The sequence below is a fragment of the Akkermansia sp. N21169 genome, from assembly GCF_029854675.1.
Classification (GTDB): Bacteria; Verrucomicrobiota; Verrucomicrobiia; order Verrucomicrobiales; family Akkermansiaceae; genus Akkermansia.
On record NZ_JARWNC010000038.1, the window covers coordinates 230687 to 288357 of the forward strand.

Below are 57671 nucleotides of genomic sequence, written 5' to 3' on the forward strand. Positions count from 1 at the left end.
GATCGGCTGGTCCTCTGCCGGCAAGATGGGCTTCAAAGGCTCCCGCAAGAGCACGGCTTACGCTGGTCAGGTTGTCTGCCAGGATGCCTGCCGCCAGGCGATGAGCCATGGCTTGCGCGAAGCTGAAGTCCGCGTTAAGGGACCCGGCTCCGGCCGTGAATCCGCCGTTCGTGCCGTCCAGACCCTTGGCATCGAAATCACTTCCATCAAGGATGTGACGCCGATTCCCCACAACGGTTGCCGTCCTCCCAAGGCTCGTCGCGTCTAATCCGGATACGTTGAGTACATTAGAATTTATCATACTTTAGATTACATATCATGGCTCGTTATACAGGACCCCGCGATAAAGTCTCCCGTCGTTTCGGCGTAGCTCTTTTTGGCTCCAGCAAGTCTCTCGAACGCCGCCCGTTCCCCCCGGGACAGCACGGCATGCGCGCTGGGCGCAAGAAGAAATCCGATTACGGAACGATGCTTGCTGAAAAGCAGAAGCTTCGTTTCCAGTACGGAGTACTTGAAGGACAGTTCCGCAAATACTACCAGGAAGCCTCCCGCCGTCGTGGCGTGACCGGCGATATCCTGCTTCAGCTTCTGGAACTCCGCTTGGACAACATCGTTTACCGCCTTGGTTTCAGCAATACTCGTGCCGGCGCTCGACAGATCGTCAGCCACGGTCACATCTTCGTGAATGGCCATCGCGTGAATGTTGCTTCCTACAATTGCCGCCCCGGAGACGTAATCAGCGTTTCTGCCAAGTCTTCCTCTCAGCAGCTCGTTACCCGTAATCTTGACCTTACGCAGATGATTGTGGTTCCCGACTGGCTTGAATGCGACAAGGACAAGTTGACCGGCAAGGTAGCGCGCGTTCCTTCCAAGGAAGAAATCGCACCTATCGTCAACGAACAGATGATCGTGGAATTCTATTCCCGTTAATCAGTTCAAAAACGATTTTTCAAGAGGCCGTCCCGTTCTGTGCGGGACGGTCTTTTCTATTTGTCTGGAGAAGCATCCTCCTGTAGCATAACAGCGGCATGGATGAAAATCGTATGGAAGGTCGCCGTCTGGCTCTGTTTGACATGGATGGAACATTGCTGGCTTGGGATACCCAGGTTTTGTTTGCCGGATATGTGTGCCGCCGGTTCCCTTGGAGGAGACTGTTGTTCCTGCCTTTCTTTTGTTGCCTGCCTCTGGCTGCGTTGCGTCTTTGGGGGGATGGCAGGATGAAACGGATATTCCTGGGATATCTGTGGAGGATGCCCCGAACCAAGCTGGAGGAATTAGCCATGGCGTTTGCCGATGAAGTAGCGGGGACTCTTATCTACCCGGAGATGAAAAAACGGTTGGATGCACACCGCATGCACGGAGACCTATGTATCATGGCGACCGCCTCTCCGGGATTTTATGCGGATGCCATCGCGGTGCGCCTGGGCTTTGACGATGTCCTCTCCACATCTATCGAGATTGGAGAACGAGTCCCCTTTTTCCCATCCATGCCGGGTGGCAACAACAAGGGAGAACGCAAGGTAGAGCGCCTCCGCGCCATGAAACTCCTCTCGGAAGATTGTGTGGATGAGGAAGATGTTTTTGCTTATTCCGATAGTTCCGCCGATTTGCCCATGTTGCTTGCTGCCAAGTGGAAAATTCTGGTCAATCCGTCTCCCCGTTTGTGTTCCCGGTTGGGCGGGGAAAGGGTGAAAGTGCTCGAATTTCCTCTTCCTTGGCGAGGAAAAGCAGAGAAAATGTGGAAATTTGCGGTGGAAATGTTTGGACTCCGATGATGTATATCTTTTTACAGTAAGATATTTATAGAAATATTTAGGTAAATTTTATTATTTACCTTTACAAATGTTACGATTTTGTCGTAAAAGACAATCAAGAGCTCGAATCGGTATCCTCCCCCTGGGGTGGAATGTTCTGATGGAGGCTTTTATCTGCAATAACCAACAACGAAACAAAAAACGATTATGCAAGCGAAACATGTTTTATCCGCAGCATTGGCGGTAGCAGCTCTGTCGAGCTCTGCCTTCGCAGGAACGAAATGCATTGAGCTTCCGAAAGCTCCAGTTGTTCCCGTTCCGGCTCCGGCGCCCCAGAAGATATTCAGCGGTGACTTGACAGTAGGGTATTCGTCCAATTACGACTTCCGAGGCTTGATCCTGAGGACGTCCGATGGAGAGAACATGACCCCGATCAAGCTTGATACTCGTACCCGCCTGACGGACAAAACCGACCTGACTGCCGGCTTGGGATACAAGGCTCTTTGGGACAAGGATATTCTGCAGGACAATGAATTCAACGTTAATTTGGGTGTAGAGACCAAATGCACCAAGGGACTGACGACACGTCTGGGATACGACCTTTACCAGGGTGGTTTCCCCGGCTTGGTTTCCAAGGGTTGGAAGGACAATCATTCCGTAACCCAGGAATTCATGGGAGGCTTCCAATACGATTTTGGTGCGGTTGGCGCCAAGGGAGTATTTGTTGGAGCCAATGCCCATTATTCCTTTAACGGTGTGACCGGATGGTGGTTTGACGTTACTGCCGGCTACAAGAAACAAATCTCGGAGAAACTGGCTGCTATCCTGTCCGGTACATGGTGGTCGACGGCCAGTTATTTCGATGCACAGATGCCGTGGATGGCCAATGGTTCCCAGTCCTTTGCCCTTAAACTGGAACTGCCCTATCAGCTCTGCAAGCATCTGACCTTCACCCCGTTTGTCAGTACGGTATGGCTTGGTAACGGTGCGATGAAGACCAAGGGATGGGACTATTATGGCTCCAATGTTTACCGTAATTTTACGTTGGTTGGAGGAGCCGGCCTTACCTACTCGTTCTAAATAGGAAACACATATTTTTACAGGCGCCCTTCTTGACCGAAGGGCGCCTTTTTTCGTAAGAGTACGAGAGGAAAATTGTGTAGATACTGTCACATTTTGGTTCTTGCTTTTGAACGAAACCGGAACGGGGTTGATCTAACCCGATAGCACTCCCTCATAATAAACGGTATGGAAGTGCTCTTCTCGGAGATTGCTCCATACCGTTTTAGATTAACAACAATACAAACCTGTAACGATTATGCAAAAGAAACATATCATCTCCGCCGCTCTTGCAGTAGCTTCCCTGACCAGCGTTGCTTTGGCCGGGACCGCTGCTCCTGTCGTGCCTCTTTCGGTACCACCGGCTCCCAAGGTGTTTAGTGGTGCTCTGAATGTTGGCTATTCCTCCAACTATGATTTCCGTGGACTTGTCCTTTCCACGTCTGATGGTGAGAACATGACTCCGATTTCCTTGGATACTCGTTACAAAGTGTCCAGAACAACCGATATTACCGCGGATTTCGGCTACAAAGCCATTTGGGACAAAGATATTGTTCAGGACAATGAATTCGACTTCAATCTCGGTGTCGAAAACAAACTGAACAACTATGTAACCGCTCGCCTCGGTTACGGCTTGTTCCAGGGAGGTCTCCCCGGTATCATTTCCCAAGCGGAAGGAAACCACTCCGTCAGTCAGGAATTCAATGGTGGATTCCGTTATGACATTAATGGCATCGGCCAGGACGGATGGTTTGTGGGTGCCAACGCGCACTATTCCTTCTCAGGAATGACGGGCTGGTGGTTCGATGCTTCCGTCGGTTACAAAAAACAACTGACTCAGCGTCTGTCCGGCATTATTTCCGGTACATATTGGTCCACAGCCAGCTATTTCGATGCCAAAACGCCTGGCATGTCCAACGGCTCGCAGTCCTATTCTCTGAATCTGCAATTGCCGTATTCCGTGACGAAGAATCTCACATTCAGTCCCTTCGTCAGTGCCATTTGGTCCGGCAACGGTGCTCGTAAAGACGGCTCGGAACTCTATGGATCCCGTGCGATCAAAGATTTTACCGTCGCCGCCGGAGCTATGTTGAGCTACTCGTTCTGAGAGCGTCCGGAAAGTCCGTAACAACAAGAGATAAAGTACAGAAGGGGCTGTCTCACTAAAAAGAGGCAGTCCCTTTGATTTTTGAAAAAAATCGTGAAAAATGAGAAAGACGGGTTCTCAAAAGTCCTCCCTCTTGTGAGACAATTCGATTCTGTCGGTTTTTTGCGATCTCTCAACCTTCCCGTTCAAATGAGGACTTCTTGGTTTGTTGGGGTGGAATTGGATATGCAATTCCATCAATTTTCTCTGGACGCTTTCTGCAAAGATCTCCAATCCCCCATCTGCATGCACGCGAATGGGGCGGGGAAGGGGAGGAATGGATGTTCTGGCTGAATGAACTGGCCGCCCGGAGATTCAACATGGTCGTATCATGCCCAAGCCGCATGCTCGGCTATTCGAGCATCACCAAATCGTAATTCCGGCTGCCAAGACCGATTTGTTCAGCGTAGTCCACGGTGTGACGACCATGTTTGCTTTCGATACGTTCGATGAGAGGCCTGTTGTCGTCTCCCTCGCTAGGGGTAACTGCAAAGACGAGATCAAGGCATGCCTGGTCAAGGGCGACCGGATCGGTTGAAGCTAAAATACCGATGTCTTTCATTTCGGGAGCGTGCGGGTGGGCATCGCAATCGCAGTCGACGGAAAGGTTGTTCACGACGTTGATATAGAGAATCTTCTCTCCGAAATAGTCTGCGACAGATTGGGCGGCTGCGGCCATGGATTCGAGGAAGGCGTCCTGCTCTCCGAGATTATCCCAGAGTTGAGAAACATCCGCTGTCTTGCCTGCGGAGTGAATGTAGGCCTTACCGTTGGCGGAAGCTACGCCGATTGACTGGTTTTTGAGCACTCCGCCGAAGCCCCCCATGGCATGTCCTTTGAAATGAGCCAGATTGATCATGAAATCATAATTCTTCAGATGCGATCCGACGAGGTTGTGTTTGATGTGTTTCATATCCCTGACCGGGAGTTTGATTTCTCCCTCGGCGTCCATGATATCGACCTGGGCTATGTCGAGGAATCCATGCTCCTTCGCCGCCTGCAGGTGGTCTTCAGTGCGGGAGCGTCTGCCGGCATAGGCTGTGTTGCATTCCACAATTGTACCATTGACATGGTGAACGAGATCCTTGATGAGGGCGGGTTGCAGGAAGTGATGGCCTCCGGGTTCACCCGTGCTGATTTTGACGGCGACGCGCCCTTGCGCCGGATGCTCCAGAGCCTTGTAGATAGCAATGAGAGAAGCGGGTGAGATTTTCTTCGTCATCCAGACTTTCGACGGTTCGTGGTCCGTTTTTACTTCCTTGCTATCCGCGGCGCAGGCAGGCAGCAGCATGCGATCCGCCGCCAGCAAGGCCAGTGTTGCGGTTGTGGATTTGATCCAGGATCTTCTCGTGATGTTTACTTTCATGATGATACTGTGTTTTTTTTGATGGAGGCACTCTTCAGGATAAGGCTGCCAGCTATGCCTATAGTTTCAAAATAGACCTTCTAGTTACTGTAAGGCAAGGGATATTATGCTCTTTGACTGGCCTACCGGGATAAACCCATCAAGGAGGATGCCATTTCCCCCTCAGTCGATTCTAAAGGGAAGGGGCTGCCTCTTTCGGATTTTGCAATCCTTCGTGAGGCAGCCCCTTGTTTCAGACTTTATTCAGGTCTTTTCGGATCATTCGCTGTTTTGGACAACGAAGTCGGATACCGCGAATTTTCAAAGTCTGTGTTTCATGGGACGAATCGCTTTAGAATGTATAGATGACTCCGAAGTTTGCCGTGGCATTATTGCTGCTGCTCTTCACTTCGTAGGTTCCACCCATGAAGAATGAGGTATTCTGGTCATAGGGTATCGTTACATCCAATCCGAAGAGACCTCCGTAACGCGACATGTTAGACGGTTTCATGTTGAAGCGCATCGCGGGTTCGCTGATGAAGCTGGCATCGGTATCAGCACCGGTGCTGGCTGCATCGTAAGTAAACATGGCCTTCAAACCGTAGTGGGCATCGGGTGCGTCGTCAAAGAATGACTTGAAGGTTCTGTTGTAGCGAGCACCTGCACCCAGTTTCAGCATCAGGGCGTGTTGTCCTTGTACATTCAAGCCTGCATTGCCGATCGGACCGTGTTCCGTGTAGCCGTCGATCGTGCTGTAGCCTGTCTGGACATCTCCGACAAACTGCAGGACGGAACGTTCCTCAATATCGAAGTCAAAGGCGACTTCGTAGTTGAGATAGACATTGTAGGCCGTCGTATCTCCTTCGGCTTTGTTGCGATAGTTGCCAAAAGCGATGTTGCGGTCTGTTGACAGATCCGTCTGACTTATGCCGGCGAGCGCATAGTGATGCCAGCGGTGTACGTCCTTGGCGAAATAGAGATCCAGATAACCGGTGTTGTTCCTGTTCTTATTGCCCATGCTCGTCCAATCTTCCCAGTCATAGGTAAAGGCTATACCCGAGTGAATCTGGTTCTTGGCCGAGGTCCGTTCGATACCGACCGTTCCTCCCCAGGCATTGCGATTGTAACCGGAACCGTTGCCGTCTCCGTGGAGTTCGGAATGATCTCCGGAGGTGTGCGCCCATACTTGCATGTTCGGAATCTTTGTGTCTGCCTTCCACGCCGTGCTCGCGGAAGCAGTGCGCATAATACGCATGTGGTTGTCCGAACGCGCGATCTGCATCTGCATGAGAGGAGTCAGGCAGACTCCGCCGATCTGGTCAATGGCGTCCTTGATTTCGTCGCGGTTGGTCAGATTATTCAGATTGTCGATTACTTTGTCCATTTCACCACCGGAATTATTGTTTTCAATATATTCGATGACGTTGGAAATGAATGTGTTGTTGTTGACTACGGTATTGTTGATCTGGTTGAGCCCCTTGTAGTTGAGGTTCAGCACCAGGTCCACTCTGTCGTCGTTGCCGTATTCAACCGTCAGGTTATGGTAGTACAGGTCGTGGTCGATCTTGAGGATGCCGTGAGAGACCGTTCCGTCCGTGGTCAAAACCGTCCAGCGCGAACCGTCGTCCAGTGCTTTTTCGTGTTCGTGGCCGGGATCGTCGGTTCGTACCTGGATCGTTGTACCGGTGAGTTCGGCGTCTCCTGCGACGTGGATCAGATCGGCATGGCCGACGTTGGCGAGATCCATATCTACGATGTAGGTGCTGCCGTAGTTCATCTTCAGGTCTCCTCCAATGTTCAGTGTTGAGTAATCGGAACTTCCCTGGGAAGGAATGTGTCCGACTTCAATTGTTGAACCGTGCTGGGCCGTCAGATTGCCCATGATCTCCATGCCATAGTTTGTTCCCGAACCGTACGAACCGGACAGTATCGTATTCTGCTGGAGTTCCACATTGCCGCTGAAGAGGCGGTTGAGAACGAGCCCTCCATTCTTGATGTTGAGGTCGACGGCATGGGGGACGGCGTCCACTGCCTTGTCGTTGGAGGTTTCCGTCGCCTTACTCACATTTTCGTCAACGTCGTTGGGGGTTTCCGGAACATTGGCCGAGGCCAGGATCAGGTCTCCGTCGCCCGTCTTGTCGATTCTGCCTTTGCCCGTCAGTTCGCCGCGCCATTCGGTATCGGCGAGTGTTTCGAGCGTGACGGCGGTAGTTTTGCCTTCCTTGGCGGATTCGGCGATATGGATGTCATTGTTAAAGACGAGCGTACCTTCCGTGTCCTTCGTACCGATGACGATGGCGGAGCTAAGGGACGAATCTTCGGTCCAGGCTGCGATGTCGACCGTGCCGTCACCGAAAGCCTGGGCCTGCTCTCCGACCAGCGTAGCGCCGCCCATGAGGTTCAGGATGCCGTGGAAATCGGTGTTCGACTGTTTCAACGTGACCGTTCCGCGGTTGGTGAGCGTCAGTTTGGAGTCGCCCGCAAGCTTGCCGGCGAGCGTGAAGTTGCGCAGCGGCGAGACATCCAGTGTTCCGTCCGCCAGCACATCGAGTTGACCGAAGAAGTCGACATCGCGCATCACGTTGATGGTACGCTGGTCTTCCGCGTTACCCGTGAGACTCAGTTTGACGTTATCGCCGAACGCAACGTTCGTACCTGCGATCGTCAGATTACCCGATTGCAGATCGAGGTTGCCGTTGACGGTGGCGTTGTCGTTCAGATTGACTTTCGCTGCGCTGCCGCCGATCAGGACATTCATGCCCAGTGCGGCTTCCGTGACGTTGACAGTACCGTTGGCCGTCAGCAGGGAGGTCTCGTCCTTACCATGGAGGTTTGCCTTGTCGCGGATAGAGAGGATCGTGTTTTCGTCAACATTCACGCGATCCATCACATAGTCTGCCGTGCTGCCTGCGACGTCGATCGAACCGTCCTTGAGGTTCAGAGTACCGACCGAGCCGGAACCGGAGAGCGTCAGCTTCGTATCGTTGTCGTTGCCTTGCGTCTTGTTCAATTCGGCGAGATCGAGGTTACCTCCGAAGATCGTGTTGTTGTTGGCGACGACAGTCAGAGAACCTCCGCCGGAAACGTTTTTGTCCATGGCGAGCGAACCGAAACCGTCGCGGTTATTGTCCATGATGAGCGTCGATTCGTGTTCGACGACGAGCGCTCCATTCGTGCCGAGCGCATTGCTGGCGGCAAGAATCAACTGGCCTTGGCCGGACAGGACGACATCGGAGCCGAAGTCCGTATTGCTGCCGGCGATGGTGATGGAGCTGTCTTCATCCACGGTGTCGAGCGTTAGCGTGTGACTCGTTCCCTGCAGGGTGTTGGAACCTGCAATGGTGAGCTTCCCGCCCTTATCGGACTGAAGGGTACCGTCGGCATTGACGAATACCTTGTAGGCCTGGCTCGTGCCACCGATGGTTTGTTCGCCTTCGAAGGTAACTTTCGTCGTGGTGCCACCCGTCCAGCCTTCGGGTTTTGCGTCGAACGAGATGGAGCTCTTCAGGCTTCCTCCTTCTTCGACGGTCAAGTCGCCCGAGGGCGCGAGGGAGACGACGCCCGATTCGAGCGTAGCTCCGTCCTTGATCGTGACGTTGGCGTTTTTCTGGATCGTGGATGTGCCGCCGACCTTGTTCGTTCCTTCGATGGTGAAATCGCCGCCATTGACCGTGAGGTTGCCCGTGATCGAGGCATTGTTCAGGGATAGGTCGGTAAAGATTCCGTTGGCTGTGACGTTACCCTGAATCATGCTATTGTTAATTGCCGCATGTGCCCGGCCTTCGTCGCTGCCCTCGAGCACGAGGCCCGATTCATCGTTGAACTTCAGGTTGACGTTGTCGACGGTGAGGGAGCCGTTTGAATGCACGGTGGCCGAGTCGGCCGTGATCGTTTTGCGATGCAGGACATCTTCGACTTCACCTCCTGCGTGACCGAGAACCAGTTCTCCCTGGTCTTCGGTCGATCCCGTGATTGAAATGTCGCCCAGCGAGCTGTTGGAACCGGTGGCGACGAAGGTAAGATCGCCCTTATCGATTGCCAGATCACCCTTGACCTGCATCGATCCGGTGACCGTGTTGCCGTTGCTTTCGATCTTGAGGTTGCCGTCCGCTTCCAGGCTTCCCTCGACTGAGACGTTGTTCGCCGTGCCGGCGATGGCGATGTCACCGTCGGACGTCACATGGCTGTTGCCCGTCATCGACAGATTACCCGAGATTTTCATGTCTCCCCCGGCATGCAAGGTCGAATTGGTTCCGGTGACATCGGTGACGTCCATGTTATTGCCGGATGCCAGCATGCTGCTATTGCCGAGTGAGATTGTACCCGTCGAGACCACATCCGTATCCTTGCCCTTGTTGACATTGATCATTGCTCCGTTGTCGAGTACGAGCGTTCCGGTGTTCTCAATGTACGTGACATTGGAGGAGTGGAGACCGTCGAGAGTAACGGTCGAGTCTGTACCGGTGGTGATAAAACCGGAGACATTGTCGTTCTGGTGCAGAGTGATGCCGCCTGTATGACCGTCTGTCGCATGCGCCGCGACATTGCCGAAGCTGCTGCCTCCAGGTCCCGTGGTCGTCACGAGACCGTCCGTTACGCTTAGGGAACCGATGGAGTTGGAGTGCGCCAGATTCAGACTGCCGGTGACGTTCAATTCGTCGAGGCGGATTTCGCCGTACCAGTTGAGCGGAGTATCGGATTTCGTGACGTCGAGGTTGACGATGCTCCGGGTGCCTTCGGAAGAAGCGGCGAGCATATCCTTGTGCTGGTCGGCGGCGGCTTCCATGTAGAGGGTTCCCGCCGTGCGCAGGGAGCCGGAGATGCCGAGGGCATCCGACTGGTTCAGGATGAGCGAAATGCCGTCTGCCGCGTAGATGTCGCCGGAGTGCGTACCCGTGGCGTCGAAGACGAGCGTTCCCTTGGCTCCGCCGGTCGAATTGTCGATGAATCTCAGGTCGCCCATGCCCGATAATCCCATACCGATGAGCTTGTCGTTCATGCTGTCGGCGAGGCCTCCCATGATCGTCATCGTCAGACCGTTGAGGTTGATCGTACCCATGCCACCCATATTCAGGGCATGCACCTTGAGATCGTTGTCCATTCCGTTCCAGTCGCTGTTGAGAACGATCATGGCTTCATGAACGGTCGTTCCCTGCAGCATGACGTTGCCGTGCAGCACGCCGCCGTTGTAGGTGAATGTACCATGCGAAACGATTAGATCCTTCGTGATCGAGCCCGATGCGTTCAGGATGGCGTCGCCGTTTTCCATTAGCCAGAGGGTACCGTCGAGTTTGGGGGTACCGCCTTCCGTGGTGCCGATCACGATATGGCCGTGTTCCTGCACGATGGCATTGTCTACGGTCAGCGTGCCGGTCTTGTCGTTCATTTCGACGTTGCCGCTGATATAGGCGTTCTTGGCGAAGTTGTCGCCCAGCAGGTTCAGTCTGCCGTTCGAAACCATCAGATTGCCGTCAATGTACGACGAATCCATCGTCAGTTCGTTGGCAGTCCCGCCGGCGGCCAGTTCGACTTGGCAGGAACCGCCGCTTGCCGCCGTCAGGAAGACGTGGTCGAGCGTCAGTTTGTTAGCCGTGTCCGGCTGGTTGATGAGCGTCAGAGAACCCGTGTAGCCGGTTCCGTTAAACGTCGAGGAGTCATCGAAGACGATCGTTGCGTTCTTGTCGCCGATCAGCGAAACGTTGCCGCCGTCGCGTACTGTCATGTTGCCGAGGTTGTTGAAGGAGGCAACGACGCCAGCTGCTGCATGACCGCCGAGAGCATTATTTATGCTTTTCGTTTCGAGAACCAGCGAACCGCTTACGGTACTCGTTCCCTTGACGTCGAGGGTGATGTTATGGCCTTGAAGCGTAGTGCCTTGGTCGATAGTCAGCGTGCCGCCGATGGTCAGTCTGGACAAGCTGCTATCCCGTCCGTAGACATCCAACGTATTCTGGGTGTCACTCGCATTCTGGGCAAGGTGCACGTTGCCCGTGACCGTTGTCTTGTCGGTCAGACTTAGCGTGTTGCTGCCGAGGATATCGAGGTGACCGTTGAGAACGCTGTTGTTACTGAACGAGAGGAGGCCTCCGTCGAGCAACAGGCTGCCGCTGCCTCCGTCGAGCGTCAGATGGACGTTGTCAAGAGTCAGGGTGCCGTAGGAACCCGTACCGTTGTTGGTGGCGATATTGACGGAAAATGCGTTGATCGTGCGATGTGCTTCGTCGCTGCCGGCGAGCTTCACCTTGCCTCCTTCCAGGGAGACGACGCCGAGCGACGACAGGGTATTGCCCTGTACCTTGATCGACAGGTCGCCGCCGGATACCGAGAGACCCGTTCCGGCAATCACGTTGCCGGAGATGTCCGTCGTGCCATCCGTGACAGTGATGGAGTCCGCGGCAACACTGCCGGAAATACTGTTCGTACCGGCTGTGATGAGAAGCGTGTCGGAAACGGTAACCGAGTTGGAGCCGATCGACAGGTTGAGGTTGCCGTCCTTGCCGACCATCATGTTCCTGGCTGTCAGGGACGAAGAAACGTTCCCGTCCATAGCGGCAAGGTCGCCGTTGATCGTCATTAAGCCGTTTGTTTCAATGGAACCGTTGGTCAACCGGGTGTTGGCGACTTCCATATCCGTTACCACAGTTAGTGAGCTGTTGCCCGTAATTTCCAGAAGCCCCGTCGAGGTGAAGCTCTTGGAGACCGAGATTGCCGTGTGGTCGTCCAGCGTCAATGTACCGTTGTTGACGACATTGGTGGTGGTGATGCCGGAATTCATCTGGGAGAGTTTAGCCTGGTGGCCATTCTCAATGACCAGGCTGCCACTGATCGAGCCTTTCGTGAACGAGGCATTGCCGCCGTTCAGGGTGACATCTCCGAAGGAGTTGCCGCCGACGCTACTGAACTCGCCGCTTGCAACCGTCAGAGACCCAATGTCGGAACGATAGTCCCCAAGCTTCAGGTGACCGTTTTGGACCGTCAGGGAATCAAGGAGGATCTGGGCGTTCCAGAATGTGGAGTCGTCCTGAATGTCCATGGCGACATTGTGGCCCTGAAGGTTTTTACCCTGGTCTCCCTTGACGATGAGAGTGACAGTATCTTCGGTAAACTTGCCTGGCATGCCGATGAAGAGCGTGCCTTCGGAACCGAGAGCGTTGTCCGTCAGCAACGACAGGGACCCTGTCGAACCGTAGTAGATCGTGCCCGTATGGTTGCTGTTCCCGGTGAAGCTCAGGTTGCCTCCGCCCTTCACGCGCAGTTCGCCCGAACCGCTCAGGATGCCGTCGATCGTCGTCGTCGTGCCTGCTTCGAGGTCAATCGTGCCCGCACCGTTCATGATGACCGCGTTGCCGAAGTTCCAGTCGTTCTTGATCGTCAGCAGGGCGTTGTCGGCCGAGACTCCGTTGAACGTCAAATTGCCTCCGATGGGAGTTTCGTCCGTGCTGTTGAGGATGGCTTCTCCGCCGATGATCGTCACGTTGCCCGTGACGTTGGCGTTGTTGTCGGAGCCAAGGACAAGCATCGCTCCCGTGCCGTCGAGCAGCACGGAACTGTCGAGCGTGCCGTTGACATCAAGTCGGCCCTCGGGCTTGACGACCGTTTCCCGGACCTTCAGCGAAGCGCCGTCGGAAATGGTGACCTGGGCCTTGCCGCTGATGGTGGCCGTATCGGCAGTGTTCGTTCCTGTGATGGTGAATTTACCGCCGGAGACGTCCAGAAGGCCGTCGATTGCGGAAGATGCCATGTTGAACGTGTTGTTGTTGCCGGCGACAACGACATCGCCCTTCACATTCACCTGCGTCAGATCGAGGTGGTTGTAGTCTTCGGAGAGCGTGATGTTTCCTTTGAACGTCAGGTTCTCGAGAATTGCGCTGGTCCAGGCATCGTCTTCGCTCTTCGCGCCGCTGGCGAGAAGAAGATTGCCGCTGAGCGTGTCGGACTGATCGTTGCCCTTCGCGGTGAAGTGACCTCTGGCATTCAAGGTCGTCTGCCCGATGGAGCCGAAGTCGTGCGGAGTGCCGGTGTCGTTCAAGAAATTCAGAGAACCGTTGACGACATTGATCGTCCGGGTGTTCAGCGATCCCATGATGGAGACGGATGCGTTCGTTCCTTCTTCTTCTCCGATGCTCAGGGTTCCGGCTGCCAGCGTTGTCGGCGATTGGATCATCAGGCTGCTTTGGTCTGAAATGTCGGCGTCTCCCTGTACGTTGAGACCGCCGCTGCCTTGAAGCTCAAGATTGTCGTTGACCATCAGGCTTCCGGTAATCGTTGTCGGATCCGTTGTCCGAATAAGCTGGTTACCCATGGTTATGACATTACCCGCAATCGTCGCTGTGTTGAAGCTGGCGCGTTCTGGCTGTTCGTTGTTGCCTCCGTACAGAAGAAGTGTTCCCTTGCCTCCGGCGAGTGAGAGAATGGCGTTCTCGAGTGACAAGAAGCCGGCTCCAGTTACCGTAATGTCGTTTGCTTCAATTGTCCGAATCGTCTGTCCGCCATTCAGAGAGAGCGTACCGTCGACTGTCACTTTTCCCAAATTGCTGGTTTTTGAGCCGGAAGCCGTTAGCGTCAACGAACTGTCTTTGTTGATCTCAATATTTTGGGCTTCCAGAGAACCCGTGATTGTGGCTTCGCTCCCTGTTTCCAGCGAGAACAGCCCCGTGAGCAACACGGAATTGACCCCGGTGGAGAAGTCCAGACTGGCGTTTTGGTTTAGAACCATCTGATTGGCCTTGATTGAGGAAGCGCTGAGTTCGCTGGCGGATGATTGCACCGCTCCTTTCAGGGTCAGGGTTCCGGTAGAGATCAGCGTCCCGTTGTCGAGGGTGGCATTGTAGAGGTCGAAGTCACTGAGCACATTGAACGAGCTGGCTCCGGAAATCAACAATTGGCTGTCTTGTCCAAACTGATCGGCGCTATCCGTCGTGAGCGCAGTCTTTTCCTGCAGGATGAGCTTCCCGACATTGGAGACGCGCCGGACATCGGCGGTCAGGCCGGTCAGCGTGATGGTGTCGTTTTGGCCGTTCGTCGTCAGGGAAGTAGCGATTTTGTCCTTGCCGCTCAACGAGACGGAGGCTGCCTTGCCCTCACCGTTGACGGTGACTTGCTGGAAGCTGTCGGCACCGGAACTCGTCAGGTTGCCTTCCGAAACAGACAGGAGGTCGATAGAAGAACCTGTACTTCCGAGGACGAGAGAAGAGGAGCCTTTTTTGTCGAGGGAACCGAGTTGGAATACTCCGTGCCAGGTGGCGGCGGAGTGATCGGCCGTATCGACTGTCATCTCCAGGTTCTTGCCGGTTACGTTTTTGTTCTGGTCGGCTGCCGTGACGATGGAAGCATGATCTTCTGTCAGAACCAGGTTGCCGCTTGCTCCCAGTGCATTTTGCGCGTTCAGGGTCAATGTTCCGGCGCTGTAGAAAATGTTGCCGACATATTGGCTGTTCTGGGAAAGCGTCAGGTTGCCCTTGCCTTCCACAGTCAGCGTGCCCGCTCCGGAGAAGGTTCCCAGGAAATTCATGTCGGCTTGCAGATCGAACGTACCGTAGTTCTGTATATCGAGGATGTTACTATTCGTCGTCGTGCTGTCTCGCATGATGTGGACGACGGCTTCGCCGGTGGAAGCGCCGTTCAGAATGACTTTGCCTCCGATCAGGCCGGAGTAGTAATTGAAGTCGCCCTTGGTCACGGTCATGTTGCCTTCCAGACTGGTTGTTGTCGGATTGGAGCTCTTCTCTCCCATCGTGACCGTGCCTCCGTCGATGCGGACGTTGCCGTCCATCTTACCCTCGATGGTGAGCGAAGCGTCGACATTGACGACTGTCGTCGTAGCACGGAACGTTGCTCCCTCGGCGACTACCATGTTAGCGTGTTGCCTCATGGAGATTTCCTTGGCCGTATTGATACCTCCGCTCACATTGAACGTGCCGCCTTCGAGAGTCAGTGTGCCGTTGATATCGGCATCGCTCATCGTTAGCGTATTATCTTTGTTGTCGGCAACGGTGAGGTTGCCGTTCAGGATGGTATTGGTCAGCGTCAGGTTGTTACGTCCCGTGGTCAGGCTGATGTCTCCGGCCAAAATGGCCTTCTTGGCCTCATCGGTACTGGCGCCCGTCACGGTGAGGGTCGAACCCAGGTCGAGTACGGCCGTACCGAGCGTGCCGAAATTATGGGCCAACTCTCCGGTCTTCATCGTGATGGTGCCGCCGTTGAACGTCGTTGTACCCGAAACGCGGATGGCGCTCTCAAGTGTTAGTTCGGAACTGTTGTTTGCGAGGGCCAGGCTGCCGACATTCATCGAACCGGCTCCGTTCAGCGTGAGCGATCCGTCGACGGTGAAGAGTCCCGAGATTGCCATAGTATCCTGAAGGGTAATCGTCTTGTGACCCTCCATCGTCAGGTTGCCGGTGATGCGGCTATTTTCCAGGGTGACTCTTGCTCCCGTTTCGCTGTCATCGCCGACGTGGAGAAGGAGTGTTCCGCTGCCGTCGTTGAGTCTGAGGTTGATGTTATTCAACGAGAACGATGATTCTTTGGCGATCTCCATCGAGAGGGCGTTGACCGTCCGCTGCGACATGCCGTCGGCTGAGATTGAGAGCCCTTTACCCGTGACGTTCACCGTGCCGAGCGAGCTGGATTTTTCGCCGAGTTCCTTCAAGGTCAGCATGCCGCCCTCAAGCGACAGCTTGCCGCCGACGAGCAGGTTGCCGGTGATCGAAGAATCCTTGGATTCTTTTTCCATCGTGAAATCTTGTTTGACGGTGACGATCGTGATTCCTGCGTTCAAAGCGAAGCTGCCTTCGCCGGCAACGGTCAAATTGCCTGCGTTGAGATTCGAGGTGAGGTTGCCCTGATCCGTTACCATGGAACCGTCGATTTCCATTTTGGAAAGACCTTCGAGCGTGGCGTTCTTGAGTGTCGTTTCTCCCAACGTAGTTAACTCGGCGACGCTCAGGTAGCTGGAGTCGATGTTGAGTGTACCTGTCGAAATGAGATCCTTGGAGATTTCGATGTGTGACTGGTTGATCAGATTGAGCGTACCGTTGTTGTACAGCGCCTCCATGATTGTCGTCACACCGTTGAGCGTGATCGTCGACTCCGTGGAAGTCATGACACCCGATACGGTGTCACCCGTGCTCAGCGTGAGAGATCCTTTTTGCGTCAGGTCGATGTTGCCGAAGGAGTTACCTCCGTGGCTACTGTTGAAGATACTGTTGGTGATCGTGAGATGCTTGATGTCGGATCCGGCCGTCATCAGCTCCAGATTGCTCTGGGTACCGTTTTGGTCCGTCAGGCGGAAATCCGTCAGGTTCATGATACCGTTCCAGTGAACCGCTGTGTCGGTGATGCCGGTAATGGCTGTCATCCAGACGACAGGGCTGTTGGAGACGATGTTTTTATTTTGGTCTGCGTGGACATCGACGTAGGCTTTTCCTGCCGTTTCGCCGCTAGGCGGCAACTGGGTCAGAAAGAGCGATCCGCTCTTGCCGAGTGCGTCGGCGGCATCGAGGACGAGGTGGCCCGTACCGCTGAACTCGGTGTTGCCGGAGTGCATGCTCGAAGCGGTAAAGACGAAGTTGCCGTCTCCCGTCATGATGAGCGTTCCTTTGTTCGACAGAGCACCTTTGAGCGTGAGCGTTGCTTCCTGGCTAACATCGATCGTGCCGAAGTTCTGCATGTCGAGAATGTTAGCCATCGAGAATTCCGTGTCGTGCAAGACATGGATGTGGGCATCGTCCGCCGAACTGCCATTCATGATAATCCTGCCGTAGATGGCGCCTTTGTCCAGAGTGAACAGCCCCTTGTTGATGGTGAGACCGCCCGTGATGGCGAATCCACCGTGGGCTTCCGTGCCGTCCCGATCCGAGGCCATTGTGACCTGAACACCCGTACCGTCGAGGATGAGTCCGGCGTCGAGCTGGTCGGAAATGGTCATCTTCACGTTGTCCTGGAGGCGCACGTTATCGGCTTTGAATGTGCCGTCTACGATCCGGAAGACGGCGGAACCGCCGACCGTAGCCGTGCCGACGCGATTGGTTCCTCTGGAGTTGAAGGTACCCCCGGTAAGCGTCAGGTCGCCCGTAATCGTGGCATCCGTCATGTTGATGGCATTATGATCCGCATCGCCCGACATGGCTACATTGCCCGTCAGATTGACGTTCGTCAGTGCGAACAGGTTGCCGTTGCCGTCGAGCGTGACGTCACCCTTGATGATGGCGCGGAGGTCATGCCGGGAACTTTGAATCGTCAGCGTCGAGCCGTTCTCGACGAGCGTCTGGCCCAGGCCGCCGAAGTTGTGACTATCTTCGTCCGTATCCAGTTTTAGGTTCGAATTCGAGATCGAAGTGTTGTTGTCGATGTTCAGATAGCCATTGACGAGGCTTTCATACGGAGTTGTGAGAGACCGGATGTTGAGGGAGGTTGCTGCCATCATCGTATTTTGCTGAACGATGAGGCCCCCCTGGATGGAGACGTTTCCTCCGAGATTGAGAGAACCGTTCCCCGTCAGAGCGAGAATGGCTCCGTCTCCGATACTCATGTTGCCGGTAATCGACGTGAGACCGTTCAGATCGATCTTGTTATGGTCGTCAATATTCAGATTTCCCTGCACGCCGGCATTGGTGAACGTGACGAGCGATGCATAGTTCTGAACGTCGTCTTCCCGATTCCCGATGAGGTTCATGCTGCCCGTGCCGGAATTGAGGACGAGCTGAACTTGATCGAGCTGAAGGTGGCCGCCGTCGCCGATATTCATGGAAATCGCGCTGATACTCTGCGAAGAACCATGGAGATTGAGTTCCGAGGCTGTGCCGGAAATGGTGACGCTACCCAGAGTGCTGCGGTTTTCACCCATCACATTCAGGTCAAGAATGGAACCGCCTGACAGATCGGTTTTACCTCCGACGAGCAATGTCCCGCTTATATCAGCCCGGGCGTTGCTGCTCAACGACAGGTCTTTCGTGATATTGACCGTGTTGCTTCCTATGCCCATGGAGAGTTCCGCTCCGCTTTGTCCGTCGATAGACAGACTGTTGGCGCTGAACGTTGAGAGATGGTTGTTCGCAAGAGTCGTGACTTTGCCTAGCGAGATGTCGAGGAAGGCCCAGAAGATGGCATCCTGCAACTGAATGCACCCCGTCGACGAGAATGTCGATTTGACATCGGGATCATGTCCCGACTCGATATCGTTGTTACCGACCTGGATTTCGGTACCGTTGAGAAGATTGATTGTTCCCGCGTTTGTAATGCCCGTGACGCTTGTGGCCTTCAGACCTCGGAATTCGATTGTCGATTTTTTCCCCGTCGTCAGCGAACCGTTGAGGTTATCGCCTTGGTTCAGGATGATGACGGCATAGTGGTCGGAAGCGTTTTCGTCGGTGGATTCAACCCATTCGTCCAGTGTTTGGGCCGTCAAGTCGCTGAAGGTATTGGTGCCCAGACTGATGAGCCTGCCTTCGACGATGGTGGCCGACCCGAGCGTTGAGCTGTGCTGCGAGAAGGTCAGGTCGTATTGGCCCTTCTTGTACATCGATTTCTGGTAGAAGTTGCCGTCCCAGACGGTATCTCCGATCGTGCACATGTTCGCATTTTCGACAACGGCGTTTTTGGAGTGCGTACCCTGGTAGTACACGAAGGGCTGCTTGTCCTTATCAGGCGAAGTGATCAGAGATTCGTCGATTTGGAAATAGACGGTTCCCGTCTTCCCAAGTACGTCGCTCTCATACATGTAAGAATTGCCGATGGCTGTGTAATAGATGTCTCCCGAGTAGGAACTGGTGTGGTTGTAGACCATGTTCCCCTTGCCGGTAATGTGCAGAGGCCCTTCGCCTGCCAGTGCGCCATCAATGGTGAAGGTAACATCGTGATCGTCCGTGCCGTTGAGTTTGATGGTTCCGTTTGTCGTGGCCGTCACGTTGCCGACATGCCAGTCGTTGTCGACGGACAACGTACGGTTTTCGTACGACATATGGCCGGCGAACATGATGTTGACCAGAGATGTATCTTGTTTGGCTTTCTCATAGGTGAAGGTACCGTTTGCGATGCGCAGATCACCATTGAGAGAGGCCGTATCGGAGTTCAGAGAAGCATTGCCTCCTTCCAGAATGAGGGCGGAATTCAAAGTCCCCTGAATATCCAGATTGCCACCCGTTATCGTCGTGGAGATGCCGGTGGTGAAGGTGGAGTCTGCTTGGATCGTCGTGTCGGCGCCGATCATGGCCTGTTGCTTCACTTCATTGTCACCGGCCAGAGTTAGAACGCCGCCTTCCACCGTCAGAGTACCCGTGATGGTCGTGTCGCCCATGGAGAGTTCGTTCGTCGAGCCGAGGGACGCCACGTCGCCGTCGAGCGTACCGTTGCCGAGATGGAGGAAGTTGTGTGTTGCCTCTCCGTTGCTGGCGAGCGTAATGTTGCTTCTGAGCGTAAAGGATCTGCCGTTTGTGTTGCCGGTGAGGTCGTCGACACCCAGGTAAAGTTGGCCTCCGTTTTTGACGTTCACGTTGCCGAGCGTACCGAAGTCGAATGATCCCGAATCGTCAGGATCGCTTGTTGCCTGGAGGCACATGAGGCCGCGGACGTCTGTCTGTTCCGAGATGAGGAAGCTGGTGTTGATGAAGTGGGCTTGCGTGCTCTGATGAGCGACCGTTACGGTTGCCGTCTGGATATAGCTGTCGTTTATGTTGCTTCTGCCGTTTTCATCAAGGAAGCTGATGGTCCCGTTACGAACAGTAAAGTGCGAATCCTTCATCGTGAATGTACCGGCCAGTATTGCGGAACCGACGAAGGCGATGTCGCTCTTATCGTCAATATTCAGGATCCCATCCTGGGCAAGAGTGAAGGAAGTCGTGCCCGCCTCTTCCATTATTGTATGATGCAAGTCGATCCGGCTGGCTGCCGAGATGCTGATTCCCTGTTCCAGAGTGGTGCCTGTAACCTCAATCTTCCCGTTATTCCTGGCAATCAACATGCCTTCGACCGTATCGTTTGTCAGGGAAACCCTGGGGCCATCAATTTCGAAACCGGCAAGTTCGCTGAGGCCGTCGACGGTAACGTTGCCCGTGAACGTGATACTATGGAAGTTATCCGTCTGGAAAAGACCTTCTGTCACGAGCAGTTCGCCGATGCGGCCCAATCCTTGAATGCTCATCGTGCCCGCTCCCGTTTTGGTGAGCGAGGCGGGCGAACTGCCCGAGTCCGGTCCCATGCCGTTGACGGTCAGGATCGCGTTTCGTCCGACTTCGATATGGGCGTCGGAAATGATGTCGATGGCACTGATGGATGTATTGACCGTATCTTCCGACGAGGGATCGACTCCCTGGACGGTCAGGCGGCGTGTCAGGCCGGAAGCGTCCGAGAAGGTTAGCGTGCCCGCGATTTCAGCGCCGTTTGTGAGCGAGAGCGAGCCGTTCTGGATCGTGACGCCGCCGGAGGTTCTATCACCGTCTGATGTCACGCCCACTCCGACCGTGCCCGATAGAGTCAGCGAAGCTCCGCCTTGAATCCACATGGCGGTGTTCAGATGAACTCCCTCGCCGATTGTTGTCGAACCGCCGGTTAGATACGTGTTTTGAGCGATCAGATAGCTGTCGCTTTCCGGCGCTCCCCGAAGGAGGTTCATGCCGATGTCGCCGCTGAGGTAGAGGTCTCGGAATTCGTTGTGTCGATCAATGTTCAACTGACCTCCGTTCATGGTCACCGTACCCGAGATGACCGCGCTGTTGGAGACGTTCAACGTATCTTTGGTCAGCGTGACATCACCACGAAGTGCCGTATAGGTCAACGAGAGGGAACCGGCGCCTTCCTGCGTGTCGGATACCGAGCCGACGAGGTTGAATAGTTTGTCCGGAGCCACACCGAGGCCTTCCAGCGACATGTCGTGCGTATTGAGCTGGATGTTTCCGAGACTGGAGTTGCCGCTGGAGTTCAGGACGTGGAAGTCGGCTCTGAGTGTCGTGTTGTTGTAGATGTCGAGCGCAGCGTTTTGAATGTTCAGATCTGCATTGATAGCCAGATTGTTGGCCGTGATGGTGTTTTTCTGACCGGAGTTTTCGGAGAGAAGTTCCGACTTGTGGTTGAAAATGACGGAATCGGTCGCCTGAAGGGTAACACCGGACAAGGTGAACGGGGTATTGCCGGCGCTTCCTTCAAAAGTCAGCAATCCCTGGGTGCTGAGGGTTGAATTGACGAGTTCGAATGCTCCGGAACCGTTGTATGTCAGGCTGCCCTGGCTGGTGAGGAGAGAGTCGTGAATACTGATCTTTCCTGAGCCACCGAGCGTCAGGTTGCCCTGGGCTTGCAACGACGAGAGGTTGTCAAACGACAGATTGATCGTGCCGTCTAACGTCGCTTCTCCATTGACGGACATGGTCGAACTATCCATTGACAAATTGCCCGTGGACAACTCAACGCTGGAATTTGTGAGGATCTTCGATTGATTTTGAATGGTGATCTTCGAATCTTCCCCCGACATCGCCATGGTGCTGAGTTTCGTCGTCTGGACGACATTGTCGAAAATGAGTTCGCCTTTGGCGACGGAAGCCAATCCCGAAATGTAGGAGACCTGATTGAGGACGAGTGTACCATCCTGAACGGATATGCCGTTGAGGCGTGTTGAGTAACCGTTGGCTATACGGTTGAGCTGAATGACGCCGGAACCGTCTTTCACGAGGGAGCCGGAGTTGAGGATGGTACCCGTAAAGTTGACAGGTTGCCCCACGGTGCCGCTGTCGGCAAGAATGTGCAGGATGCCCGTCTGGTCGGTCATCGTGATGTTCTTCGCATGCTCCGTCGTGCCCGTGACAACCAGGGTACGTTCGCCCGTAGCGGTCAGGGTACCCGTTGTGCCGAGTGCATCGTTTTGTTGAAGCTCAATGATCGAACCCTGCCAGTCGATGTTGCCGGCGAAATTACTGTTTTCTTCGGTCAGGATCATCCTGGCATCCGTTGCGCTTTCCGTCAGCGTCAATTGGCGGTTGCCGGTCAGGGTGCCGACGGACAGCGCCGACCGGATGTTGACCGTTGCGTTGGCATCCATGGCGATGTTGAGATTGAGAGAGCTCAGATCGCAGATCACGTCCATCAGGCGGCTGGACGAACTGCCCGACATTGTAACGGTACCGCCGAAAGTCTTGATGTTATTGAGTGTTAGTGTTCCCGAGTGAAGGGTAATATTGGCGTTGAACTCCGCACCCTGTACATCCGGAGAGGTGTCGCCGATTTCGAGTTCTCCTTCGCTGGTGACGTTGCTCCAGGGCCTTCCTGTGGCCTGTTGGGCGGTAAATTGGCCCGTGACAACTGTTTTGGAGTCGGCCAGCAACTGCATGTCGCCGGTGATAGTTGTGTCGTTGAGGCTGAGCAGGCTGATGCTCTTGTTCGTGAGGGTGCCTTCGATGGCCACTTGGTCTAACGTTGCGGTAACGGAGTCGTTGAGCGTGATGCTGCTTTGGACCTTTGCGTTGTCAGACATGAAGAAGAGGGCATTTCCCGACAGCAACAGGCCGCCTGTTGCCGAAAGAGTAGTCCTGTTTTCTTGTAGACTCAGGGTTCCGCCGTTCTGGGAGAAGGAACCGGCGATGTCGAGAATCGAACTGCCTTCCAGAAGTATCGCCGATGAGGAAGCCGAAAGATCGCCCGTGTTCGTGATCGTGGAACCCGATTCCAGTGTCAGATGGCCCGTTCCGATCGCTATGCCCGAGGTGGCGAGGAGGCCATTCCTGATGATTAGCGAGGAATCGCCTTCGACGGCAAGTTTGCCCATGCTGCCGAATTTGATGGACTCGTCTGTTCCGCCGTCCAACGTGATCTGGTGGCCCGAGGTGATTTGCGTATTGGTAATGGAGAAGGAACTGGATTGACCGAATACTGTCTGCTCGTTCTGTGTTTGCCAGATGAGCGTATCGGCTGTGAGACGGAGATTGTCGAGCTGGTGATTCTCAGTACCCACCGTGCCCGTGAAGGCGATCCGGTGCGAAAGAGCGTTGATCTCCACCGTGTCGAATTTTGTCCACGTTCCTCCGAGGGTAATGTCGCCGCTGCCCGCCGTGATTTGGACATTGGTCAGATTGACTTTGTCGCTTTCTTGTGTGCCGCTAATGATGATTCCCGTCTGGGCGTCCAGTTTGGCATAATCAAGGTTGACGGAAGATCCCTGAAGCGTCAACAGCCCCATCTGGGATATCAGGTCTGCATGAACAATGGAAATTTGACCGCTGTCGACGGAGAGACCGTTGGTCGTGCTTAGGAAGGAGTGGTTGTCATGGTTCCCCTGGATGGTCAAATTACCGTGGATGGTGACGTCGTCCGAAGAGATTTTCGAATTGGTAAGGACGACGGAAGCGGCATGTTGTGAATCGGTGAAATCGGCCGTTCTGAGTGTCGTGCCGGAGCCCGAAGAGATGTTGTTGATGGTCAGCGTCGTGCCGGAGGCAAGCTGGGTGTGACCGAAGGAACAGGAGCCTCCCGTTAGCGTGCCGGTTCCATTGACCGTCAAGTTCGCGTTGAGTTCGAGTTTTTGGAGCAGAAGGCTGGAAGGCTGGTTGAGCGTGGCGGCGGCGTTGACTTTCCAGGTATAGGCGGTGATGGCCGAGTCCTTGCCCAGAACCATGTTTGCCGAGTTGGTGAACTCGCTGCCGTTGGAAATCGCCTTCACGGTCAACTGGCCGGTCAGGCCGAGATTGACGGCTTTTTCGAAGGTGATATTGCCGTTCCGGGCTTCGATTGTTCCGTTGAAATTACCGTCTCCGATAGCTTCCGTGACGTCGAGATCTCCGCTCGTCAAGGTCATCTTGCCGCCGGTGTGCATCGTAAGTTTTTCGATCGTGACGTTGCCCTGGTTCACTTCCATAAGAGAGGCGTCATCAATCTTCAGGTTGGCGAGGCGCGACATGTTGCCGACCGTCAGCTTACTTCCTTTGGCAAGGGAAAGGGTTCCTGCCTTCTCTCCTGTTTTCAAACCGGTGTCCATATTGGAAATGGAGACCTGCGCTCCTCCGCTCAGATTGAGCGTACCCGCGTTCATCGTCAGGTTGTCAAGCTGGTGGCTCGTGCCCCCATTCAACGTGAGAGTGATGTTCCCGTTGTTGAAAATGGTCTGGCCGCCGACTGCCGCTGTGATAATGGCGCCGCCGTCGACAATGGTCGCGTTGCTATTGACAAGCCATTTTTTCGCGCTGATGGACGAACTTCTGCCGAGTTCGAGGACTGCGTTGTTCGTGAACGTATCGCTCGCCAGGATGACATTGTTGACGTTGCCTGTGCCCGTGATGGCCGTGTTGAAGGTGATGTCTCCTTGCAGGGAATAGTTGCCCTGGCCCGATGTCAGCACGTTGTTGCTGAACGATTTGATAAGAAGCGTGCCGGCCAGTTCGATGGAGTCGTACGACGAGAATGCGTTGTTTTCGAACGCGAGTTTTTGATGGGCCTCATTCTCCAGGCCGCGTATGGTCAGCGCGGCTGCAGTATCCGTGTCGACGCCTTTGACCGATGTGAAAATGTTGCCGGAAATGGTTCCGCCGAAGTCGAGCGTGATGTCCGCCGCCTTTTGTGCCGTCAGTTCGTTGTTGTTGAAGGCAAGTCCTTTCTTGCTATCGTAACCGGTGAAGGTCAATGTGCCGTATTGCGACGTGAAGGTGTTTTTCCTGGCATCCGCTCCGCCGACCGTACCCGTCGTGAACTCGAGATTGATCTTCATGTCCTTGTAGGACGAGAGCGTGTTGCCGAAGAATTCGGCATCGTCGAACGTGAACGTGTTGTCCTGCCAGCCGACGGATTTGGCAATGCCCGTGATGTCCATTCCGCCGGTCGTGGTGGCGAGCGTGGAATTCTGCATGACGAAGAAGCCTCCCTTGTTCTTGAGGGGATCCTCCTTGCCTTCTTCCGGGGCGGGGGGACGCGTGGCCGTAATGTCGCCCGTCATGGTGACGGAACTGTCCTTGATGAACAAGCGGCCTTGGGGCGAGGTGAACGTCCCCTTCATCTCGATCCTGCTGTTGTCGGTGATGTACAGGTTGCCTTCGTTGACGATATTGCCCGTATGGTTTGCCATCGACTGCATATTCGACAGATCGACGGAGCCGAACGTATCGTTGACGCCTCCCGAGGCGATGTAGCCGGAGTTGATATTGCCGAACAACTCGCCATTGGAGATTTTGATGTCGCCTTTGGCGACGGCATGAGTATCGGGATTGGTTTCTCTCGCGGCGGCATTCAGGTTGCCGTATTCGCCGTTCGAGGCCAGGAACAGGCCGTAGCCGGAGGAGGTCACGTTGTTGTAGTGGCTGCCGTTGCCAAGAGCGTTCTTGTCGATGACGTGACCGCTTCTGACATAGAGGCTGTCGATCGTCACGGCGGCAGCCGTCATGTCGAGTTCCGCCTGGCCCGTTTTGTCCAGCCTGTCGCCGGTGATCTTGCCCGTCAGCGTGAGATTGGTATTCGTCGTGATGTTCAGGTTATTGTCCGTTTGGGTCTTGAGGAATTCAATGTCCTTGTTCAAGACGATCGTCTCCGTGCCGGTGGGCCTTTGGCTGATCAGATTGAGCATCGAATTGTTTGTGGACAGAATGGTCAGCGTTCCCGTCGTGCCGATGGACTGGCTGTCGCCGAGATAGATGTCGCCCGCCTGCCACAGGATGTCTCCCGTATAATCCTTGTCGCCTCCCGTCAACTTATGGTTGAAAACTTTATTGCCGCCTCCCGTCAGGGTCAGGTCGGCGTCGCCGCGCAATTTGCCCGCTACCGTCAACGTATTGCCGGGAGCGACGTAAATCGTGCCGTCGGCCAGCATGATGATATCGTTCGCTCTCGCGTCGGTACTGACTGACAGGGTACGCTGGATTTTGCTTTCCAGGCTTGAGCTGTCTTCGAAGTAGATGGTGCCCGACGCGGCTTCGCCCTTGACGTTGACGAGATTCAAGACGCCGTAGCGCAACCGCACATCGCCGTTAAGATGAGCTTGAGCCCCCCCTGCGCCCGAGGTGCCCAAAGTGACGGACGCGCCGTTTTCGACGATGAAAATGGTGGTGCTTCCGTCTTCCGGCAGATCTTTTTCGATCAAATGGGTACCTCCGTTCCACCGGACGCCGGCCATATTGAAATACGTCATGGCTATATCGACGGTGGGAGAGGATTCGCTGATGTCGACAAAGCCCAGGACTTGGACTTTATTTGAAGTATTCCCTGTGATATTCAGCCCCTTCAGATTGACGTCGCCCTTGACGGTGCCTCCGTCCGTCACGTCGAGATTGATGGAGTAGTTGCCACTCGTACTGGTTCCTTCCGCCGACAGGTTGCCGGTGATTGTGGCGCCGCCGAGCATCAGGGTGCTGTTATCCTGCAGATCGATGTTGCCCTGCCAGATGACGCCGGAATCGAGCGTCAGGTAACCGTTGTTGTGCAGTGTCGTTGTGGCGAGACGGTCGCCATGAGTGCCGAATTCCCACCAGGGAGTAGTATGACCGGTTATGGAAGCCTTGACGGTCACGGACGCGTTGGAGATATCCATGCCGTTCATCATCAAGGTCTGTCCCGTATCGGTATAACTGGTCTGGGATATGTTGACTATGTTGTCTACGGCCTTTTCTCCCGAACCCGAAATATTGACGAAACCGAGGTCGCCTGTAATGTCGGTGAGTGTGACGGAGTCGGCGTCTTTGCCGTTTGCGGAAATTTTAGTCGTCTGGCCGACCGTCAACGTGGACTTCGAGATCGATGTGTGCTGGTTCAGGTCGAGAACATCCGCCTTCAAATCGCCGCCTGTGACTTCTGCCTGGGCCGTGGCTATTTTGAGTGTTCCCGTGGCGTTGAGGATGCCGCCCGTCATCGTAAGCCCGGTATCGGGTGCTGCCGAAGTGATGTTGATGTCCTTCCGGGAAAAGACGGTGCCGTCCGTCATCTTCGTGGTGCCGTTGAAGGTGATGGAACCCGTGGATTCGATATTCGAGGCGGAGGCGATGAAGGTCTCGTTGTCGACTCGCAGTCCGCCGTTGCCGATGATGAAGTTGGCCTGACCGTTGCCGACGCCGTGCATCGCCAGTTTCCACGCGCGCGCTTCGGCGTTGTTCGTGTCACTCTGCGCGCTGACGGTGACGTTGTCGCCGTGAATGAACAAAGTTCCCTGACTGGGATTGGAGGCATTGTCGAAAACGTAAATGTTCGTGGCATTGACTTGGATGTTGTCTCCGGCGACGATCATGTCATGATGAGTGCTGATCGTACCGCCTGCCGTGACGATTAGATTTCCAGCCGGTTGTGCGTCGTTGCGGATTTCGATGTTGTCGTCGAGTACGGTGATGTCGGAGGAGGCTGTGACCGTGCTGCCGTCGAGGACGACCAGTTTTCCCTTGCTGACCGTCAGACTTCCGCTCCCGGCGATGAGTCTTCCCCGGTTGCGGACGAGAGCGGCAACGTTATCGAAAGTCGTTTCTTGTACCTGACCGACTCCGTCGGGATTATTTGAATCGTAATCCCCATGAAACGTCCATTTGACACCGTTAATGTGTTCCGCGCCATTCACGGTAATTTGTTTTCCGGAGGTGATCCATGCGGCGTCGAGGTTGGCATAGCCTCCGATTTTGATCCCGTCGTCGCTGAAGGTTCTTTGACCACCCTCCATCTTGCCGCCTGTATGACCGATTACATTTCCGCCAATGACGATGTCGTTCGTCGCGAAAATGGAATTGCCTCCTTCGGGCGCAGCAAAAAAATCGACATTGCCGCCGACGGAAATTTTCGATTTGTCGTTCTCGGTTCCGTTATGGCTTTGGGCCGTCAGGGAACTGTCCTTGTTGACCGTCAAATCGCCCTTGATGGTGATGGCTTCGGTATAGGTGCCGCCGTCTTTGGTACCGGCCGCCTGTACATGGGCTGCGTTGGTGTCGTCACCGAGCGTGAGGCCTCCGTTGGAGAGATGCAGCCATCCCCAGGCGGTGACGTCGGTGCTTGCCAGCACCAGAGAATCTGTTGCCGAAGAACCTGTTTGTTTCAGGAGTATGTTGCCGTAGGAGGTCAGGACGTTGTTGGTTCCGGAGACGGACAAGAAGTCGATCGAGAGATCGGCCTGACCGGGGATGTAGTTCTGATAGCCCAGAGGCTTGTCGGCATCCGAACCGTTGAAGAAGTAGTTTTCCTTGAAAGATTCCAGCGTCGAACCGTTCTTCAGGGTCACATTATTGGCCGTGATGCCCGAATACGTTGTGAAGGTCGAGCCGTCGAGGTCAATGTTATTGAAGGTGAGATCGGCCGGAGCGGGATGGGTTTCCCCTTCTTCTTCAGTGTAGATTCTCTTGTCGGTGAGAGTCAGATCTGTGTAGAGCAGGGAAAGATCGCCTAACTGGGGGTTGTTTGTCTTCAGCGTGTGGGCGACGATGGTAACGTTGTGCTGATTTGAACCTGTGGTTGTGAGCGTACCGCCGAGGGTAAGTGTACCGTTCGCGGCGGAGAGGACGCTTCCTGCTCCAAGTGTGGTATCGCTCGTGATTGTGATGTCGCCGCCTTGTTCAATAACGGTATCCGGCCCCTCATAGACGTCTCCCGAACGAAGGATGGCGTCGGCGCCCAGTGCTACCGTACCGTTAATCACGATGTCTCCCGTATTGGATAGAATTGTCCCATTGTTCTGCAAATCACCGTTGATGGTGATGGCCTTGTCGGCATGAACTTCGCCCTTGTTCCGGATGTCGAGTGCACCGGTGGTGATAGCCCCCTTGTCAGCAGTCTGACTTGTCGCAATGAGAGACGCATTGTCGCCCGTCAGAGTAGTGGCGCCCGTAACCTGGATGTTGCCTTGGGCTGAGGACACTATACCTTGAGTCTCAAGTGTCCCCGTGACGGTGATATCGCCTCCTGCGGTTGCTGCCTGGTGGAGTTTCTTGGTGTCGTTGCTTCCTATTCCCAGCGATAGATCGCCATAAACGGTGAGGGACTTGCTGGATTGAATGGAGCCGTTTCCGATGAGTGTAGTAGAAGAATTATCATCCAAACCCAGTTGGACGATATTATTTTGGCCCGAAATGAGGCCGCTGCCCTCTACGTTACCAAACACTTTGAGGGGGCCGCTGGAACTGATCTCGCCGTCGTTGTGTAGTGTTCCTGTGATGTTGACGGTGCCTCCGTAGACGGAACTGTTTGCTCCAATGGTTACGGTTACCTTGGCATCGTTTGGAACTTGAAGTTGACCTACTTTCAATGTAGCCCCATCCAGAAGCGTCAAAGAAGCGAAATTCCCTAAGTTCCCCGAGAGCTGCAGCTTTGTTCCAGTCAATTGAAGGACGGATGTAGCTGTCGTTCCTAACGTGTTTGCCGTGATCGAACCCTTCCCGAGTGTCCAGTCGGCGAGGCTGAGCTGACCGGAGAGGTTGATCTTTGTGTCCGCGTCGGTGGTCAGCGTACCGTTGGAAATAGTGAGGGAACCTGCTTCAACGGTACCTGTGATGCTAGATGGACCGTTGGTAACGGTGATAGCGCGGTTGGGGGACTTGAGCGTGCCGGCGACGGTTATGCCGTTGACAATGGCGAGATCGGATTGAGTCGAGAAGGTACTGTTTGATTCGATTGCGAGCGAAAGAAGATCCATGGAGTCAATACCCGATAGGGTCAGACTTGTGCCGTTGAGAATGAGGGCGGAGGTATTATTTGTCGTCAGCGATTTTGCTATAATCGTACCTTGGCCGAGCGTCCATGAATTGGCACTGAGGCTTTCTGTAAGGCCGATGGTCGTGTCCGAACCGGTTGTCAAATCTCCGTTCAGGGTCAGGCTGTTGCCCCAGATTTTGCCCAAAATGCTGGCGTCACCGGAGACAATGATGTTGTGTCCTTTGGCTCCCGTCTGTGTCCCTCTTGCATCCCAGGTGCTGCCTGATGCAATCGACAGGTCGCCGTTGATCGTGATAGTCTGGGGGAGCGATGGCGTTGCATTCGTATTGAGCCAACCTTGGCTGGAGATGGAGAGAGAACCCCATGTGAGATTTTCGTATGATCCCGTAAGGGTTAGCTTCGTGCCTGCGAGTACGAGCGTGGATACTCCATCGGCTGAAAGGGATTTCGCCGTAATCGTACCCGCCCCGAGTGTCCAGTCGGCGAGGCTGAGTTGGCCGGTGAGATTGATCTTTGTATTTGTGCCGGTGGTCAGCGTACCGTTGGAAATAGTGAGGGAACCTGCTTCAACGGTACCTGTGATGCTAGATGGACCGTTGGCAACGGTGATCGTGTGATCTTGATCCGTCAGTGTGCCGGAGACTGTGAAAGCATTGGCGACGTCCAGGTCGGCGGCATAACTCAGGGAACTGCCTTTGTCTATCGTAAGCGAGTCCAGGGAAACAGCTTCGTTACCGGTGAGAATCAGGGTCGTGGATTGAGTTAACTTCAGGTCGGCGCTACCCTCTCCTCCGTTGAAGGAAGAAGCCGTAATCGTACCTCCGGAAGCGAGGCCCCAGAAGCTTGTCGTCAACATGCCCGACAAATTGATTCTGTTAATGGTGCCCAGTGAGCCTGCTCTTAAATTCTTGGCGCTCAGAGTACCGCTGGCTTGGGTCAACGTGCCTCCGACGACAGCATCCCCCAAAATTGTCGTATTCCCCGTAGCCGTTAGATTTCCACTTGTCTCAATGCCATCCGTGAAAGTGACTTCTGTACCCGTGTCCTTAATGCTGACGGATGTCCATGTTGATCCTGCGGTGGTAATTATCCATTCGAGATTACTGTCCAGGAGAAATTCTCCATAATTTTGTTTTTCGACGAATTCGACGGTCTGCTGTCCTTGTCGGGGTGTGTCGTTGGATGGATTGACGTTTCCGAAGGACGTGTTGTCACCAGGTTGAAGATTGGTTGGCGAACCCGTAAATGCATCCCCTTGCCACCATTTCTGGATGAACGTAGGCGGGTTGTCCGGATTCGTGTATTCTCCATACCATGTCAGGGTGGCGGAATAGGCGGTGACGGAAGCCCCTGCGCTCATACACGCGAGAAGGACTGCTCGGAGGGAAAGGGGCAAACGGATTTTCATAAGTTACAAAATGTTTTTTTCACAAGAACGGATTTAGAATCCGTTATTGCTTACTGGCATTTCTTATAAAAAATAACAATTTATAGATACGCATAACGTGCATATAATAAGCTTATTACAATTTAATAAACACGCGTTTATTATTTCATGTTAAATATATGAATTCAAGAAAACAGATTCTGAGATGGAACAGAGGAATTCCATGTCTCTTTCCTGAAAAATTCTATAACATCCATTAAATAAACATCTTTTATCATCATGTATATGGCTTGAAATAATCTTGACAACGGATTCTAAATCCGCTATGCGATCTTTGAATCTTATATCATTCGCAATAGATTATATGGAGACATTTCTGGGTTATTATACAGATGAAAATACTTAAATAATAATTAATGAATTAAATAATCTGCATGAAGTTTATATAACAATATATCGATGATGTGTTATTAGTGGTTTGTTGGTATTTGTAACAATAAAAAACACAATCGTCTACATAGTATTTATTCCAATTCGAAGATTTTACAAATTTCCCGGTCTTTATAAAAATTTGATCCTGATTGATGCCAATAATTACAAAAATGTATAATTAAAGTCTTTTTCTCGTGCTTGATGTTGAAAATTTGGCTTTGAATACCAAGATTTCGTAAATCGGTTGCGAACGTTCTCCTTTTTATCTGGAGCGGAGATGAACCCTGTACGAGAGGGGGGGATGCGGATCCGTCAAATCGGGGGGCTCTCCTGACGGGGTTTTGAATGGTTCGCTTCAGGAAAAATGTATAGGCATCAAACCTGGGAACGCGTTTCGAGCTAAGATCGAATTGATTTTTCCAGGGCGTTTTTGAATATGCCGGCCTACCTGCAAATTAAAAGAGAGATGCAGTCTCAGGGAGACGCGGATGAGATGGGATAGGGCTCCTTAATGTTGATAAGGAGGGAAGTGTGTCAATCGTTGTCCACGGGCTGGCGGCGGATTGATTTGATTGACGAATGATGGTGTTTGTCGGCAAGGGTGCGCTGGCGCTGGCGGCGGGATTTGCGACGTTTTTGGCGGCGGAGTTTTTCGATTGCCTGCCGTTTGGCGGTGCGTTCTCCCTTGATGACTCCTTCGTAGGCGTCGCATAATTCGCGGCGGGCCAGGAAGCGGTTGATTTCCCGGGAGCGCTCCATGTGGCATTTGACGGCGATGCCGCTGGGGATATGCCGGAGGAAGACGCAGTTGTTGGTTTTGTTGACTTTTTGCCCTCCGTTGCCTGTACCGCGGACGAATTTTTCTTCGAGGTCGTCTTCCCGGATGCCCAGTTCGGCCATGCGTTGTTTGAGGGCTTCGAGTTTTTCCGGTCTGACCATGTGGGGAAGGGGATGAGGGGTACGGCCCCCGGAGGCGGTGTCCGGAGGCCGGAGGGGGAGGAATTGAGGGAGAGGGGGGAGGTTATTCTCCGTAAACACCCGGACGGAGGGTTTCCGTAGTGGAAGATTCGTTGACGAGATCGACGTCCCCCTGGAGGGTGCAGCCGGGTTCGAAGTGGAATGCACCCCGGATGGTGACTTTGCCGGCATGGAGGAGCGATGGGAGCCCGAGGGCGTCCAGCGAGTCCACGAGTTTATAAAGTTTGCCGTCCAGATCGACAATGGGGGCGGTGCTGTTGCGGGAGGGATGCAGAGAGACTTTGCCCGTTTTGTCGATGATGACGGCGTCGGAACGGAGCAGCAGAAGGTCCGAACACGTTTTGACGGGGAAGAACCGCGATCTGGGGACGTCGACGGCGCGTGCCCCCGGGAAGCATTCGATGCCGGCTCCCATGGCTACTTCGAGCTGGAAGACTTTGGGGGAGGAGGCGTCGCGGGGATCGATCGTTTTGCTGTTGCGGATCATGGGCAGGGGCAGGACGCCGCCGTTGGCGTTGAGGATATCCTTGAGCGTGTCCAGGCGGATCCACAGAGTATTGGTGTTGAAGTAGCGGTGGCGGTCGATGTCCTGGAAGGAGGGAATGTCTTCGTCCGGGCACTGGGCGACTTCACGGAGGATGAGCCGGTTGTCCGACTTGCGGACGGCCAGGTGGCCGCCCTTCTTGTCGGCTTCCGTGCGGCGGGTGACTTCCATGACGAAGGGGGCCCCGGATTCGGCAAACCAGCGCAGGAAGTTGAGGTCAAGCTGGGCGCCGAGGTTGTCCGAGTTGGAAATGAAGGCGTACTTGACGCCTTGGGCGAGGAGACGGTCCAGCCAGCCGGAACCGAGCAGGGCAGGGTAGAGGTCACCATGGCCGGGAGGGCACCATTCGAGGTCGGGATTGGCCGGCCAGACTGCCGGTTCCAGCGTATCGGCAAGGATTTTGGGGACCCTGTTTTGCATGAGTTCCACTTCCTGCGGGTTGTCGAGTCCGTCGGAAGCGTATTTGGAGAGGTAGTCGAGGGTTTCTTTGCTGGTGGAGAACGAGTCCATTAACAAGAGACGGACAGGAGTACCGGAAATGGAGCGGAGGTGCTTGATCTGCCGGACGATGATATCGAGGAAGGTGTCCTGTCCTTTGACAGTCAGCAGGCTTTTGGCTTTTTGCAAGCCCATGCTTGTGCCGAGCCCTCCATTGAGTTTGATGCAGACGGTTTGAGCGATCAGATTGGCGTCGGCCGGAGCGGTGGAGGAGATAATCCCGTCCCACGCGTCGATGTTGTCCGCCGGGGCGATGGCTTTTTCGGGAATCATGCCGCTGTGGTTGGCGGCCAGGGATTCGTAGCATCGGCGGAACGCTCCGATGGCGGCGTCGCTCAGTCCGACGTTCCGCATCTTTTCATCAAAAGGGGCAAAGTTGCTCATGGCTCTTTTTTTCATACGGAAAGTCTTTCTGAGAGACAAGTCTATTCACCGTTTCCGGGGTTGAGGCCTGCGGAAAAAGATCGGTGCGCGTGTCCGGGCGGGGAAGGAAGACAAGCGGATGGAAGGAGGTCAGGAATTCCGGGGCATGAAGAAGGCCTGGAGGATGCATAAGAGGTGCAGGCCGATGGGGATCGGCAGGAAGAGGAACCACGTCATGGTCACATAGGCGCCGGAAACGATGAGGAACCAGATGACGGCCTGGATGAAATGCCCTTTGTAGAGCTGACCCAGGCCGGGAACAAACAGACTGAGGGCGGATGCCAGTATTGATTTTCCCATGATTGAAATGCGGTGTGATGACAATGGAGCCGCACGTTGTGCGTTCCTGAAGTTGAGACCTTGCCGACGGGATTTCCGTTCATGAAGAAAAGGACATGTTTTCCCAAGGGTGGCATATGTTGTATGAGGAGCGTTCTTTAGCCCAAAATACCCCGTCAAGAGGATAAATGTCCCGCCGTGTGTCATTTCTGGCTGGACTTTAGGGACGTTCAGGAGGAAAATCATGCCGTGCATTATGTTCGGCCGTTCATGCACACGCTGTTTGTTTGCAAGCAGCCCAAGGTAGGCCGAGACCCAATTGACTTCGCCATGCAACAGGGAAATACGCCAAACAATCCGGATATTGATTTCGGAGAATTCGCCCCAGCAACCTACGCCGAATGGCGTGACGCAGCCATCGCTGCCTTGAAAGGTGCTGATTTTGATAAAAAGCTTTTCACCAAACTTGTGGAAGGCATTACGCTCAACCCGATTTACAACCGGGGCGATGTGCAGGACAACGGAGAGGCCGCCGGCCAGTTCCCGTACCGTCGAGGCACAAGACCCCTCGGTTATGTGGAAAAAGAGTGTGAAGTGGCCCAGGGAATTCCTGCCGCCAATGCCGAAGATTTCAACAGTCGGCTCCTTCACGATCTGATGCGCGGACAGACCGCCGTCAACATCCAGTTGAACTGCAAGTGCGGCTTAAAGCTCCGCAAGCAGGCCGATTGGAATACCGCGCTCAAGGATGTCGTGCTCGACTCTCTGCCCGTGTACATCACGCCGGGCTCCTGCGGATTGGGCGTTCTTGCCATGTTCCTCAATACCTATAAGGCTGGCGGCTACGATGTAGCCAAGCTGACGGGCGGTGTGCTGTATGATCCGGTCGGCAAGACCGTGGGCAAGGGGTCGCTTTGCGGCGGCAAGGGTATTTGCGCCTATTACGACCAGATGGCAGCCATGACCAAGTGGGCCGTCGCCAATGCTCCCGGATTCCAGACGATCGGCGTGAGTGGTCTTCCCTATAGCGATTCCGGCGCTTCCGCCATCGAAGAATTGAGTGCCATGCTTTCCACGGCGGTCGCCTATCTGCGCGCCATGGAAGAACGCGGCATTTCCATCGACGATGCCGCCTCCCACATGCGTTTTACCGTTGGCATCGGAGCTAATCTTTTCCTTGAAGTGGCCAAGATCCGCGCTCTCCGCGAACTCTGGGCTTCCGTTGTCAAGAGCTGCGGCGGCAGTGAAGAAGCCGCCAAGATCAAGCTGCATGCCCGTTCCTCCTTCTGGACGATTTCCAAGGTGGATCCGTGGGTCAACATGCTGCGCGGCACGTCCCAGGCATTCTCCGCCTTCCTGGGCGGAGTGGATAGCTTGGACATCCTGCCTTTCGATTGCGCCGTCCGCATGCCGGACGAGTTCTCCCGCCGCATTGCCCGCAATACGCAGTTGATTCTGCTGGGCGAGTGCAATCTGGACAAGGTTGTGGATCCGGCCGGCGGCTCCTGGTACATCGAAAGCCTGACGAACGAAGTGGCCCGGAAAGTCTGGGACATGTTCCGTTCCATCGAACAGGAAGGCGGCATCATCAAGGCCCTTCAAGCCGGTACGGTACAGAAGCGCGTGAACGCCACGGCCGCCAAGCGCTACGAAATGGCCGACCAGCGCCGTCAGTCCATTGTCGGCGTCAACCAGTACGTGAACCTGGACGAGAAAAAGCTTGAAGTGACCGAACCCCTGGCCTGCGCTGCCAAGGGCCACTGCTGCAAGAGTGAAAATCCCGCCCTCCCGGAAGTTAGCATGTGTGTGAAATCCGTGGCTCAGGCGGCCGAAGAAGGATTCTCCACCTGCCTGATCAACAAGGCTCTATGCGCCGGCGTCGACTGCAAGTGCGGCGGTCCGTTGGAAATCGAACCTCTGCCTGTGCGCCGCCTTGCCGAGCGTTTTGAATCCCTTCTGGCCAAGGCTGATGCCTGGGTGGAAGCCAAGGGTTCCCGTCCGATGGTGTTCTTTGCCAATATGGGGCCGTTGCGCCAGCACAAGGCCCGTGCCGACTTCTCCCGCGACTTCCTGCGCGCAGGCGGTCTCGACGTTGTCTATCCCGCCGGATTCCAGACTCCGGAAGAAGCCGCCAAGGCTACCGCCGAAAGCGGATGCAGCGTGTGTGTGATCTGCTCGACGGACGACACCTATCCCGAAATTGTCCCGGCCTTCTGCAAGGCTCTCCGGGCGCTTCGTCCCGATATGATGGTTGCCCTCGCCGGGTATCCCGCCGATTATGTGGAGTCCTTCAAGGAAGCTGGGGTGGATGTCTTCATCCACGTCCGAGCCAACTGTTACACGACACTTGAAACCATCCAGAACAAAATCGGCCTTTAACCCCAACCTTTATTTCATATCATGAGCAATATCCCAGATTTTGCGTCTGCCAACTTCCCTGAAATCAAGGTTGGCACACCGCACCCGGCTAATCAGGAAGAATCCTGGATAACCAACGAACAGATCGCCGTCGATCCGGTTTACACCAAGGACGTGTACGACGATTGCCTCCACCTCGACTTTACGGCCGGCATTGCCCCGAACCTTCGCGGTCCGTATGCCACGATGTACGTTGCCCGTCCCTGGACGGTGCGCCAGTACGCCGGTTTCTCGACCGCTGAAGAATCCAACGCGTTCTATCGCCGCAACCTGGCCGCCGGTCAGAAGGGGCTTTCCATCGCATTCGACCTTGCAACGCACCGCGGGTACGATTCCGACCACCCGCGCGTCGTTGGTGATGTCGGCAAGGCTGGTGTTGCCGTAGACTCCATCCTGGATATGGAAATCCTTTTCAAGGGAATTCCGCTGGACAAGATGTCCGTCTCCATGACAATGAACGGAGCCGTCCTTCCCGTGCTGGCCTTCTACATTGTGGCCGCCCAGGAACAAGGCTGTACGCTCGACCAGCTTTCCGGTACGATCCAGAACGACATTCTGAAGGAATACATGGTACGTAATACGTACATTTATCCTCCGGATCCCTCCATGCGCATCATCGCCGACATCTTCGAATTCACTTCGAAGTTCATGCCGAAGTTCAACTCCATTTCCATTTCCGGCTATCACATGCAGGAAGCCGGCGCCACCGCCGACCTGGAAATGGCCTACACGCTGGCCGACGGCCTCCAGTACGTCCGTACGGGGATTCAGGCCGGGATCGACATTGATGCCTTTGCCCCCCGCCTGTCCTTCTTCTGGGCTCAGGGCAAGAACTACTTCATGGAAGTGGCCAAGATGCGCGCCGCGCGTGTCCTGTGGGCCAAGATCATCAAGCAGTTCAACCCGAAGAATCCGAAGTCCCTGGCTCTGCGCACGCACTCCCAGACGTCGGGCTGGTCCCTGACGGAACAGGATCCGTTCAACAACGTGACGCGTACCTGCATCGAAGCCCTTGCTGCTTCCTGCGGTCACACACAGTCCCTGCATACCAACTCGCTGGACGAAGCTATTGCCCTGCCTACCGACTTCTCGGCCCGCATCGCACGTAACACCCAGCTCTTCCTGCAGGACGAAACGACGATCTGCAAGGTCATCGACCCGTGGGGCGGTTCCTACTATGTGGAATACCTGACGAACGAACTTATCCGCAAGGGATGGGCTCATATTCAGGAAGTGGAAGCCCTCGGCGGCATGGCCAAGGCCATTGAAACCGGTCTGCCCAAGATGCGTATCGAAGAAGCGGCCGCCCGCCGCCAGGCCGCCATCGATTCCGGCAAGGAACCGATCATCGGCGTCAACAAGTACCGTCTGGAACAGGAAGAAAAGATGGACATCCTCGAAGTGGACAATTCCGCCGTCCGCGATGCCCAGATTGCCCGCCTGCACAAGCTCCGCAGCGAACGCGACAGCGCCGCCTGCGAGGCTGCCCTGAAGGCTCTTTCCGACTGCGCCCGCACCGGTGAAGGCAATCTGCTCGACCTCTCCATCAAGGCGGCCAAGGCCCGTGCCTCCCTTGGTGAAATCTCCTCCGCTCTGGAAGAACATTTCGGGCGTCATAAAGCACCAATCAAACTTATTACTGGCGTGTACGGTACAGCATATGGAAACGATCCCCTGGTGGAGGAAGTGCGCAAGATGACGAACACCTTCGCCGAACGCGAAGGGCGCCGTCCCCGCATTCTCGTCGCCAAGATGGGGCAGGACGGTCACGACCGCGGAGCCAAGGTGGTTTCTTCCGCCTATGCCGACCTCGGTTTTGACGTTGACGTAGGTCCGCTCTTCCAGACTCCGGAAGAAACGGCCAAGATGGCTATTGAAAACGACGTCCATATCGTGGGCATGAGTTCTCTGGCCGCCGGGCACAAGACGCTTCTCCCGCAGCTGGTGGAAGAACTCGCCAAGCAGGGTCGTCCAGACATCCAGGTCTTCTGCGGCGGCGTTATCCCCGCCCAGGACTATGATTACCTGAAGGAACACGGTGCGGTGGCCATCTTCGGCCCGGGTACCAACATTCCGGCTGCCGCCAAGGAAATCATGGAAGTGCTGGATCGGCAGTTCTCCATCGAGGACTGATTCTTCCTTCCTGTCCATGCCGGAGTTTTCGCCGGTATGGAGAGTTCCAACGAACCTTTCAAGTCTGCCCCTCCTGTGATGGAGGGGCAGACTTTTTGCTTGCATGCCATGTATCCCGGCATACAAAAAACCGGGTTCCGGATCAGATCGTCCGGAACCCGGTAAGGGAATATGGAAAGGTGGGAAGGGAGAAGATTAGAAACGGGGATTGATGCGTTTCCTTATCATTTTCTGGGTGGGCGCCAGGTGCCTGAGGGAGTCGGCATCCTGCTTTTGCATGATGTTGGCCAAGTCATGGGCGATGTTTTGCCGCATGCGGGCGACGAGTTCTTTGCCGGATTCCGTGATTTGGACCATGATTTTGCGGCGATCATTGGCGGCCTGGGTCCGGGCGATGTAACCCATTTCTTCCAGTTTGTCGACCATGCCGGTAGCAGCCGCGGTAGAGTGTCCCATTTTTTTTGCGATATTGGACATGGTGAGGAAGTCCTCGTTATCCAGGTAGGTCAGAAGGAAAAACTGGGGATAGGAGACACGACTGTCCGTCAGTTGGGGGGAGAGGTTCAAGATGCATGAACGCTGCGTAAAGATCACGAAATCAGCAAGTTTATTGGCTTCTTCCGAAACAGGGATGTCGCCCTTGGCTGGTGAGGTCTGGTGTGATTTCATCGTGAGATTCCAGGTAGTTGGTTCACGTAAGGTAATGTGGTTCCGGGATGATCGCAAGCAGGAAATGTAAATTTTTATTAAAATTTTATAAAACGTGATCATCAGCAATTGATAAAAGACGGTTGGAATAGAGAGGAGGCGAGGTGTTGTCGCCGGACGCTGGACAGAAGGGAAATGGACCGAAGGAACTCTAATTTGTAAAGAGATGGTTAATAATTTCAAATTGGATTGACATGAGGACAAGTTCAACCATAATCACCGATATAGTCTCCTTAACTTATGATCACCTTTTCTCTCAAAAGAATTCTCTCCTTTTTGTGTGCCGGAGCAGCTGTGACGACTCTTGTCGGCTGTGGCGGTAGTGGTACTGAAGAGCGTGGATTGGCGCCGGACAATATCGGTTCCTATGTTCTTCAGATTGACCCTTCCGATCCGATTTCGGGCGTTTCTCCCGGATTGTTGAATGTCTATGGTTCCGGCGGATCCCTTCAGACGGGGGTTAATACGGGTACTATGTTCACGGCTCAGGTTACTTATGTTAAGACCGGGAAGGATACTGCGGTGCTTTCCATTGGATGGTTTACACCCGATCCTGCTTCCAACCCGACGACGAGTACCTGGGAAGTTGATTGTTCCATAACGTTTACCGAGCAACAGCAGGGTACGATTCTTGGTACAATTACCAATTGGAATTACCGGTATGAATATGCTGGTTTGGTGGGGAACCAGAGCGAAGGTCACGGAACTTCCGGTATAGCCAAGCTTGTTCCCAGGTAAACGAAATCCCTTTCATTTTTTACGGGCTGTCTTCCAAGGTTTTGTAGACCGGCGGGAGACAGCCCTTTTTCTTGTTCTCTTACTTCCTTTAAAGAGGATATAGACCTTGGAACCGGAAAATGGATTCCGCTTTGGATGCGGATCCGATCGGCTTTGCCGAATGGGGTGGGGAGTAGAAATCCGTGGGATGCGAGTTTGCATCAGACGAATTGTGTGGAAGCTTTGCCGTATGTTTGTTGTCTTCCTCCCAGAATACAAAAAGGGCCGCTCTCTTTGAGGTACGGCCCTTTGAATGGGGTCAATCAAGAAGGCAGAATGAAGAGCCGTTTCCTAGTGATGGTGGCAGTGATGTTTGTCCTTGCCGGAGCAGCAACATTTGGATGAATCCTTTTCGGAATTGCATGGGCATGTTTCCCCGCATCCGCTGCATCCTCCGCAAGAACCGCCTTTTTTACAAAATGTTTTGTAAATGGCGAAGGCGAAAGCAAGTAGCAGGAGAGCTCCGATGATGTATGTAGCCATATAGTTGTGTTGTGATGAGAATGAAGGTGGTGTTATTCGCCGGCCCGGGAGGGCTTTTTGACGAGAAGCCAGATGATGGATGCCAGCACGGCGAAGGCGAGTACCTGTCCGGCTCCGAATCCGCTCCCTTCATAAAGCCATGTGCCGAACTGATTGATCAGGAAGGCGAGGACATAGGCTAACAGGCACATGTAGCCTATGGCGAACCAGGTCCATTTGGCGCTGTTCATTTCGCGGCGGATGGCTCCTATGGCGGCAAAACAGGGAGCGCAGAGCAGGTTGAAGATCATGAATGAGAAGGCGGTGATGGTCGTGAAGGCTCCTGCCCGGGCGAGTTTGGAACCCGTTTCCTGGATTTCCTGTTCTTCTTCATCAATGTCTTCTTCCGGAGCGGCATCGGCCACGGCTTCTCCGGCTTGATGTTCCGTTTCCGGAGCGGCGGCCGGTATTTCTCCCTCTCCGTCTTTTTCCGCGAATTCAGAGGATCCTGCATCGGCATAGAGGACACCAAAAGTGCCGACAACGTTTTCCTTGGCGATTAAGCCGGTAACGGTAGCGACGGTCGGTTTCCAATCCCCCCAGCCGAGCGGCGAAAAGACGGGGGCGGCTGCATTGCCGAGGTTTGCCAGCATGCTGTCGTTTTCTTCGACGGAATCCATTTTCCAATTGTAGCTGGAAAGGAACCAGATGAGGGCGCTGGCGAGGAAGATGATGCTCCCTGCCTTCTTGACAAAGGCTTTGCAACGTTCCCAGGCATGGACGATGACATTTTTCCATGCCGGGATGTGGTAGAGGGGCAGTTCCATGACGAATGGGCTGGGATCTCCGGCGAACATGGCTGTTTTCTTCAAGATGAGTCCGGAGAGAATAATGGCGCCTATGCCGATGAAGTAGGCGCTGGGTGCCACCCAGGATGAGTCCGGAAAGAATGCTCCCGCGATCAAAGCGATGATGGGGGTCTTGGCTCCGCATGGAATGAAGGTGGTTACCATGATTGTCATGCGGCGGTCTTTTTCATTTTCAATCGTGCGCGTTGCCATGACTCCGGGAACGCCGCAACCCATCGAAACGAGCATCGGGATGAATGATTTGCCGGAAAGCCCGAATTTGCGGAAAATGCGATCCATGATAAATGCGACGCGCGACATGTATCCGCAGTCTTCCAGAATACCGAGGCAAAGGAACAGGACTGCCATTTGAGGCAGGAAACCGAGGACGGCACCGACACCTGCGATGATGCCGTCCAGAATCAGGCTTTGCAGCCATTCGGCGCATGCGACGCTTTCCAGGAATGAGCTTGTCCACTCCGGGATAAGTTCTCCGAAAAGAGTATCGTTGGCCCAGTCCGTACCGTAGGCGCCGATGGTCTGGATGGAGATGTAATAGACGGCCCACATGACGACGGCGAAGATGGGCAGCCCGAACCAGCGGTTGGTGATGATGCGGTCGATTTTGTCGCTTGTGGTCATGCCGCTTTGCCTGGCTTTGACCACAACGTTCGAAACGATGTCTGCAATGGCATTGTAGCGTTCCCCGGTGATGATGGATTCTCCGTCATCGTCGTACTTCTTTTCCGTTTTTCCGATGATGTCGTCAATGACTGCCTTTTCGTGGGGGGTGAGAGGCAGTTCTTCCATGATTTTCTTGTCTCGTTCAAAGACTTTGACTGCAAACCATTTGCTTTTTTCCCGAGGGCAGTAGGAGGCAATGACTGACGAAATTTCTTCCAGAGCTTTTTCAATGTGGGGCGGGAAGGGGAGAGGATGCGGCGCTGCCAGGGATCTGCCGGTAATATCTGAGACAACCTTGTCGGTGAGTTCCTTGACGCCCGTGCCTTTCAAGGCGCTGATTTCAATGACTTCGCAACCGAGAGCCTTGCCGAGTTTTTCCGTATCAATCTTGTCGCCGCGCTTCCGGACGATATCGATCATGTTCAAGGCGATGATGACCGGAATGCCCAGTTCGCATAGCTGGGTCGTGAGATAGAGGTTTCTCTCAAGGTTGCTGCCGTCGATGAGGTTGATGATCAGGGACGGATTGTCGGAGACCAGATAATCCCGGCTGACGATTTCTTCCAGCGTGTAGGGAGAGAGAGAATAGATGCCTGGGAGGTCCTGGATCAGGATATCCTTGTGGCCTTTCAGTCTGCCTTCCTTCTTTTCGACGGTAACGCCGGGCCAGTTGCCGACGTATTGGCTTGCGCCCGTCAATGCGTTGAAAAGAGTCGTTTTACCGCAATTCGGATTACCGGCGAGAGCGATTGTGATTTTACTCATAGGTGTTGTCCGTTGGTGGATGTTGAGGATGCAAGCAGGGGGGGAAGGCGGGTTATTGCAAGTGGATGTGTTTGGCTTCCGCTTTGCGGATGGAGAGTTCGTAGCCGCGCACGGTCACTTCGATCGGGTCACCGAGAGGTGCTACTTTACGCACGAAGATGGTGGTTCCTTTGGTGACTCCCATGTCCATAATGCGGCGTTTGATGGCGCTTTCTCCCGATAGTTTTGCAACCGTAACGGTTTCCCCGATACGGGTGTCTCTTAGGGTTTTGCTGAGTGTATTCATAAGATTGTGGAACAAAGGCACAGGATCAATCGACAAAAATCTTTCCGGCAAGCACTTTGCTGAGAGCGATGCGGGTACCTTTGACTTTGACAATGAGGCTGCCATTGTTCTCGGAGATGACGGAGACGATACTGCCGGAGACGAATCCCAGGTTTTCGAGGAAGCGGCGGGTTTCGTCCTTGCCGTGGATTTTGTTGACTTGGCGGATGTCGCCGATGTTAAGCATGGAAAGTGGCATGATCTGTGTTGGATGGTGTTGTGAAATGGCCTCTTCGCGAAATATGCCTGCAGCCGGCGGGCGTGTGTTGCGACGGGCTTTCTTTTAATCAAGCCCGTGAACAACACTGTGCAGCGGTGTCTTAGAAAGAGAGAATCCCTTGAATTGAAAAAACGCTGGCGACACTTCTATCCCGCCTCATGGCTGGATGCCTTGTGAGCTGATAGGATGGTTCGATGAAGAAGTAGGGGGTAACGGCACAACAATAAACACACTGGAAGGTGATTTCACGATTGTGCGGCTTGATCCGTTCATCGCTTTCGTCGGATTCAAGAATACCGGCTTCCGGTTTGACGACGGCCAGGGCAAGGCCCAGGTAGTTGGAATCTGCCTCATTCAAACCGGTGATGATTGAAAAGGGCTTTTTGACGATCAATCCTCCGGAAACCTGTGCCATGGCTCCACCGGGATTGTCAGAACTGGCACAGCTCCAGCCTGCACGGAAAAAGACGGCAAAGGGGCTCTTCCCGAGGTCTTGTTCGGCATTGTACCCGATACCGGCATGATTTTCTCCGTCGGAATGGAACATGAACGGTTCCAGTCGATGCGTGCCGCGGCCTATGCCCATGACATCTTCACAGGTCCAGGAAATTTCCCCGATCAGGTTGAAGGCTTTACCTGTCGTACGGCGGAACGGATTCTGGCCGGATTCGCAATCCAGCATGTTTCCTCCGAGCTGGATGATCCACTGGTCTCCCATCTGGCGTTGGAGCATGAATCCGAAATTGCTTTCTCCGAGGGGCAGGACAAGATTGTTCACGAAAGGTCCGGCCGTGAATTGACCGAACGATGTGTTGGCGTAGGAATTAGTGTCGATATAATTCGTTTGGTTGACAACGCCCAGCATCAGGACGCTCCGTCCGTCGTCAAATCCCTGGGACAGCAGTAATTCGGGCATGTAGTAGAAGTCGTCACGGTAGATGTCGCAGTCGGTATTGCTGAGGCTGCCGAGGGTATCGTCCATGGTTGTTTCCCTTGAGCGAGGATCCAAAGCGCTCGACCCGGATACTTCCGCCTTGATCCAAGTACCCTGGTGCCTTTCGGAAGTGACGAGGTTCAAGCCGACGTGGGCATGCAGCTTGTACCAGTTTTGCCCGGAAGGGGAACCTTCCGCCGCATGGCCAAACCATGAACGGCTGTATGATTGTTCGATGAAATACTGGATACGGGATTTGGCAAGATTGGTATGGAAATCGGTCAGCCAATCGCTGACGGGATCGTGGGGGAAGGGAACGGAGTCATCTCCGTATTCGGAACCGATCATATCAAGATCGTTCAGAAGAGCTCCCGGAGTCGATGGATCTTCGTCTGCCAGGGAATAGGAACAAAGAGCGAATCCGGCTACTGCAAGGAGGGGTAGGTTGATGTGCATTTGGGGCATGGTTAATTGTTCAGGTGAAACACAAAGTTAGCCGAAACTAACATTATGTCAACTTTTTCCTCGCAAGAGGAATGGTAAAAACCAAGCCTATGAAAATAGGCTATCGTATAAACTCATGCTTGTCAATAATTTGTGATGTACATCAAACCTTTCAATTAGCTAAATAAAATTTAGTCCGAACTAATGATGGAACGGGTGAAGTCTGACGATGCTCCTTGGTGGGCGTTGTATCAGTCCAATTCCCGCCCGAAGACTCCGGAGTGGCGTCCGCTCAATTCCAGCACCATGCGGCGGTGGTTCGGGAGAGTATCGCGGGAGTATTCCGCGTAGTGGAGGCGGTCCCGGAAGTAATAGACGGCACTTTGCGAGAGAGCGAAGATAAAATGCATGCCCAGTTCCCGGGCCTTTTGTTCCGCAAAGGCGCACAAAGCCTTGCCGTAGCCGTGGCCTTCATGGCTCTGTTTGATATACAGGCAACCGAGTTCGGCGGATTTTTGCTCGGGATACGGATAAACGGCTACGCAGCCTATGATACTGTCGTCAAGGGTGAGGACGTAGTAATCCTTGAGGCGTTCGTGAATGTCTTCGTAACTGCGGTCGACGAGCTGGTCTTGAATGACGGAACGGGCGATCATGGAAAGCAGTTCGGGGATGTCTTCTTCATGAAGCGGGCGGATTTCCCGGTAGGAGTCCGAGTGAACCATGGTGCCGACGCCTTCTTCGGAGAAAAGTTCATCTACAAGGACGCCGCGATTACGACCGTCGAGAAGGTGGACGCGCTGGATACCGCGGCGGCAGACTTCCGCCGCTTCGAGCAGAAGTTCCTTGTAGGAGATTTCTCCTCGGATGTCGGCGACTTCGCTCTCCAGAATGGCGTGAATGGGGGCCTTGTTCCGCGTAGGAACCCGTTCGTCGTCCAGAAGGGCGATGAATTTGTTGGCTTTCAGGGCAGAAGCCATGCGGACGGTACCTTCGTCGAATGTCTGGTCGCAGCCTGATGCGACGACAGGGATCTGGCGGCGGTTGAGGATTTCTTCAACCCGTCCGATGACGAGTTCTCCTGCGGAGAGAGGCGCTTCGACGGCCGCAGATCGCATTTCACAGACGCGGGTTTCAGCATAAAGGCGCGAAGCGTCGCTGCCTTCGGCGACGAGTATCAGGCGGACGCCGATTTCGTGGAGGACGTCCAGGTCAAGCAGGGCATCGACAAGTTCTTCCGAATTGAGCAGATCCTGGGCGACGTGAACGACAAAGAGCTTCCCCCGGAAGTACGGTACGTACTCCAATACGGATCGGACATTCGGGACGGGCATAGGGCTCTTGTTGGGGGGGGAGGGAAGTTGTCTGGGAAAGAGAAGTAGGCGAGAAAAACACCTCCGCAGGCTTTGATGATCGCCTTCCGGAGGTGCTGTCAAGGTAGGTATCTTAACGAGTCAGAGTTTCTCCGGAGTTCTCGTATGTGCCGAGGACGCTTCCGGAATCCATGGAACCGACGGTCAGGGACGGTTCCGCGTTGCCGGCTGCTGCTGCCGGAGCGGGCGTATCGCCGGCGGTCTGGGGCTGGGTGTCGCCCTTGCGGCGGATATTGACCGTGGGTTTACGGGTAATCAGTTCAACCTTCGTATCCTGGCGCACAAGTACGGGATCCATTTCGGACGACGAAGCGGAAATGGAGATGGGCATACCGTCAGGCATCACGGGCATAGGGTGGCTGGCCGGGGCTTCGCGCCTGGGGGGGGCGGGAGTGCGTTCCGGCGTGGCATTGCGCATGGCTTTGGCAGAGGAGACCTGTTCGCGCAGGGCTTCCAGAAGGTTGGCCGGCATGCCGTCGAATGTGAGGTTCGGCTCCCCGTCGTCTTCGCTTTCGGACGTGGACTGGGGAAGGCTGGCAAGGAACTCTTCGAAGGCATCAAGGTTGGTCGTGCTGCTGAACATGTTTTTCAGGACGGCCTGGTTGATGTTGTCCATCAGCGTTACGAACATGTCGTAGGCTTCCTTTTTATATTCGATGAGCGGATCTTTCTGGCCCTGGGCCCGGAGACGCACGCCTTCGCGCAGGGAGTCCATGTTGTAGAGGTGTTCCTGCCAAAGTTTGTCGATGGACGTTAGAACCGTTTGGCGTTCCATGTGGTCGAGGTATTCGGCCCGTTCATGTTCCAGTTTCTGTTCATAAACGACTTTGACTTTTTCAATGATGAACTTCGCGCATTCTTCAGGGGTCTTTGTCGTGAAGCCGGCTTGCTCGTCGGTGAGCGCCAGTGGGAAGGTGGAGTTGACCCAGGAGAGGAGTTCGTCGGGGTTGGGCTGTTCGTCTCTGTCCACGACCATGTAGAACTGAACCTTGTCCATGACTGCCTCTTCGAGGACGTCGTAGATGATAGCCCGCGGATCTTCAGTGATGAGGACATCGTTGCGGAAGCCATAGACGACTTCTCTCTGCTTGTTCATGACGTCGTCGTAGTCGAGGACGTGTTTGCGCCACATGTAGTTGCGCTGTTCGACTCGCTTCTGGGCGTTTTCGACGGTTTTGTTGAGCCATCCGTGTTCAAGGGCTTCCCCGTCCTGGACGCCGAAGCGTTCCATCATCTTGGTCATGCGTTCGGCCGCACCGAAGTTGCGCATCAGGTCGTCCTCAAACGAGATGAAGAACTGGGAGGCGCCGGGGTCGCCCTGGCGGGCGCAACGTCCGCGCAACTGGCGATCGATACGGCGAGATTCGTGGCGTTCCGTACCGAGTACGAAAAGACCGCCCAATTCGTTTACTCCTTCGCCCAGCTTGATGTCGGTACCGCGGCCGGCCATGTTGGTGGAAACGGTGACTGCTCCCTTTTTGCCTGCCTGAGAGATGATTTCGGCTTCCCTCTGGTGGTTTTTGGCATTGAGCACTTCATGCGGGATCTTCACGCGTTTGAGCATGCGGGAAAGCGTTTCGGAAGCGTCTACGCTGGCCGTACCGATGAGGATGGGCTGTCCCTTGCCGTGGAGTTCCTGAATCTTGGCGACGACGGCATTGAATTTCTCACGGCGCGTCTTGAAGATGAGGTCGTTGGAGTCCTTGCGCACGCAGGGTTTGTTCGTCGGGATGGGAAGGACGTCCAGTTTGTAGATGTCGTGGAATTCCGCAGCTTCCGTTTCTGCTGTGCCCGTCATGCCGGCGAGCTTTTTGTAAAGGCGGAAGTAGTTTTGAATGGTGATGGTGGCGTAGGTCTGGTTTTCGCGTTCGATTTCCAACCCTTCCTTGGCTTCGACGGCTTGGTGGAGACCGTCGGACCAACGGCGCCCGGGCATTTCGCGGCCCGTGTTCTGGTCAACAATGATGACCTTGCCTTCTTTGACGACGTATTCGACGTCTTTTTCGTAAATGCAGTAGGCTTTGAGGAGCTGGGAAGTGGTGTGAAGGCGCTGTCCGGTTTCGTCGAGGCGTTGGTAAAGTTCGCGCTTCTTGCGGGCCTTGTCCTGTTCCGTGAGACGGGGATCTTCATCCATTTCCGCGATGGCGGTACCGATGTCGGGCAGGATGAAAGCCTGGGGATCGTCCGGTGAAATGAGCTTGCGCCCCTTTTCCATCAGATCGGCGTCGTGGGTTTTTTCTTCGACGGAAAAGAAGAGTTCTTCCTTGAGGCGATAAAGCTCTTTCTTGCGGGTATCCTGGTAGAGGAAGAGCTCGTACTTCTCCATCATGCGGCGGTATTCCGGTTCTTCCATGGCGCGCATGAAAGCACGGTTGCGAGGCTGGCCGAGCTTGACTTTAAGCAGGCAGCGTCCGGCTTCCTCGTTCTGTCCGTTTTTGGCCAGTTCCATGGCCTGGGCCATCAATTCGTTGCAAAGTTCCGTCTGTGCCTTGACAACTTTGGAGACTGCGGGGCAGAGGGCATCGTACTGCTGTTCGCGTGTAATGACGGAGGGACCGGAGATGATGAGCGGCGTCCGGGCTTCGTCAATGAGGATGGAGTCCACTTCGTCGATAATGGCGAAGTAGTGGCCGCGCTGCACCTGTTCTTCTGCGGAGGAAGCCATGCCGTTGTCGCGCAGGTAGTCGAACCCGAATTCGGCGTTTGTACCGTATGTGATGTCACAGTTGTATTGTTCGCGTCGCAGGTGGGAAGGCATCATGCTCTGGATACAGCCGACCGTCAGGCCGAGGTACTCGAACAAAGTGCCCATCCATTCGGAGTCACGGCGGGCGAGGTAATCGTTGACCGTGACGACGTGAACGCCCATACCGGTCAGGGCATTCAGGTAGACGGGCAGGGTGGCGACAAGCGTCTTGCCTTCACCGGTGGCCATTTCAGAAATATACCCGCGGTGGAGGGAGATGCCGCCGAGCAACTGGACATTGAAGTGGACCATGTCCCAAGTCTGTTCCTGGCCGCAGACCGATTTGGTGAGTCCGCACAATTGACGGGCTCCGGCCTTGGCGACGGCGAATGCTTCCGGAAGGATTTTGTTGAGGTATTTTTCGCGCAATTTGGCGAATTCGGGCGTCAGTTCCCTCCATACCTTCTTGGCGGCTTCGATCGAATCAGGGGTGGATTCCACCCGGGGAAGGTTGGGAAAATCCGGTTTGAGGAGGTCGAACCGGTCATTGAGCATCTTGGCGATGTCTGTCAGTTGCTCTTTATCGGCGGATTCCACCAAGCGCAGGGGAGGGATGGCCATCGGCAGGAACCTGTGCAGGTAGGACTGCCATTCCCGCGTCTTGTCGATTAGAAATTGTTGGTCGATATGCTGGCCTTGCCACTCGCGTTCGATATTGACGATACGGTCCACGATGGGGCGCAGTTTCTTGATTTCGCGCTGGTTTTTAGAACCGACTATTTTGGTGAGAATCCACTTAATCATTGATATGGCGGGAAAATTTAATCAGACCCTTTGGAGAGAGCAACCCACAAGGTAGGGAGGAAAGTATGCAAAACACTCCCAACATGCAAGCATACACCTTTCTCCGGACGGGAAATGACGCAATACGCGGAAGGAAAACAATTCGTGCCGGTCAGACGGGATCCGCTTCTTCCGGATGGAAAAAGAAATTATCCATGACTTCCCGGTATACGTCCCGTTTGAACGGCGGCAACCAGGAAAAGTCGAATTCTTCCGGTTTGATCCAGCGGTAAGCCTTGAATTCTCGCTGGTCGAGACTGGGTTCCGGGGCGTCTTCCATGAGGCGGCAGAGGAAGTAGGTTTGTTCCTGTCCGACATAGGGCTTGCCGCGTTTAGCCTTGATTTTGTCGAGGACCGCGTCGGGATAGTCGTACCGGTAGCCTGTCCGTCCGGACTCGATTCTATAGTGTTCGGGCAGGAATCCGACTTCTTCCCATATTTCACGGCTGACTGCTTCCAGTGCATTTTCTCCTTCGTCAATGCCTCCTTGGGGGAATTGCCATGCGCCGTCTTCTTTTGTCCGTTCGCAAATCAGGAGGAGTCCTTGCGGGTTGACGATAATGGCGGCAGTGTTCGGGCGGTACTGTTTTTCTTCCATGCCCCGTTTGTATCATATCAACGATGGACATGAACTCCAAAATCGTACCTTCTCCATGAGATACGGAAAGACCTGGAAGATGAAGAAAAGAAAAATTAGTCCCATTATAATTGAACCTTTTTTGATATCGGGCTGTCTCATCTCCTAAGTTCACCTCATGGATACCTCGCAAACGGCGAGAGGCGGGGCTACCATAGCCTCCCGAAAGCTGTCGAGAGACTCCGGAATTTAACAAACACCAAACTATAAACGATCATCATGAATAATCCGCTTCAGTCCCCCTCGCATATCGGTTATGCCGATGGCAAGTATGTTCTGCCTCCTCTTCCGTATGCCTATGATGCGCTGGAACCTCTGATGGACGAAGCCACCGTACGGCTCCACCACGACAAGCACCATGCAGCCTACGTCGCCGGTGCCAATGCCGCTGCCGCCAAACTCAAGGAAATTGCCGATGGAACGGCGGATGCCGCGTTGACAACCCCCACGGTGCGTAACTTGTCCTTCCATACCTCGGGACATGCCTTGCATACGATCTTCTGGACGAACATAACGCCCACCCCGAAAGCGGCGCCCGCTGGTCCTCTGGCTGCTGCCATCGAAGCGAAGTTCGGCTCCCTGTCTGCCATGCTGACGGTGTTCAAAGCCGCTGCCGCCGGTGTGGAAGGTTCCGGCTGGGCTATTCTTGGCATTGATCCTGTTTCACGGGAACTCGTCGTCTGCGGTGCGGAAAAACACCAGAATCTGGAAATCCCCGGACTGGTGCCTCTGCTGGCATGCGACGTCTGGGAACACGCCTATTATCTGTTGCATCAGAACAACAGAGCAGCTTATATCGAAAACTTCGTCAAGCTCATCAACTGGGACGACGTCGAGGCCCGCTACGAGGCGGCAACCGCCTGAAATTGATCTCCATTCCTTTCAGGCTGCGCCCCGTCCGGAGTCAATTCCAGACGGGGCGCTTCCTTGAACAAGCGGTTTTCACGATGTGACGAAACGGTCACGCAGGAAACTGTTGACATTAAAACAAACCATGAGAACATACAGACACATGATTAAGAGAAATAACAAGCTATTCATGAGCAGGACTCAACGGGAGTCCGCCGATAGACGCAGAATAGCCTCCATGATTGCAGAGCAATCCGAAAACGCAAAGAAAGAGGAAGACAAGGCTTCCGAATAAAGGTATGTCCCCTCTTACCCAATCTATCATCAAATAGTCAACCGGCGGTTCTCCCCGCCGGTTTTTTTGTGCCCCAATAGGGACGAGTATATTTCGCCGGGATAAAAATGTGTTTTGGGATTTGCGTGTAATTCTGAAATTTTGGAAAATAAATTTTATCTCTTGACTTCATGTGATTTGTGTGTGGGAGTAGGTATAGTCCCGGAAGGGGTTTGATTTGTTGTGTTTTCCTGATTTTAACCATCTTACATCAATGACCCCGTCCAATTTTTCTCCATCCGACGCCTCTTCAGAAAAAGAGCCTCTGTTTATTACCATCAAACCAATCTATTATGAATTTACAGAGATTGGGGATTCGGAGCACTATTTCAGTGTTTCTACGAATGCCCTTCATTTCCGCATCGCCCGGGAAGATGTAGGAACATATCCTTGGGCAGTACCTTTGTATTATTCTAGTGAAGAATGCCCGGGGGGGAGGATTCCGGTGATTTGCGGCCTCAATGAGGGACCGGATCGATCGGGAGAATGGATTATTCAAGCCTTCGATGACGAGGCTGATTTTAATACGGAACGCGCCGTCAGAGGACGTTGCTTTATCAGCCAGGATGGATCATCGTCAAGCAGTAGTAGTAGCTCCAGTTCGTCTGGAGGAGGTCCTGGAAGCAGTAGTTCCAGCTCATCGGGTAGTAGTGGTTCATCATCGTCGAGTAGCAGTTCGTCGAGCGGTTCGAGTTCGTCTAGCAGCAGTAGTGAATCGAGTGGTTCGAGTTCGTCCGGTAGTAGCAGCAGTGAATCGAGCGGTTCGAGTTCGTCCGGTAGCAGAAGCAGTGAATCGAGTGGTTCGAGTTCGTCCGGTAGCAGCAGCAGTGAATCGAGTGGTTCGAGCTCGTCCGGTAGCAGCAGCAGTGAATCGAGCGGTTCGAGTTCGTCCGGTAGCAGCAGTGAATCGAGCGGTTCTAGTTCGTCCAGTAGCAGCAGTGAATCGAGCGGTTCGAGCTCGTCCGGTAGCAGCAGTAGTGAATCGAGCTGTTCTAGTTCGTCCGGTAGCAGCAGTGAATCGAGCGGTTCGAGCTCGTCCGGTAGCAGCAGTAGTGAGTCGAGCGGTTCGAGTTCGTCCGGTAGTAGTAGTGAATCAAGCAGTTCGAGCTCGTCCGGTAGCAGCAGTAGTGAATCGAGCAGTTCGAGTTCGTCGAGTAGTTCGAGCTCTTCATCAAGTAGCAGCGAGTCCAGCAGCTCCAGTTCGTCGTCAAGCAGCAGTAGTTCTTCTTCCTCAAGTGATCCTCCTCCGGATGACGATGACTGTCAGCCATGCGATTGTGATGATGAGGATTGTGAAGATGGTGATGGCGATACGGGGCAGACTCTCCCCATTGAAGACGGTGATGAGCCGGATAATTGCGAAAGTTCCGGCAAGGTTGGCGGGACTCCCAACCCATCCAATCCTTCTTCTTTCAGGGCGGGACGCAGTTCTGAACCGGATGCTCCTGCCATTCCTTTCCGTTTTGACAGTCAGATGGAATGGACGGCGAGTTTTGATGCCTTTTCCCGTCAGGTAACGATTTTCAAGGCTTCCGGTCGTTGCCTGTACTACAAGGCTGCTCCTCAGTCCGACCGGGCGGAACGCCAGGGAATTTCCCGTCGGGATACTTCGCTCGTCCAGCTTCTCAACAGCGATCTGACACCCTGCACGAATGATAACCCTGCTTATCTTTGCCAGGTGATGGCAGATGGTTCCAAACGCCGTTTTTCCGCGGAAACAGGCAAGGTGGTCTCCACCACGACGAGTTCCGGAGCGGTTGTCACGGCAGATGAATACGCCGAACGGCTTCAGGTGACGCGCGATACCGACGGAGAAGTCACTTCCATCTGGAGTTCCACGCAGGGGTTGTTCCTGCTGGAACGCAGTTTCAACAAGCTTGTCATCAACCACTATCCCGCGAATCAGGTTACTGGCGATGTCCGTACGGGGCGTTCGGCATCCGGCACTCCATTCAAGACCTATTCCTATGAGTGCTGGCAGGATGGCTCCGCCAAAATGATGAAAATCATCAATCAGCGCGCGGGGCAACCGGCGACGCAAGTGCTTCGCCGAGTTGAGGATGGCCTGGTGACGGTTACGACAGGAGAGGGAGATGATCGCATCATCAAGACCTTTGCCCGCAATTACCTTCCAGGCGGCATGTGGGAAGAGATCAGAACTGTCCGCGGCATCGACGATGTGGCTCCTGTTTCCTGTGTCCGTACGGTGAAGAAGAATTCCGCCGGAGGCTGGCTGACGGTCAGCCGGACGGAGGGCTATGGCTCGTCCGCTTCCAGGACGACGACATGGATCCACAATGCACAATTCCGCCCTTCACTGGAAATCAAATCCGATGGAGGCTACACGCGCTACGAGTACGATGAGCAGGGGCGGGTTGTTTTGGAAGCCTCTCCATGGAGTTCTGGCTCTGACGAGAAGGTGATTCGGACGACGTATGCGAATCTGCGCTTCAATGACTGCCGCCCCTTGTTGACGGTTGAATTGATTCGTTCGGAAGATGGAAAAGAAACGGAATTGTCCCGCAAGTCATACAGTTATAGCGACTCTCCGCAAGTGAACCGCACGACGGTGACGCAAACGGGGCTGGGGGTGACTGGTCCCCGCGTCTCAATTCGCGAGACCTATGGAGAATTGGCGGCGTGTTCCTATGCTTGCGGACGTGTGAAGCTGGAGCAGGATCACAATGGTGTTCAAAGGCGTTACTCATACGAACGCGCCTTGCAATACGGGGCTGTTTGGAAGGAAACGATGGAAACGGCTGTCAATGGGCAAGTTGTTTCCGGACGCAGCGAACGCAGAGTCCTCTATATTGCCGCCAATGGGGATACCATTCGTGAAGAAAATTATGTGTTTGTTGCAACGGGCTGGAAGCTCAAGGCGACAGCCGATTACGAGTATGATTTCGAACACAATGTAACTCGGAAGACGCTCGGCAATGGGCGTGAATCGACCGCCGAATGGATGTGTTGCGGCCCCTTGCGCAAGATCGATGAAGATGGTGTGATGACATCGTACGGTTACAATACGGCACGCCAACTGATCGAAACGATTCGGGCTGCTACAGAAACGACGCCGGAAACGATTGTATCCTACATGCGCGATGCGGCGGGGCGTATTCGTGAGGAACGCCGGGATGTCGGAGCGATGACGACTCGGAAGGCAAGAAGCTACGACGGAATCGGGAGGGTAATTTATTCTACGGATGTCTTGGGGAGGACGACAACCTGGGCATACAATGAAGCGCAGCGAATCACGACTCGGACGGCTCCGTCCGGGGCGACCTTGATCACGATCGCCAATCCCGACGGAACTCCATGGGAGGAAAGCGGCACGGGGCAGAGAAACCTTCGCTACGGTTATGAAGTCGTTGCGGATGGTATCCGGACGACGGTATCGGCGAAGACGTCCAGCGGCCAATGGGTAGCCGTGTCGCGTACCACCAGGAATGGCCTCGGAGAAACGATCCGTGAGGAACGGGCCAATACGCAGGGAGGGTGGATTGTGACGGAGCATAGCTACAATGCCCTGGGGCAGCTCGTGCGAAGCCGGACGGGGCAGATGGCACCCACGCTGTACGAGTACGATGTGATGGGGGAAGTTTCCAAACGGACATTAGCTCTGGAGGATGTTCCCACCCCCCAGAACTCCCGGGTAGAACAAACTTCCCGGACATACGAATCCCGTGCGGATGGGGTTTATGATTCGATTTCGACGACTACCTACAACCAGAACGGGGATCCATTGGTTGAAACTGTCTCGAAACTCGTTTCTTCCTTAAGCCCGACTCTGGAAAGCAGGAAGGAAACGAAGGATATCTATGGAAAAATTACGGAAGAGTGGTCGGAATACGCCGCCCCAACCCAGCGAATGCAATATCTCAAGATTCCGACGTCGACCTTGGTGGCGTGTTCGGTGGTCGTTGATGGCTGGATTCGACAGGCAACCGACAATGTCGGTATTGAGACATCGCAGAGCAGGAGCTATACAACGACCGGCATGACGATTTCCCGTACGGATGGACGCGGAAACACGACCGTGACGGAAAGCGATCTGGCTGGGAGGACGATCAAGGTGACAGATGCGGCGGGAGCTGTCACGGTGACAGGATATGATGAGCGTTTTGATCTGCCATCCTGCATCACCAATGCCCTGGGGAATACGACATGCTATGCCTACGACATCCGGGGGCGCAAGATATCGGAATACGGCACGGCTATCAAGCCCGCTGTCTTCGGCTATGATGAGATGGATCATATGATTCGTTTGACGACATTCCGTGTGCCGGGAAGCGTGATCACGACAGATCCGAGTAGCCGCACCGACGGAGATACGGCCAGTTGGACGTATGATGAGGCGACGGGACTTCAACTGAAGAAGACCTACGCGGACAACTCCCAGCTCGTGTACACCTACGATGCCATGAACCGCCAGAGTACACAGACCCTGGCAAGGGGCATTGTCATCACCTATACTTACGATCCCTTAACGGGAGACATGACGGGAATATCCTATAGCGATGAAACGCCAAATCGTGGCTATGCCTATAATTTCCTCGGTCAACTGGTTGAATTAACGACAGGCTCTAACAGGGATTATGAAACGCTAGTCTATAATGATTATAATCAGGTTTCATTATTTTGGCATCTGAGGGGTGACGATGAATTCTATCATGAACTCCAATACGATGAATGGGGGCGTATCTCTTATGATGCACTTCAAAGAGTGGGAATAAGTTCAGGATTTGTCTATGAAACGAAAACGGAATATGACGAATTGGGGCAATTGTCGCGATATATCTACAATCCCGGTCAGGAGAATGAACGGGCATTTCAATTCAATTATCTTGTGGGCTCGCATTTTGTGTCATCGATTGACTTCCCGGATCCGGTTTCGTTGGAATATACCTACGAGACTGCACGCGATCTGTTATCGGGTATTATGTGCCGCAATTCGGCTGGCAACGTCATCAGTAACCGGACACAAATATGTGACCTGCTTGGACGACCGACCGAGAGAACTCAGATACGGGAAGGAGTAACAAGGCAGGATGGCTTTATTTATACCTCTTTCAACGAACTGACCTGGGCCAATCTGGGTGAGACTCCTTTTAACTATGACTACGATAATATCGGCAACAGGAAGAATTCGGAGGAATTTGCACAAATAACATCTTATTTGTCCAACAACTTGAACCAGTACACCAGTATTGATCCAGAAGAAGAATCAGTCTTCATTCCCACTTACGATGCGGACGGCAACCAGACAAGGATACGGACAACAACGGGAATTTGGGATGTTGTGTATAACGCTGAAAATCGTCCCGTGCGATTTTCAAGTTCCGACGGTACGCTTGTGATCGAATGCACCTACGACTACATGGGTAGAAGAACGCACAAAATTCTGAAGCGCAATGGCAAACTGGAATTCGATGAAATGTACCACTATAACGGCTACCTCCAAACAGCCGCGATCCGTGGAACAGAAATACAACACGTCATTCTATGGAATCCTACCGAAACTGTTGCCACGCGTCCTTTGGCGCAAATCAGGAACGGAAACTTCTATTACGCCGCACATGACTTCGTGAAGAACATTACCGAATGGATTACCGAGACAGGTAGTATTGAGGCAAGCTTCGATTATACTCCTTACGGTGCTATCATGAATGAAACAGGCGATCTAACACTAGGTTACATTGGGTTTTCGAGCGAGGTTATGGATAGGGAATTGGAATTGGTGTATTACAATTACCGACACCTGAATCCTATGGATGGAAGGTGGACGAGTAGAGATCCTCTTGGAATTATG

General features: G+C 54.1%; 23 protein-coding genes and 1 pseudogene (2 of these 24 running past the window's edge). 10 read left to right on the forward strand and 14 right to left on the reverse strand.

Going from position 1 to position 57671, the window contains the following annotated elements; all coding sequences use genetic code 11:
- The 5 genes from rpsK to QET40_RS07535 all read left to right on the forward strand — a co-directional run.
- On the forward strand, nucleotides 1–268 hold the 3' end of the coding sequence (rpsK, locus tag QET40_RS07515) for a 30S ribosomal protein S11 (RefSeq protein WP_345783061.1). 281 nt of this gene lie to the left of the window's left edge; the window shows 268 of its 549 coding nt (coding positions 282–549); its start codon lies beyond the left edge, outside the window; it ends in the stop codon at nucleotides 266–268.
- A 50-nt stretch (nucleotides 269–318) separates the two neighbouring features.
- The gene (rpsD, locus tag QET40_RS07520; RefSeq protein ID WP_280126553.1) at nucleotides 319–930 is read left to right on the forward strand and encodes a 30S ribosomal protein S4; all 612 of its coding nucleotides are present in this window, start codon (nucleotides 319–321) and stop codon (nucleotides 928–930) included.
- A 98-nt stretch (nucleotides 931–1028) separates the two neighbouring features.
- Nucleotides 1029–1775 (forward strand): HAD family hydrolase, encoded by a 747-nt coding sequence (locus tag QET40_RS07525; protein WP_280126554.1) that lies wholly within the window; start codon nucleotides 1029–1031, stop codon nucleotides 1773–1775.
- 186 nt (nucleotides 1776–1961) lie between these two features.
- Nucleotides 1962–2834 carry a hypothetical protein gene (locus QET40_RS07530; RefSeq protein WP_280126555.1) on the forward strand — a complete coding sequence of 291 codons (873 nt, stop codon included), beginning with the start codon at nucleotides 1962–1964 and terminating at the stop codon, nucleotides 2832–2834.
- Between the two features lie 238 nt (nucleotides 2835–3072).
- Nucleotides 3073–3921: a hypothetical protein gene (locus QET40_RS07535; RefSeq protein WP_280126556.1), complete on the forward strand. Its 849-nt coding sequence runs from the start codon at nucleotides 3073–3075 to the stop codon at nucleotides 3919–3921.
- A gap of 144 nt (nucleotides 3922–4065) precedes the next feature.
- On the opposite strand, the pseudogene QET40_RS07540 reads toward QET40_RS07535, so the two are convergent.
- The 6 genes and pseudogenes from QET40_RS07540 to QET40_RS07565 form a co-directional block, all read right to left on the reverse strand.
- A pseudogene (locus QET40_RS07540) lies at nucleotides 4066–4230 on the reverse strand (IS481 family transposase); the annotation flags it as partial.
- Between the two features lie 82 nt (nucleotides 4231–4312).
- On the reverse strand, nucleotides 4313–5326 hold the full coding sequence (locus QET40_RS07545) for a DUF362 domain-containing protein (RefSeq protein ID WP_280126557.1): 1014 nt from the start codon (nucleotides 5324–5326) through the stop codon (nucleotides 4313–4315).
- 331 nt (nucleotides 5327–5657) lie between these two features.
- On the reverse strand, nucleotides 5658–31289 hold the full coding sequence (locus QET40_RS07550; RefSeq protein ID WP_280126558.1) for a hypothetical protein: 25632 nt from the start codon (nucleotides 31287–31289) through the stop codon (nucleotides 5658–5660).
- Nucleotides 31290–32234: 945 nt separating this feature from the next.
- Nucleotides 32235–32639, reverse strand: a complete 405-nt coding sequence (locus tag QET40_RS07555) for a peptide chain release factor-like protein (RefSeq protein WP_280126559.1) — start codon at nucleotides 32637–32639, stop codon at nucleotides 32235–32237.
- 82 nt (nucleotides 32640–32721) lie between these two features.
- Nucleotides 32722–34104, reverse strand: coding sequence for a UTP--glucose-1-phosphate uridylyltransferase (locus tag QET40_RS07560; RefSeq protein ID WP_280126560.1), 1383 nt, complete (start codon nucleotides 34102–34104; stop codon nucleotides 32722–32724).
- A 129-nt stretch (nucleotides 34105–34233) separates the two neighbouring features.
- Entirely contained in the window at nucleotides 34234–34443 is a 210-nt protein-coding gene (locus QET40_RS07565; protein ID WP_280126561.1) for a hypothetical protein, read from the reverse strand.
- Nucleotides 34444–34692: 249 nt separating this feature from the next.
- Here QET40_RS07565 and QET40_RS07570 point away from each other — a divergent pair, with 249 nt between their 5' ends.
- Nucleotides 34693–36801, forward strand: coding sequence for a methylmalonyl-CoA mutase family protein (locus QET40_RS07570; protein WP_280126562.1), 2109 nt, complete (start codon nucleotides 34693–34695; stop codon nucleotides 36799–36801).
- Nucleotides 36802–36822: 21 nt separating this feature from the next.
- Complete coding sequence (scpA, locus tag QET40_RS07575) at nucleotides 36823–38973, forward strand: methylmalonyl-CoA mutase (protein WP_280126563.1); 2151 nt, start codon at nucleotides 36823–36825, stop codon at nucleotides 38971–38973.
- A gap of 195 nt (nucleotides 38974–39168) precedes the next feature.
- On the opposite strand, the gene QET40_RS07580 is transcribed toward scpA, so the two are convergent.
- Nucleotides 39169–39642, reverse strand: a complete 474-nt coding sequence (locus tag QET40_RS07580; protein WP_280126564.1) for a MarR family transcriptional regulator — start codon at nucleotides 39640–39642, stop codon at nucleotides 39169–39171.
- A gap of 279 nt (nucleotides 39643–39921) precedes the next feature.
- Here QET40_RS07580 and QET40_RS07585 point away from each other — a divergent pair, with 279 nt between their 5' ends.
- Complete coding sequence (locus tag QET40_RS07585; RefSeq protein WP_280126565.1) at nucleotides 39922–40419, forward strand: hypothetical protein; 498 nt, start codon at nucleotides 39922–39924, stop codon at nucleotides 40417–40419.
- Nucleotides 40420–40973: 554 nt separating this feature from the next.
- On the opposite strand, the gene feoB is transcribed toward QET40_RS07585, so the two are convergent.
- The 7 genes from feoB to QET40_RS07620 form a co-directional block, all read right to left on the reverse strand.
- Nucleotides 40974–43217, reverse strand: coding sequence for a ferrous iron transport protein B (gene feoB, locus QET40_RS07590; protein WP_280126566.1), 2244 nt, complete (start codon nucleotides 43215–43217; stop codon nucleotides 40974–40976).
- Between the two features lie 52 nt (nucleotides 43218–43269).
- A complete protein-coding gene (locus tag QET40_RS07595; protein ID WP_280126567.1) occupies nucleotides 43270–43503 on the reverse strand; it encodes a FeoA family protein in 234 nt (77 codons plus the stop codon).
- A 25-nt stretch (nucleotides 43504–43528) separates the two neighbouring features.
- On the reverse strand, nucleotides 43529–43741 hold the full coding sequence (locus QET40_RS07600; RefSeq protein WP_280126568.1) for a FeoA family protein: 213 nt from the start codon (nucleotides 43739–43741) through the stop codon (nucleotides 43529–43531).
- A 121-nt stretch (nucleotides 43742–43862) separates the two neighbouring features.
- Nucleotides 43863–45161: a hypothetical protein gene (locus QET40_RS07605; protein WP_280126569.1), complete on the reverse strand. Its 1299-nt coding sequence runs from the start codon at nucleotides 45159–45161 to the stop codon at nucleotides 43863–43865.
- Between the two features lie 230 nt (nucleotides 45162–45391).
- The gene (locus QET40_RS07610) at nucleotides 45392–46474 is read right to left on the reverse strand and encodes a GNAT family N-acetyltransferase (RefSeq protein WP_280126570.1); all 1083 of its coding nucleotides are present in this window, start codon (nucleotides 46472–46474) and stop codon (nucleotides 45392–45394) included.
- Between the two features lie 112 nt (nucleotides 46475–46586).
- Nucleotides 46587–50003: a preprotein translocase subunit SecA gene (gene secA / locus QET40_RS07615; protein WP_280126571.1), complete on the reverse strand. Its 3417-nt coding sequence runs from the start codon at nucleotides 50001–50003 to the stop codon at nucleotides 46587–46589.
- Between the two features lie 151 nt (nucleotides 50004–50154).
- Nucleotides 50155–50640, reverse strand: a complete 486-nt coding sequence (locus QET40_RS07620) for an NUDIX domain-containing protein (protein WP_280126572.1) — start codon at nucleotides 50638–50640, stop codon at nucleotides 50155–50157.
- A gap of 258 nt (nucleotides 50641–50898) precedes the next feature.
- On the opposite strand from QET40_RS07620, the gene QET40_RS07625 reads away from it, so the two are divergent.
- On the forward strand, nucleotides 50899–51543 hold the full coding sequence (locus QET40_RS07625) for a superoxide dismutase (RefSeq protein ID WP_280126573.1): 645 nt from the start codon (nucleotides 50899–50901) through the stop codon (nucleotides 51541–51543).
- A 533-nt stretch (nucleotides 51544–52076) separates the two neighbouring features.
- Nucleotides 52077–57671, forward strand: partial view of an RHS repeat-associated core domain-containing protein gene (locus QET40_RS07630; RefSeq protein WP_280126574.1) — the 5' portion only. It continues 528 nt past the right edge of the window; only the first 5595 of its 6123 coding nucleotides appear in the window; the start codon lies at nucleotides 52077–52079; its stop codon lies beyond the right edge, outside the window.

What these genes read in the sequence shown, in the direction of transcription:
- rpsD (WP_280126553.1), top strand. Translation starts at nt 319, where the DNA reads ATGGCTCGTTATACAGGACCCCGCGATAAAGTCTCCCGTCGTTTCGGC.
- QET40_RS07525 (WP_280126554.1), top strand. Translation starts at nt 1,029, where the DNA reads ATGGATGAAAATCGTATGGAAGGTCGCCGTCTGGCTCTGTTTGACATG.
- QET40_RS07530 (WP_280126555.1), top strand. Translation starts at nt 1,962, where the DNA reads ATGCAAGCGAAACATGTTTTATCCGCAGCATTGGCGGTAGCAGCTCTG.
- QET40_RS07535 (WP_280126556.1), top strand. Translation starts at nt 3,073, where the DNA reads ATGCAAAAGAAACATATCATCTCCGCCGCTCTTGCAGTAGCTTCCCTG.
- QET40_RS07545 (WP_280126557.1), bottom strand. Translation starts at nt 5,326, where the DNA reads ATGAAAGTAAACATCACGAGAAGATCCTGGATCAAATCCACAACCGCA.
- QET40_RS07550 (WP_280126558.1), bottom strand. Translation starts at nt 31,289, where the DNA reads ATGAAAATCCGTTTGCCCCTTTCCCTCCGAGCAGTCCTTCTCGCGTGT.
- QET40_RS07555 (WP_280126559.1), bottom strand. Translation starts at nt 32,639, where the DNA reads ATGGTCAGACCGGAAAAACTCGAAGCCCTCAAACAACGCATGGCCGAA.
- QET40_RS07560 (WP_280126560.1), bottom strand. Translation starts at nt 34,104, where the DNA reads ATGAGCAACTTTGCCCCTTTTGATGAAAAGATGCGGAACGTCGGACTG.
- QET40_RS07565 (WP_280126561.1), bottom strand. Translation starts at nt 34,443, where the DNA reads ATGGGAAAATCAATACTGGCATCCGCCCTCAGTCTGTTTGTTCCCGGC.
- QET40_RS07570 (WP_280126562.1), top strand. Translation starts at nt 34,693, where the DNA reads ATGCACACGCTGTTTGTTTGCAAGCAGCCCAAGGTAGGCCGAGACCCA.
- scpA (WP_280126563.1), top strand. Translation starts at nt 36,823, where the DNA reads ATGAGCAATATCCCAGATTTTGCGTCTGCCAACTTCCCTGAAATCAAG.
- QET40_RS07580 (WP_280126564.1), bottom strand. Translation starts at nt 39,642, where the DNA reads ATGAAATCACACCAGACCTCACCAGCCAAGGGCGACATCCCTGTTTCG.
- QET40_RS07585 (WP_280126565.1), top strand. Translation starts at nt 39,922, where the DNA reads ATGATCACCTTTTCTCTCAAAAGAATTCTCTCCTTTTTGTGTGCCGGA.
- feoB (WP_280126566.1), bottom strand. Translation starts at nt 43,217, where the DNA reads ATGAGTAAAATCACAATCGCTCTCGCCGGTAATCCGAATTGCGGTAAA.
- QET40_RS07595 (WP_280126567.1), bottom strand. Translation starts at nt 43,503, where the DNA reads ATGAATACACTCAGCAAAACCCTAAGAGACACCCGTATCGGGGAAACC.
- QET40_RS07600 (WP_280126568.1), bottom strand. Translation starts at nt 43,741, where the DNA reads ATGCCACTTTCCATGCTTAACATCGGCGACATCCGCCAAGTCAACAAA.
- QET40_RS07605 (WP_280126569.1), bottom strand. Translation starts at nt 45,161, where the DNA reads ATGCCCCAAATGCACATCAACCTACCCCTCCTTGCAGTAGCCGGATTC.
- QET40_RS07610 (WP_280126570.1), bottom strand. Translation starts at nt 46,474, where the DNA reads ATGCCCGTCCCGAATGTCCGATCCGTATTGGAGTACGTACCGTACTTC.
- secA (WP_280126571.1), bottom strand. Translation starts at nt 50,003, where the DNA reads ATGATTAAGTGGATTCTCACCAAAATAGTCGGTTCTAAAAACCAGCGC.
- QET40_RS07620 (WP_280126572.1), bottom strand. Translation starts at nt 50,640, where the DNA reads ATGGAAGAAAAACAGTACCGCCCGAACACTGCCGCCATTATCGTCAAC.
- QET40_RS07625 (WP_280126573.1), top strand. Translation starts at nt 50,899, where the DNA reads ATGAATAATCCGCTTCAGTCCCCCTCGCATATCGGTTATGCCGATGGC.